The organism is Streptomyces longispororuber (assembly GCF_014656095.1).
Classification (GTDB): Bacteria; Actinomycetota; Actinomycetes; order Streptomycetales; family Streptomycetaceae; genus Streptomyces; species Streptomyces longispororuber.
This window is the reverse complement of the sequence record NZ_BNBT01000006.1, coordinates 1-57671: the sequence shown is the minus strand read 5'-3', so window position 1 is coordinate 57671 and position 57671 is coordinate 1. Positions and strand designations below refer to the sequence as shown.

52 protein-coding genes are annotated in these 57671 nt (G+C 72.7%); 14 read left to right on the top strand and 38 right to left on the bottom strand.

Features of this window, described 5'->3' with window-relative positions:
• Positions 1-156 precede the first annotated feature (156 nt).
• The 5 genes from IE330_RS03485 to hisI all read right to left on the bottom strand — a co-directional run bounded on the left by IE330_RS03485 (position 157) and on the right by hisI (position 3631).
• Positions 157-603 (bottom strand): DUF2752 domain-containing protein, encoded by a 447-nt coding sequence (locus IE330_RS03485; protein WP_190134336.1) that lies wholly within the window; start codon positions 601-603, stop codon positions 157-159.
• Positions 604-688: 85 nt separating this feature from the next.
• On the bottom strand, positions 689-907 hold the full coding sequence (locus tag IE330_RS03480; RefSeq protein ID WP_190134335.1) for an HGxxPAAW family protein: 219 nt from the start codon (positions 905-907) through the stop codon (positions 689-691).
• A 140-nt stretch (positions 908-1047) separates the two neighbouring features.
• Entirely contained in the window at positions 1048-1731 is a 684-nt protein-coding gene (locus tag IE330_RS03475; RefSeq protein WP_229925345.1) for a TIGR02234 family membrane protein, read from the bottom strand.
• Between the two features lie 7 nt (positions 1732-1738).
• Positions 1739-3256, bottom strand: a complete 1518-nt coding sequence (locus tag IE330_RS03470) for an anthranilate synthase component I (RefSeq protein WP_190134334.1) — start codon at positions 3254-3256, stop codon at positions 1739-1741.
• A gap of 9 nt (positions 3257-3265) precedes the next feature.
• Positions 3266-3631 carry a phosphoribosyl-AMP cyclohydrolase gene (gene hisI / locus IE330_RS03465; protein WP_190134333.1) on the bottom strand — a complete coding sequence of 122 codons (366 nt, stop codon included), beginning with the start codon at positions 3629-3631 and terminating at the stop codon, positions 3266-3268.
• A gap of 83 nt (positions 3632-3714) precedes the next feature.
• Here hisI and IE330_RS03460 point away from each other — a divergent pair, with 83 nt between their 5' ends.
• Positions 3715-4350 (top strand): TIGR03085 family metal-binding protein, encoded by a 636-nt coding sequence (locus tag IE330_RS03460; protein ID WP_190134332.1) that lies wholly within the window; start codon positions 3715-3717, stop codon positions 4348-4350.
• A gap of 122 nt (positions 4351-4472) precedes the next feature.
• On the opposite strand, the gene hisF is transcribed toward IE330_RS03460, so the two are convergent.
• From hisF to hisD, 8 genes are read right to left on the bottom strand one after another with little or no spacing between them, the layout of a single operon-like run.
• Positions 4473-5228, bottom strand: a complete 756-nt coding sequence (gene hisF / locus IE330_RS03455; RefSeq protein ID WP_190134331.1) for an imidazole glycerol phosphate synthase subunit HisF — start codon at positions 5226-5228, stop codon at positions 4473-4475.
• Between the two features lie 5 nt (positions 5229-5233).
• A complete protein-coding gene (locus IE330_RS03450; protein WP_190134330.1) occupies positions 5234-5623 on the bottom strand; it encodes a RidA family protein in 390 nt (129 codons plus the stop codon).
• Complete coding sequence (priA, locus tag IE330_RS03445) at positions 5620-6345, bottom strand: bifunctional 1-(5-phosphoribosyl)-5-((5-phosphoribosylamino)methylideneamino)imidazole-4-carboxamide isomerase/phosphoribosylanthranilate isomerase PriA (protein ID WP_190134329.1); 726 nt, start codon at positions 6343-6345, stop codon at positions 5620-5622. The genes IE330_RS03450 and priA overlap by 4 nt, the downstream gene beginning before the upstream one ends.
• A complete protein-coding gene (gene hisH, locus IE330_RS03440; RefSeq protein ID WP_229925343.1) occupies positions 6345-6995 on the bottom strand; it encodes an imidazole glycerol phosphate synthase subunit HisH in 651 nt (216 codons plus the stop codon). The genes priA and hisH overlap by 1 nt, the downstream gene beginning before the upstream one ends.
• Positions 6992-7156, bottom strand: a complete 165-nt coding sequence (locus IE330_RS03435; RefSeq protein WP_190134327.1) for a CG2302 family histidine operon protein — start codon at positions 7154-7156, stop codon at positions 6992-6994. Before IE330_RS03435 ends, hisH begins: the two co-directional genes overlap by 4 nt.
• 4 nt (positions 7157-7160) lie before the next feature.
• The gene (gene hisB / locus IE330_RS03430) at positions 7161-7754 is read right to left on the bottom strand and encodes an imidazoleglycerol-phosphate dehydratase HisB (RefSeq protein WP_190134326.1); all 594 of its coding nucleotides are present in this window, start codon (positions 7752-7754) and stop codon (positions 7161-7163) included.
• Positions 7751-8857, bottom strand: coding sequence for a histidinol-phosphate transaminase (locus tag IE330_RS03425; RefSeq protein WP_190134325.1), 1107 nt, complete (start codon positions 8855-8857; stop codon positions 7751-7753). The genes hisB and IE330_RS03425 overlap by 4 nt, the downstream gene beginning before the upstream one ends.
• The gene (hisD, locus tag IE330_RS03420; protein WP_190134324.1) at positions 8854-10185 is read right to left on the bottom strand and encodes a histidinol dehydrogenase; all 1332 of its coding nucleotides are present in this window, start codon (positions 10183-10185) and stop codon (positions 8854-8856) included. Before hisD ends, IE330_RS03425 begins: the two co-directional genes overlap by 4 nt.
• Before the next feature lie 314 nt (positions 10186-10499).
• On the opposite strand from hisD, the gene IE330_RS03415 reads away from it, so the two are divergent.
• From IE330_RS03415 to IE330_RS40180, 5 genes are all read left to right on the top strand, one after another.
• The gene (locus IE330_RS03415; protein WP_229925362.1) at positions 10500-12014 is read left to right on the top strand and encodes an oxidoreductase; all 1515 of its coding nucleotides are present in this window, start codon (positions 10500-10502) and stop codon (positions 12012-12014) included.
• A gap of 317 nt (positions 12015-12331) precedes the next feature.
• Positions 12332-13348, top strand: a complete 1017-nt coding sequence (locus IE330_RS03410) for a hypothetical protein (protein ID WP_190134322.1) — start codon at positions 12332-12334, stop codon at positions 13346-13348.
• Positions 13349-13359: 11 nt separating this feature from the next.
• Positions 13360-14100, top strand: coding sequence for an LON peptidase substrate-binding domain-containing protein (locus tag IE330_RS03405; protein ID WP_190134321.1), 741 nt, complete (start codon positions 13360-13362; stop codon positions 14098-14100).
• Positions 14101-14157: 57 nt separating this feature from the next.
• Complete coding sequence (ybaK, locus tag IE330_RS03400; protein WP_190134320.1) at positions 14158-14658, top strand: Cys-tRNA(Pro) deacylase; 501 nt, start codon at positions 14158-14160, stop codon at positions 14656-14658.
• A 40-nt stretch (positions 14659-14698) separates the two neighbouring features.
• Complete coding sequence (locus IE330_RS40180) at positions 14699-14773, top strand: hypothetical protein (protein WP_467095488.1); 75 nt, start codon at positions 14699-14701, stop codon at positions 14771-14773.
• Positions 14774-14984: 211 nt separating this feature from the next.
• On the opposite strand, the gene IE330_RS03395 is transcribed toward IE330_RS40180, so the two are convergent.
• From IE330_RS03395 to IE330_RS03380, 4 genes are all read right to left on the bottom strand, one after another.
• Entirely contained in the window at positions 14985-15644 is a 660-nt protein-coding gene (locus IE330_RS03395; protein ID WP_190134319.1) for a DUF2567 domain-containing protein, read from the bottom strand.
• Between the two features lie 70 nt (positions 15645-15714).
• Positions 15715-16536 carry an ABC transporter permease gene (locus IE330_RS03390; RefSeq protein ID WP_190134318.1) on the bottom strand — a complete coding sequence of 274 codons (822 nt, stop codon included), beginning with the start codon at positions 16534-16536 and terminating at the stop codon, positions 15715-15717.
• 46 nt (positions 16537-16582) lie between these two features.
• Positions 16583-17620 carry an ABC transporter ATP-binding protein gene (locus IE330_RS03385; RefSeq protein WP_190134317.1) on the bottom strand — a complete coding sequence of 346 codons (1038 nt, stop codon included), beginning with the start codon at positions 17618-17620 and terminating at the stop codon, positions 16583-16585.
• A 138-nt stretch (positions 17621-17758) separates the two neighbouring features.
• Entirely contained in the window at positions 17759-18976 is a 1218-nt protein-coding gene (locus IE330_RS03380) for an NYN domain-containing protein (RefSeq protein ID WP_190134380.1), read from the bottom strand.
• A 307-nt stretch (positions 18977-19283) separates the two neighbouring features.
• On the opposite strand from IE330_RS03380, the gene IE330_RS03375 reads away from it, so the two are divergent.
• A complete protein-coding gene (locus IE330_RS03375) occupies positions 19284-19454 on the top strand; it encodes a hypothetical protein (RefSeq protein WP_190134316.1) in 171 nt (56 codons plus the stop codon).
• Positions 19455-19628: 174 nt separating this feature from the next.
• On the opposite strand, the gene dnaE is transcribed toward IE330_RS03375, so the two are convergent.
• Positions 19629-23168: a DNA polymerase III subunit alpha gene (dnaE, locus tag IE330_RS03370; RefSeq protein WP_190134315.1), complete on the bottom strand. Its 3540-nt coding sequence runs from the start codon at positions 23166-23168 to the stop codon at positions 19629-19631.
• Between the two features lie 229 nt (positions 23169-23397).
• Between dnaE and IE330_RS03365 the strand changes: the two genes are divergently transcribed.
• The 5 genes from IE330_RS03365 (at position 23398) to IE330_RS03345 (ending at position 29937) form a co-directional block, all read left to right on the top strand.
• Positions 23398-24750 (top strand): DUF2252 domain-containing protein, encoded by a 1353-nt coding sequence (locus IE330_RS03365; protein ID WP_190134314.1) that lies wholly within the window; start codon positions 23398-23400, stop codon positions 24748-24750.
• Between the two features lie 109 nt (positions 24751-24859).
• Positions 24860-25543: a hypothetical protein gene (locus IE330_RS03360; RefSeq protein ID WP_190134313.1), complete on the top strand. Its 684-nt coding sequence runs from the start codon at positions 24860-24862 to the stop codon at positions 25541-25543.
• A gap of 36 nt (positions 25544-25579) precedes the next feature.
• A complete protein-coding gene (locus IE330_RS03355) occupies positions 25580-26398 on the top strand; it encodes a thioredoxin domain-containing protein (RefSeq protein WP_190134312.1) in 819 nt (272 codons plus the stop codon).
• A 141-nt stretch (positions 26399-26539) separates the two neighbouring features.
• Positions 26540-28252 carry an alkaline phosphatase D family protein gene (locus tag IE330_RS03350; protein WP_190134311.1) on the top strand — a complete coding sequence of 571 codons (1713 nt, stop codon included), beginning with the start codon at positions 26540-26542 and terminating at the stop codon, positions 28250-28252.
• A 53-nt stretch (positions 28253-28305) separates the two neighbouring features.
• Positions 28306-29937, top strand: a complete 1632-nt coding sequence (locus IE330_RS03345) for a serine/threonine-protein kinase (RefSeq protein ID WP_190134310.1) — start codon at positions 28306-28308, stop codon at positions 29935-29937.
• 12 nt (positions 29938-29949) lie between these two features.
• On the opposite strand, the gene IE330_RS03340 is transcribed toward IE330_RS03345, so the two are convergent.
• The gene (locus tag IE330_RS03340; RefSeq protein WP_190134309.1) at positions 29950-30519 is read right to left on the bottom strand and encodes a dienelactone hydrolase family protein; all 570 of its coding nucleotides are present in this window, start codon (positions 30517-30519) and stop codon (positions 29950-29952) included.
• Between the two features lie 171 nt (positions 30520-30690).
• Between IE330_RS03340 and IE330_RS03335 the strand changes: the two genes are divergently transcribed.
• Positions 30691-31794: a mechanosensitive ion channel family protein gene (locus tag IE330_RS03335; protein WP_190134308.1), complete on the top strand. Its 1104-nt coding sequence runs from the start codon at positions 30691-30693 to the stop codon at positions 31792-31794.
• A gap of 80 nt (positions 31795-31874) precedes the next feature.
• Here IE330_RS03335 and IE330_RS03330 read toward each other — a convergent pair whose 3' ends face one another.
• From IE330_RS03330 to IE330_RS03310, 5 genes are all read right to left on the bottom strand, one after another.
• A complete protein-coding gene (locus tag IE330_RS03330) occupies positions 31875-33461 on the bottom strand; it encodes a Na+/H+ antiporter (RefSeq protein WP_190134307.1) in 1587 nt (528 codons plus the stop codon).
• A gap of 222 nt (positions 33462-33683) precedes the next feature.
• The gene (locus IE330_RS03325; protein ID WP_229925341.1) at positions 33684-34172 is read right to left on the bottom strand and encodes a GNAT family N-acetyltransferase; all 489 of its coding nucleotides are present in this window, start codon (positions 34170-34172) and stop codon (positions 33684-33686) included.
• On the bottom strand, positions 34169-35110 hold the full coding sequence (locus tag IE330_RS03320) for an RluA family pseudouridine synthase (RefSeq protein ID WP_190134306.1): 942 nt from the start codon (positions 35108-35110) through the stop codon (positions 34169-34171). Before IE330_RS03320 ends, IE330_RS03325 begins: the two co-directional genes overlap by 4 nt.
• A 131-nt stretch (positions 35111-35241) precedes the next feature.
• On the bottom strand, positions 35242-35826 hold the full coding sequence (lspA, locus tag IE330_RS03315) for a signal peptidase II (RefSeq protein WP_190134305.1): 585 nt from the start codon (positions 35824-35826) through the stop codon (positions 35242-35244).
• Between the two features lie 77 nt (positions 35827-35903).
• Entirely contained in the window at positions 35904-37277 is a 1374-nt protein-coding gene (locus tag IE330_RS03310) for a TraR/DksA family transcriptional regulator (RefSeq protein WP_190134304.1), read from the bottom strand.
• A gap of 599 nt (positions 37278-37876) precedes the next feature.
• Here IE330_RS03310 and ileS point away from each other — a divergent pair.
• The gene (ileS, locus tag IE330_RS03305) at positions 37877-41020 is read left to right on the top strand and encodes an isoleucine--tRNA ligase (protein ID WP_190134303.1); all 3144 of its coding nucleotides are present in this window, start codon (positions 37877-37879) and stop codon (positions 41018-41020) included.
• A 191-nt stretch (positions 41021-41211) separates the two neighbouring features.
• On the opposite strand, the gene IE330_RS03300 is transcribed toward ileS, so the two are convergent.
• From IE330_RS03300 to IE330_RS03235, 14 genes are all read right to left on the bottom strand, one after another.
• Positions 41212-42300, bottom strand: coding sequence for a DivIVA domain-containing protein (locus IE330_RS03300; RefSeq protein ID WP_190134302.1), 1089 nt, complete (start codon positions 42298-42300; stop codon positions 41212-41214).
• 46 nt (positions 42301-42346) lie between these two features.
• Positions 42347-42631 (bottom strand): YggT family protein, encoded by a 285-nt coding sequence (locus IE330_RS03295; protein ID WP_190134301.1) that lies wholly within the window; start codon positions 42629-42631, stop codon positions 42347-42349.
• Between the two features lie 80 nt (positions 42632-42711).
• Positions 42712-43350: a cell division protein SepF gene (locus tag IE330_RS03290; RefSeq protein WP_190134300.1), complete on the bottom strand. Its 639-nt coding sequence runs from the start codon at positions 43348-43350 to the stop codon at positions 42712-42714.
• 125 nt (positions 43351-43475) lie between these two features.
• A complete protein-coding gene (locus IE330_RS03285; protein WP_190134299.1) occupies positions 43476-44195 on the bottom strand; it encodes a YggS family pyridoxal phosphate-dependent enzyme in 720 nt (239 codons plus the stop codon).
• 6 nt (positions 44196-44201) lie between these two features.
• Entirely contained in the window at positions 44202-44912 is a 711-nt protein-coding gene (gene pgeF / locus IE330_RS03280; RefSeq protein WP_190134298.1) for a peptidoglycan editing factor PgeF, read from the bottom strand.
• A 26-nt stretch (positions 44913-44938) separates the two neighbouring features.
• Entirely contained in the window at positions 44939-46165 is a 1227-nt protein-coding gene (gene ftsZ, locus IE330_RS03275) for a cell division protein FtsZ (RefSeq protein ID WP_190134297.1), read from the bottom strand.
• Positions 46166-46441: 276 nt separating this feature from the next.
• The gene (locus IE330_RS03270; protein WP_190134296.1) at positions 46442-47233 is read right to left on the bottom strand and encodes a cell division protein FtsQ/DivIB; all 792 of its coding nucleotides are present in this window, start codon (positions 47231-47233) and stop codon (positions 46442-46444) included.
• Between the two features lie 14 nt (positions 47234-47247).
• A complete protein-coding gene (gene murG, locus IE330_RS03265) occupies positions 47248-48342 on the bottom strand; it encodes an undecaprenyldiphospho-muramoylpentapeptide beta-N-acetylglucosaminyltransferase (protein ID WP_190134295.1) in 1095 nt (364 codons plus the stop codon).
• Between the two features lie 6 nt (positions 48343-48348).
• Positions 48349-49668 (bottom strand): putative lipid II flippase FtsW, encoded by a 1320-nt coding sequence (gene ftsW / locus IE330_RS03260; RefSeq protein ID WP_190134294.1) that lies wholly within the window; start codon positions 49666-49668, stop codon positions 48349-48351.
• A gap of 117 nt (positions 49669-49785) precedes the next feature.
• A complete protein-coding gene (murD, locus tag IE330_RS03255; protein WP_190134293.1) occupies positions 49786-51303 on the bottom strand; it encodes a UDP-N-acetylmuramoyl-L-alanine--D-glutamate ligase in 1518 nt (505 codons plus the stop codon).
• Positions 51285-52358: a phospho-N-acetylmuramoyl-pentapeptide-transferase gene (gene mraY, locus IE330_RS03250; protein ID WP_190134292.1), complete on the bottom strand. Its 1074-nt coding sequence runs from the start codon at positions 52356-52358 to the stop codon at positions 51285-51287. Before mraY ends, murD begins: the two co-directional genes overlap by 19 nt.
• Positions 52355-53785, bottom strand: coding sequence for a UDP-N-acetylmuramoyl-tripeptide--D-alanyl-D-alanine ligase (locus IE330_RS03245; protein ID WP_190134291.1), 1431 nt, complete (start codon positions 53783-53785; stop codon positions 52355-52357). Before IE330_RS03245 ends, mraY begins: the two co-directional genes overlap by 4 nt.
• Before the next feature lie 4 nt (positions 53786-53789).
• On the bottom strand, positions 53790-55466 hold the full coding sequence (locus IE330_RS03240) for a UDP-N-acetylmuramoyl-L-alanyl-D-glutamate--2,6-diaminopimelate ligase (protein ID WP_190134290.1): 1677 nt from the start codon (positions 55464-55466) through the stop codon (positions 53790-53792).
• Positions 55467-55478: 12 nt separating this feature from the next.
• Entirely contained in the window at positions 55479-57566 is a 2088-nt protein-coding gene (locus IE330_RS03235; RefSeq protein WP_190134289.1) for a peptidoglycan D,D-transpeptidase FtsI family protein, read from the bottom strand.
• Positions 57567-57671 lie beyond the last annotated feature (105 nt).

Sequence of the window (57671 nt, the reverse complement as noted above, 5' to 3'; positions counted from 1 at the left end):
CCCTACGTTTTCCACGTTGTTGCCCTCTGCGGCCTGGTGGTCCCTGCGATGGTATCCGCAGGACCGCGCAGGACCCGCATCCGGTGGGCGACGCTCTCACTACCTGGACGTTTTCCCGCCCGTCCGCGGGTCCCGCGGAGGGGCGTGATGGGGCCGCTACGGGTGCAGCCAGGAGCCGTACGGCAGATTCCGTACGAGGGTGAAGAGCGCGAGGACGGCGCCCAGGGCCCACAGGTGGGCGCGGCCCAGCTCGAACCCTGCGGGGCGGCCGCGCAGGGCGCGCAGGGTCCACAGCGTCCACAGCACGGCGAAGACGGCATAGCCGGCGACGGCCAGGGCGTTGGCGCCGAGCGCCGTGGCCAGGTCGCCGTGGGCGACGGCGTGCGCGCTGCGCAGGCCGCCGCAGCCGGGGCAGTACAGGCCGGTGAAGTGCAGCAGCGGGCAGGTCGGGTAGTGGCCCGGCTCGTTGGGGTCGACGGCGGCGACGTAGGCGAAGGCCGCCGCGACCGAGCCGAGGACGCCGAGCGGCACGGCGATGCGGCGCAGCGCCGGGCCCGCGCCGGCGGGCACGGGGGTGTCCTGGTCAGCGTTCACAGGGCGCATTGTCCGCGACGGCGGCCCGGTCCGGTACGCCGATGGGGCGGTCGGCAGGTCCCGGCCGCCCCATCGGCGTACGTACGGCGCGCGGTCAGCTCTGGGAGCGGACCACGGGCTGCGGCTTCTGGCCGAGGCCCGCGAGGCGCATGGCGCCGCCGACGACCGCCCCCGCGACGATCAGGCCCATGCCGGCCCAGAAGCCGACCGGGTTGCTCATCACCATGAAGGCACCCGCGACGCAGAAACCGATGAAGGCGATGATGACACCGGTCCAGGCGGCCGGGGTGTGTCCGTGGCCATGTCCCGCCATGACTTGCTCCTCGTTAGCTGTGGCTGTGCCCGTCCATTGTCCCGCATCCGGTACCGCGACCGTATCCCGGGGCCGACGTTCCGGCCGCCGTGCCGCGGGTTCCCGCCGGGGCGGGCTCGCACTCCCGGCGCCCGCCCCGCTCAGGTCGGGTCCTCGCCCCGGTCGATCGCCTTCCAGAGTTCCTCGGGGCGGTCGGGGTCGGGGGCGCGGCGGGCCTTCGGGCGGGGCGCGCCGGCGCGCTCGTAGCGGCCGGACATGGCGGGCCAGTCGCGGCCGCGGAACACCGCGAGGAGTCCCGCGACCAGGATGAGGGCGCCCGCGGCGACGGCCGCGTACGGCCAGCCGGTGTGGCTGAGGCCGGCGACCCGCGCGGCGGCGTCGCCGGAGGCCTCGGCGGCCTTCTCGTCGAGGGCGGCGCTGTCGTCGGCGCCGAGCAGCGCCGCCACGACGATGCCGACGCCGCTCAGGGCGAGCAGCAGGGAGACGAGCAGGCGCCCGGCGCGGCGGACCGCGAAGACGGCGACGAGCGCGGCCAGGCCGACTATCGCGAGCGCGGCGGGCACGCCCGTGACGTCGCTGCCCTTGGCGGTCAGCGGGAAGTCGCCGCCGGCCACGGCCGCCGTGCCGTGCGCCCAGGACTGGCGGGAGGCGAGCAGCGCGAGGGCCGCGCCCGCCGCGCCGAGCACCAGGGCGGCGGCGAGGCTGCGCCGGCCGCCGCGCGGGGGGCGGCCCGCGGCGGCGGCCCGGGGCTCGCCGTCGGTACGGGGCTCGTCGTCGGTACGGGGCTCGTCGTCGGTTCGGGGCGGTGGCACTGCGGAAGTCACCCGTCCACTATCCCTCACGGCCGGCGGGATCGTGCAGGCGGTTGGCGGTGTGGATGGCGCGCAGCACCGCGGCGGCCTTGTTGCGGCACTCGGTGTCCTCGGCGACCGGGTCGGAGTCGGCCACGACACCGGCTCCGGCCTGCACGTACGCGGTGCCGTCGCGCAGCAGCGCGGTGCGGATGGCGATGGCGGTGTCGGAGTCGCCCGCGAAGTCGAGGTAGCCGACGCAGCCGCCGTACAGGCCGCGGCGGGCGGGTTCCAGCTCGTCGATGATCTGCATGGCGCGGGGCTTGGGGGCGCCGGAGAGGGTGCCCGCGGGGAAGCAGGCGGTGAGCACGTCGAAGGCGGTGCGGTCGGCGGCGACGTGACCGGTGACCGTGGAGACGATGTGCATGACGTGGGAGTACTTCTCGATGGACATGAAGTCCACGACCTCGACGGAGCCGGGTTCGCAGACGCGGCCGAGGTCGTTGCGGCCGAGGTCGACGAGCATCAGGTGCTCGGCGCGCTCCTTGGGGTCGGCGAGGAGTTCCTCGGCGAGCTCCTGGTCCTCGCGGGGCGTGGCGCCGCGCGGACGGGTCCCGGCGATGGGGTGCACGAGGGCGCGCCCGTCCTCGACCTTGACCAGGGCCTCGGGGGACGAGCCCACGACGTCGAAGCCGTCGAAGCGGAAGAGGTACATGTACGGCGAGGGGTTGGTGGCCCGCAGCACCCGGTAGACGTCGAGGGCGGTGGCCCGGCACGGGGTCTCGAACCGCTGCGAGGGCACGACCTGGAAGGCCTCGCCCGCGCGGATACGCTCCTTGATGTCCTCGACGGCGGCCTGGTACTCCTGGCCGCCCCAGCGGGCGGTGAACTCCGGCAGCTCGGAGGGCGGGAGCGCGGCCGGGGGCTGGGCGACGGGCCGCGAGAGGTCGGCCTCCATGGCGTCGAGGCGGGCCACGGCGTCGGCGTAGGCCTCGTCCACGCCGGTGTCGAGGTCGTTGTGGTTGATGGCGTTGGCGATGAGCAGGACCGAGCCGTCCCAGTGGTCGAGGACCGCGAGGTCACTCGTGAGGAGCATGGTCAGCTCGGGCAGCCGCAGGTCGTCGACCTCGCCGGGGCCGATCTTCTCCAGGCGGCGCACGACGTCGTAGCCGAGGTAGCCGACCATGCCGCCGGTGAAGGGCGGCAGGCCCGCGGTGCCGGCCAGGTCGCGGGGGGTGTGCAGGGCCGCGAGGGTGGCGCGCAGGGCGGCGAGCGGGTCACCGGACGTGGGCACGCCGACGGGCGGGGTGCCGAGCCAGTGGGCCTCGCCGTCGCGCACGGTGAGGGCGGCGGCGCTGCGGACGCCGACGAAGGAGTAGCGAGACCAGAGGAAGTCGGCGCGGCCGTTCTCGGCGGACTCCAGGAGGAAGGTGCCGGGGCGCTCGGCGGCGAGCTTGCGGTAGAGCCCGACCGGGGTGTCCCCGTCCGCCAGGAGCCTGCGGCTGACGGGGATCACACGGCGGTCGGCCGCGAGCTTGCGGAAGGTCTCGAGATCCATGGGCAGACCCTACTGGCCGAGCGGCAGCTCGTCGGCGTCGAAGCAGGTCCGCGTGCCCGTGTGGCAGGCGGGGCCGACCTGGTCGACCTTGACGAGGACGGTGTCGGCGTCGCAGTCGAGGGCGACGGACTTCACGTGCTGGACGTGCCCGGAGGTGTCGCCCTTGACCCAGTACTCCTGGCGGCTGCGCGAGAAGTACGTGCAGCGCCCGGTGGTCAGCGTGCGGTGCAGCGCCTCGTCGTCCATCCAGCCGAGCATCAGCACCTCCCCGGTGTCGTACTGCTGGGCGACGGCGGGGAAGAGGCCGTCGGCGCCGCGCTTGAGGCGGGCGGCGATCGCGGGGTCCAGGCTGCTGGGCGGGGGCGTGCTGCTCATGGGGGCCATTGTGCCGCGCCCGGGCGGGGTGTCCGGCCGGGGTCCACTGTGCGGACCGGTCGCCCGGTCGTAGGCTGGCTGGCATGTCGACCCATGCCAAGCGTGAACGACTTCTCCTCGCCGACCTCTTGGAGGCGGCCGGCCCGGACGCGCCGACCCTGTGCGAGGGCTGGACCACCCGCGATCTCGCCGCCCACGTGGTGGTGCGCGAGCGGCGCGCCGACGCGGCGGGCGGAATCCTGATCAAGCAGCTCGCCGGGCGCCTGGAGCGGGTGCAGGCGGAGTTCGCCGCCAAGCCGTACGAGGAGCTGATCCAGCTCATCCGCACGGGCCCGCCGCGCTTCTCGCCCTTCAACCTGAAGCAGGTCGACGAGGCGTCGAACGCCGTCGAGTTCTACGTCCACGCCGAGGACGTGCGGCGCGCGCAGCCCGACTGGACCCCGCGCGAGCTGGACCCGGTCTTCTCCGACGCCCTCTGGTCCCGCCTGGAGCGCATGGCCCGCGTCGTCGGCCGCAAGGCCCCGGTGGGCCTGGTGCTGCGCCGCCGCGACGGCCAGACGGCCGTGGCCCACCGGGGCACCCCGGTCGTCACGGTCACCGGCGAGCCCTCGGAACTGCTGCTGTTCGCCTTCGGCCGCCAGGACGCGGCGGACGTGGAGGTCGAGGGCGACAAGGAAGCGATCACCCGCCTCCACGAAACCAAACAACTGGGCCTCTGAACCCCACCCCACGCCCGCCCCGCCGCGCCCCGCGCCCCGACCCGCGCCCCGACCCGGGGCGCGGGCCCGGGGGTCACCGCGGCAGCTCGGGGGGGCAGGAGCGCGGACGGAGGAGTCTCCGGTCAGCGGACCGGGTGGCCCGCCCGGCGGAGGGTTTCCTTGACCTCGCCGATGCGCAGGTCGCCGAAGTGGAAGACGGAGGCCGCGAGGACCGCGTCGGCGCCCGCGGCGACGGCGGGCGGGAAGTGGTCGAGGCGGCCCGCGCCGCCGGAGGCGATCACGGGGACCGTGACGTGCTTGCGTACCGCCTCGATCATCTCGATGTCGTAGCCGTCCTTGGTGCCGTCGGCGTCCATCGAGTTGAGGAGGATCTCGCCGGCGCCGAGCTCGGCGGCCCGGTGGGCCCACTCGACGGCGTCGATCCCGGCGGACTTCCGGCCGCCGTGGGTGGTGACCTCGAAGGTGCCTCCCGGTGTCCGGCGGGCGTCCACCGACAGGACGAGGACCTGCCGCCCGAAGCGCTCGGCGATCTCGCGGATGAGGTCCGGGCGGGCGATGGCGGCGGTGTTCACGCCGACCTTGTCGGCGCCCGCGCGCAGCAGCTTGTCGACGTCCTCGGCGGTGCGCACGCCGCCGCCCACCGTGAGCGGGATGAAGACCTGCTCGGCGGTGCGCCGGACCACGTCGTACGTCGTCTCGCGGTCGCCCGACGAGGCGGTGATGTCCAGGAACGTCAGCTCGTCGGCGCCCTCGGCGTCGTACACCTTGGCCATCTCGACGGGGTCGCCGGCGTCGCGCAGGTTCTGGAAGTTCACGCCCTTGACGACCCGGCCGTTGTCGACGTCCAGGCAGGGGATGACTCGGACCGCCAGGGTCATTCCGCTCAAGCTCCTCTGAATGCTTCGAGTTCTACTTCGACCAGGATGCGCGGGTCGACGAACCCGGACACGACCAGCAGGGTCGTGACCGGGCGCACGGAGGCGAAGGCCTCGTGGTGGGCGCGGCCCACCTCGTCGATGTCCCGCGCGTGGGTCAGGTACATGCGGGTGCGCACGACGGAGTCGGCGCCGAGGCCGAACTCCGCCAGTGCCCTGAGGGCGTTGGCGAACGCGACCCTGGCCTGCTCGTAGGGGTCGCCCTCGCCGTGCAGCACCTCGCCCTCGAAGGCCGTGGTGCCGCCGACCAGGACCCGGTCACCCGCGGCCACGGCGCGCGCGAAACCGAAGCTCTCCTCCCAGGGAGTACCGCCCTGCACACGCCGGGCGTCGGTCATGACGACACCGCCTCCAGGGCCTCTTCCAGGGTGAACGCCTTCGCGTACAGGGCCTTGCCGACGATGGCGCCCTCGACGCCCTGGGGCACCAGCGCGGCGATGGCGCGCAGGTCGTCCAGGGAGGAGACGCCGCCGGAGGCGACGACGGGGCGGTCCGTGGCGGCGCAGACGTTGCGCAGGAGCTCCAGGTTCGGGCCCTGGAGCGTGCCGTCCTTGGCGATGTCGGTGACCACGTAGCGGGCGCAGCCCTCGGCGTCGAGGCGTGCCAGCGTCTCGTAGAGGTCGCCGCCGTCGCGGGTCCAGCCGCGGCCGCGCAGCGTGGTGCCGCGCACGTCGAGGCCGACCGCGATCCGGTCGCCGTGCTCGGCGATGACCTTGGCGACCCACTCGGGGGTCTCCAGGGCGGCCGTGCCCAGGTTCACGCGGGTGCAGCCGGTGGCGAGGGCGGCGGCGAGGGTGTCGTCGTCGCGGATGCCGCCGGAGAGCTCGACCTTGATGTCCATGGCGGCGGTGACCTCGGCGACCAGGGCGCGGTTGTCGCCGGTGCCGAACGCCGCGTCCAGGTCGACCAGGTGCAGCCACTCGGCGCCGGAGCGCTGCCAGGCCAGGGCGGCCTCGAGCGGGGAGCCGTACGAGGTCTCCGTACCGGACTCGCCGTGGACGAGGCGGACGGCCTGGCCGTCGCGGACGTCGACGGCCGGGAGGAGTTCGAGCTTCGCCATCAGAGGGTTCCGATCCAGTTCTTCAGCAGGTGCGCTCCGGCGTCACCGGACTTCTCGGGGTGGAACTGCGTGGCCCACAGGGCGCCGTTCTCGACGGCCGCGACGAAGGGCGCGCCGTGCGTGGCCCAGGTGACGCGGGGGGCGCGCATCGCGGGGTTCGCGGTCTCCAGCGACCAGTCGTGGACGGCGTACGAGTGGACGAAGTAGTAGCGCTCGTCGGCGTCCAGGCCCCGGAACAGCTCGGAGTCGGCGGGCGCCTCGACCGTGTTCCAGCCCATGTGGGGCACGATGTCGGCCTTCAGGGGCTCGACGGTGCCGGGCCACTCGTCCAGGCCCTCGGAGGCGACGCCGTGCTCGACGCCGTGGGCGAAGAGGATCTGCATGCCGACGCAGATGCCCATGACGGGCCGGCCCCCGGACAGGCGGCGGCCGACGATCCAGTCGCCGCGGGCCGCGCGCAGGCCCTCCATGCAGGCGGCGAAGGCGCCCACGCCGGGGACCAGGAGGCCGTCGGCGTTCATGGCGGTGTCGTAGTCACGGGTGATCTCGACGTCGGCGCCCGCGCGGGCCAGGGCCCGCTCGGCGGAACGCACGTTGCCGAAGCCGTAGTCGAGGACGACGACCTTCTTGGCGGATCCGGCGGAGGTCAATTCCACACCTCCAGGCGGACGATGCCCGCGAGCAGGCACATGCCGGCGCCGATGGAGAGCAGGGTGATCAGGCTCTTGGACTGCTTCTGCTTGGCGAAGGAGTAGACCCCGCCGAGCAGGAAGAGCCCGACGAAGATCAGCAGGGTGGAGATGCCGTTCATGCGGTTACAGCGCTCCCTTCGTGGACGGGAGGATGCCCGCCGCGCGCGGGTCCCGCTCGCTGGCGTACCGCAGCGCCCGCGCGAGCGCCTTGAACTGGCACTCCACGACGTGGTGGGCGTTGCGCCCGTAGGGCACGTGGATGTGCAGCGCGATCTGCGCCTGCGCGACGAAGGACTCGAAGATGTGCCGGGTCATCGTCGTGTCGTACGCGCCGATCATCGGGGCCAGGTTCTCCGGCTCCGTGTGGACGAGGTACGGGCGGCCGCTGAGGTCGACGGTCACCTGGGCGAGGGACTCGTCGAGCGGCACCGTGCAGTTGCCGAAGCGGTAGATGCCGACCTTGTCGCCGAGCGCCTGCCGGAAGGCGGCGCCGAGCGCGAGGGCGGTGTCCTCGATGGTGTGGTGGGTGTCGATGTGCAGGTCGCCCTCGGTCTTGACCGTGAGGTCGAACAGGCCGTGGCGGCCGAGCTGGTCGAGCATGTGGTCGTAGAAACCGACCCCGGTCGACACGTCGACCTTCCCGGTGCCGTCGAGGTCGATTTCGACGACGACCGAGGTCTCCTTCGTGGTCCGTTCGACCCGGCCTACGCGGCTCATGCGTCCTGCTCCTTCTTGAGTGCGCGTACCGCATCGAGGAACGCGTCGTTTTCGGCGGGGGTTCCCGCGGTGACCCGCAGCATGCCGGGCACGCCGTTGTCCCGGACCAGGACGCCCCGGTCGAGGATGCGCCGCCAGGCGTCCTGGGCGTCGGCGAACCGCCCGAACTGGACGAAGTTGGCGTCCGAGGGGGTCACCTCGTAGCCGAGGTCCCGCAGTCCGGTGACGAGGCGGTCGCGCTCGGCCTTGAGCTGCTCGACGTAGCCGAGCAGGGTGTCCGTGTGCTCCAGGGCGGCGAGCGCGGTGGCCTGGGTGACGGCCGACAGGTGGTACGGCAGCCGCACGAGCTGGACGGCGTCCACGACCGCCGGGTCGGCGGCCAGGTAGCCGAGGCGCAGCCCGGCGGCGCCGAACGCCTTGGACATGGTGCGCGAGACGACCAGGTGCGGCCGCCCCTCCAGGAGCGGAAGCAGCGACGCGCCGTGGCTGAACTCCACGTACGCCTCGTCGACCACGACCATGGACGGCTTGGCCGCCTGCGCGGCGTCGTACAGGGCGACGACGGCCTCGGGCGGCACGGCGTTGCCCGTGGGGTTGTTGGGCGTGGTGATGAAGACGACGTCCGGCTGGTGCTCCGCGACGGCCCGGGCGGCGGCGTCGGCGTCGAGCGTGAAGTCGTCGCGCCGCGGCCCGGAGATCCAGCCGGTGCCGGTGCCACGGGCGATCAGGGCGTGCATGGAGTACGAGGGCTCGAAGCCGAGGGCCGTGCGCCCGGGGCCGCCGAAGGTCTGCAGGAGCTGCTGGATGACCTCGTTGGAGCCGTTGGCCGCCCAGACGTGGGCGCGGGTGACCTCGTGGCCGCCCGTGCGGGTCAGATAGGCGGCGAGCCGGGTGCGCAGCTCGACCGCGTCCCGGTCGGGGTAGCGGTTCAGGGTGCGCGCGGCCTCGCGGACGCGCTCGGCGATGCGCTCGACGAGCGGCTCGGGCAGCGGGTAGGGGTTCTCGTTGGTGTTCAGCCGGACGGGGACGTCGAGCTGGGGCGCGCCGTACGGGGACTTGCCGCGCAGCTCCTCCCGTACGGGCAGGTCGTCGATCCCGGTCACTGGCCCGGCACCTTCCAGCCGAACCTGGCCTTGATCGCGGCGCCGTGCGCGGGCAGGTCCTCGGCCTCGGCGAGCGTCACCACGTGGTGGGCGACCTCGGCGAGGGCGTCGCGGGAGTAGTCCACGATGTGGATGCCGCGCAGGAACGACTGCACGGACAGGCCCGAGGAGTGGCAGGCGCAGCCGCCGGTGGGGAGGACGTGGTTGGAGCCGGCGCAGTAGTCGCCGAGGGAGACCGGCGCCCAGGGGCCGACGAAGATCGCGCCCGCGTTCTTGACCCGGTCCGCGACGGCGGCGGCGTCGGCGGTCTGGATCTCCAGGTGCTCGGCGCCGTACGCGTCGACGACGCGCAGGCCCTCCTCCAGGCCGTCCACGAGCACGATCGCGGACTGGCGGCCGGCCAGGGCGGGCGCGATCCGGTCCTGGACGTGCTTGGTGGCCGCGACCTGCGGCTCCAGCTCCGCGGCGACGGCGTCGGCGAGCGCCACGGAGTCCGTGACCAGGACGGCGGCGGCCAGCGGGTCGTGCTCGGCCTGGCTGATCAGGTCGGCGGCGACGTGCGCCGGGTCGGCGGTGTCGTCGGCGAGGATCGCGATCTCCGTCGGGCCCGCCTCGGTGTCGATGCCGATGCGGCCGGTGAAGTACCGCTTGGCGGCGGCGACCCAGATGTTGCCCGGCCCGGTGACCATGTCGGCCGGGGGGCACTCGTCGGTGCCGTACGCGAACATGGCGACGGCCTGGGCGCCGCCCACGGCGTACACCTCGTCGATGTCGAGGAGCGCGCACGCGGCGAGGATGGTCGGGTGCGGCAGGCCGTCGCAGTCGGCCTGCGGCGGCGAGGCGAGGGCCATGGAGGCCACGCCCGCCTCCTGCGCGGGCACCGCGTTCATGATCACGGAGGAGGGGTAGACGGAGCGGCCGCCCGGGGCGTAGAGGCCCACGCGCTCGACCGGCACCCACTTCTCGGTGACCGAGCCGCCGGGGACGACCTGGGTGGTGTGCGGGGCGCGACGCTGGGCGCGGTGGACGGTGCGGGCCCGGCGGATGGACTCCTCCAGGGCGGCGCGCACGTCGGGGTCGAGGCCCGCGAGGGCCTCGGCGATGGCCTCGGCGGGCACCCGGACCCGCTCCAGCTTCACGCCGTCGAACTTCTCCGCGTACTCGATCAGCGCCGCGTCGCCGCGATGATGCACGTCCTCGCAGATCGGGCGCACCTTCTCCAGGGCGGCCGCGACGTCGAAGTCGGCACGGGGCAGCAGGGCGCGCAGAGCGGAACCCGACGGAAACTCCGTGAGGGCCTCGCCGCGCAGATCGATTCGAGAGATCACATGGCCAATTCTCGCAGACGGCCGCGGGCGACCGAGCGCCCGTATCAGTGAGTGATACGGCACGTCCGCCGGCGCGCGACCCGGCGCGGCCCGGCCCCGGGCGCCACCGGAGGCTCTCATTCCAGTTCAGCGGGCGAAGAACCGGCTCACCGCGGGACTCCGTTCACCACTGGCGTTCAGCCGGTCACGGCATCGGGCATGAACGGATGTACGAGGCAGCTACGCGTCTCGGCACCCACGGGAGGGCGACAGCAGTGGTCGACGACACCGGCACCGGGGACCCGCCGGACGGGCTGACCGCCGCGGAGATCGGCATGTGGCAGGCGTTCCGCAACGGCACGCTGTACGACCTCAGGTCGGGCGACGCCGCGGTGGACGACCCGCACGGCGTCCACCCCTGGGGGCCGGAGCGCAGCGTACGGGCCCGCATCGTGTGCTGGCTGCTGCTCGACGGGCCGCCCGCGCTGGCCGGCCGGGTGTCGTCGCTGAAGCTGGCGGGCGTGCGGATCACGGACGTCCTGGACCTGGCGGGCGGCACGGTGGTGCCGTACACGGAGCTGCGGGGCTGCCGCTTCGAGAAGGAGGTCCTGCTCCCCGAGGCCCGCTTCACCACCCTGCGCCTGGTCGACTGCTCCATCCCCCGCCTGGAGGCCGCCCGGCTGCACACCGAGGGCGACCTGCACCTGCCGCGCTGCCGCGTGTACAACGGCATGCGCCTCACCGACGCCCACATCGGCACGGACCTGCTGCTCAACCAGGCCGTCGTGCACCGCGACCGGCGGGCCCGCTCGGTGATGGGCGACGGCCTGACCGTCGGCCAGGACCTCCAGGCGGAGATGCTGGAGTCCCACGGCGAGCTGCGGCTGCGCGGCGCGAAGGTCGGCGTCAGCCTGAGCCTGCGCGGCAGCGTCCTGACCAACCCCTACGGCCGCTACGCCCTGAACGCCCCCCAGCTCACCGTCGAGCGCACGCTCTACCTGACCCCCGCCGCCGTCGGCAACCCCATGCAGACCAGCGGGACGACCCCCGCGCGCGGGACCCTCGTGCAGCGCTTCACCTGCGAGGGCGGCCTCCGGCTCGACGACGGCCGCTTCGGCGACGCGGTGGATCTCGGCCAGGCCCGCTTCACCCTCCAGCACGACCAGGAGGTGTCGCTGCGCCGGGTGCAGACCCCCGAGCTGCGCTTCCTCGGCGAGGCCCCGCTCCACGGCAAGGTCGTCCTGTCCGGCGCCCGCGTCGTCAACCTCATGGACCGCGCGGCGAGCTGGCCCGGCCCCGGCAGCCTCCAGATGGGCGGCTTCACGTACGAGAACCTCATCCCGCAGGGCAGCTTCCCGCTGTCGCGGCGCCTGGAGTGGGTGGCCGCGGCCACCGCCGAGTACCACCCGGAGCCGTACGAGAAGCTCGCCGCCGTGCTGCGCGCGGGCGGCGAGGACGCCGACGCCCGCGAGGTGCTGCTCGCCAAGCAGCGCCGCCGCCGCGAGACGCTGCCGCTCGCGGCCAAGCTGTGGGGCTACGCACAGGACTGGACGGTCGCCTACGGCTATCGTCCCGGCCGGGCCGCGCTGTGGATGGCGGTGCTCTGGGCGGCGAGCGCGATCGCCTTCTCCCGCGCCGACCACCCGCCCCTCAAGGAGGGCGAGCACCCCCACTGGAACCCGTCCCTGTTCGCCCTCGACCTGCTCCTGCCGGTCATCGACCTGGGCCACGACACGTACTGGCAGCTCCGCGGCGGCTGGCAGTGGCTGGCCGCGGCGCTGATCCTCATGGGCTGGGTCCTGGCCACCACGGTGGCCGCGGGCGCCACCCGCCTCCTCCGCCGCAACTAGGCCCTTCCCCCACCCGCCCCTCACCAGCGCTCCGCGCCTCGTCCTCGAACGCCGGACGGGCTGCATCGTCTGCGGTGCCGTCGTCGGCCGCCCGTGATCCCCCGCCACTTCGGGAGAGGCCGGGCGCGGATATTCCAGCCCGTCCGGCGATTGAGGACAAGGCGCGCAGCGCCGGAGCCCCGCACAAGGCCAGGGGCCAGAGACTTGCTGAACCGTTACCCGCCCCCGCACAACCATCCCCCCACCCGGCCCGTCATCACACAGCGACCGCACCAGACCACCACCACCCATGGCGTGAGAAGAGGGGGAACCGCACCATGCCGCTGCTGCGCGCCCTCATCCGCACCGCCCGCATGGTCCGCCACACCCCGCGCCTCGCCGAGGGCCTGCCCCCGGACGACGACGTCCTGCTCGACGTGCCGGACGAACGCCTCGGCCCGGCGCTCGTCGCCGCGGGCCGCGGCGAGTACGGCCCGGCGGCCAAACTGCTCGCCGCCACCCGCGAGGCCGCCGAGTGGGAGAACCGCGACCGGTACGCCACCCGCCTCGCCGCCTTCGCCCGCTCCCGCCCGGAGTGGTTCGACGAGTGGCTGGCCGCCGCCCCGCACGACCCGGACGCGCTGCTGCTCAAGGCCGAGCTCGCGGTCGTGCGCGGCTGGGAGTCGCCCGCCCGCGCCGAGCTGCTCCGCGAGGTCAGCCCGCTGCTCACGGCCGCCGCCGAGGCCGACCCGCGCGACCCCGTGCCGTGGCGCATCGCCCTGGACCACGCGCGCGGCACCCACGCCTCGCACTCCGACTTCGAGGAGCTGTGGTCCCAGGCCGTGCGCCGCTCCTCGTACCACTACGGCTGCCACGCCTCGGCGCTGATGTACCTCTCGGCGGACTGGTACGGCTCGCACCCGGAGTGCTTCGACTTCGCCGAGCGCGCGGCCGCGGACGCGCTGCCGGGCTCGCTCATCCAGGCGCTGCCGGTACGCGCCGCGTTCGCGTACCTGACCAGCGGCGGCGGGCGGCTGCCGCGCGAGCGCCTGGACGCCGCCGCGGACCTGGCCATCGCCCTGTCCGCGTCGTACGCGCCCGCCGACCCCTGGCCGGCCGAGGTGCGCAACCTCCTCACGTACGTCCTGGTGCGCCTGGAGCGCTGGCAGGACGCCCTGGACCAGCTCCGCCTGATCGGGCCGTACGCGACGTCGTTCCCCTGGGACCGGGTCTCCGACGACCCGCTCGGCCAGTTCCTGGAGCTGCGGGACGGGGTCCGCATCGAGGTGGCCGCGGGCACACCCGTGCGGTCCGGGCGCGGGCGCGGGGAGAGGAAGGCCGGCGGCGGCCGTTAGGCTTTCGGCTCGTGACGACCGTCCGGCTCCCCCTCTTTCCGCTGAACTCGGTGCTGTTCCCGGGGCTCGTACTGCCCCTGAACGTGTTCGAGGAGCGCTATCGCGCCATGATGCGCGACCTGCTCAAGAGTCCCGAAGACGAGCAGCGGCAGTTCGCCGTCGTGGCGATCCGCGACGGCAGCGAGGTCGCGCCGAGCGCGCCCGGCCTCCCCGACCCGACGGCCCGGCCCGAGCAGGGCCCCGCCGCGGGCTTCGGCGCCGACCCGGTACGGGCGTTCCACGAGGTCGGCTGCGTCGCCGACGCGGCGACCATCCGCGAGCGCGAGGACGGCGGCTTCGAGGTGCTCGCCACCGGCACCACCCGGGTGCGGCTGCGCTCGGTGGACGCCTCCGGCGCGTATCTGACCGCCGAGCTGGAACCGCTGCCGGAGGAGCCCGGTGACGAGGCCGGGGCGCTGGCCGAGGGCGTGCTGCGGGCCTTCCGCTCGTACCAGAAGCGGCTCGCGGGTGCCCGGGAGCGGTCCCTGTCCACGGGCACGGAGCTGCCGGACGAGCCGTCGGTGGTGTCATATCTGGTCGCGGCGGCCGCCGTCCTGGACACCCCGACGAAGCAGCGCCTCCTGGAGGCGCCCGACACCGCGGCCCGGCTGCGCGACGAGCTGGAACTGCTGCGCAGCGAGACCGCGATCATCCGTAACCTGCCGTCGCTGCCCGCGACGGACCTGACGCGCGGCGCGACGAGCCTCAACTGACGCAACCGACGCAACCGACGTGACCGATGCAATCGACGCATCCGACAGGCAGGCGACGTGGCGAAGAAGCAGAAGAAGTCCCAGGCGGGCGGCACCCCGGCGACGGTCGCCCTCACCCGCGCGGGCACGGAGTTCACCCTTCACTCGTACGAGCACGACCCCGCCCACCCCTCGTACGGCGAGGAGGCCGCGGAGGCCATGGGCGTGTCGCCCGACCGCGTCTTCAAGACCCTGGTCGCCGAGGTCGACGGCGAGCTGACCGTGGCGGTCGTCCCGGTGGCGGGCACCTTGAACCTCAAGGCCCTGGCCGCGGCGGTCGCGGGCAAGCGCGCGGTCATGGCCGACCCGGCGGCGGCCGAGCGCACCACCGGCTACGTGCGCGGCGGCATCTCCCCGCTGGGCCAGCGCAAGAAGCTGCGCACGGTCCTGGACGACTCGGCGTCGGCGCACCCCACCATCTGCGTCTCGGCGGGCCGCCGCGGCCTGGAGGTGGAGCTCGCCCCCGCGGACCTGGCGGCCCTCACGGACGCGGTGCTCGCGCCCATCGGGCGTGAATGAGGCCTCGACGGGGGTGTGGTCCTCGACTAGGACCAGACCCATGTCGAAGAAAACGCGCAAGCGGAAGTGGCGGGTACGCAAGTCCAAGTCCAACCACGGCCGCCGCCCGGCCTGACCCAGGGGCTGCCGCCCTTGGACCCCGCTTTGTCGGCGCTCCGCGCCTCGTCCTCAAACGCCGGACGGGCTGGAACTTTCCGCCGAGCGCGGCTGAGATCTTCAGCCGTGGCCGCGGTAGAGATTCTCAGCCCGTCCGGCGTTTGAGGACGAGCGCGCCAGCGCGATGAACAGGGGTCCAGGGGGCGGAGCCCCCTGGTTACCGCGAGGGCTCAGCCCTCCCGCACCCCGTACGGCGAGTACACCGGCTCCGGGTCCCGGGGCCCGAACAACGCCGTGAGCACCAGATGCGTGACCATCGCCGCCACCGGCCACGCCAGCAGCACGCCCTTGGCCTTCAGCTCCATGGGCGCGTCGAACACGACCCCCTGCCCCACGGAGCGCGCGTGGGCCACCACGTCCGTCTCGGGCCCGAGCCACACCCCCGCCCGCCAGGCGAGCACCGCCCCGAGGAGCGAGCCGAGGCCGAGCCCCACCACCAGCGGGATCCCGCCGCGCCGCCGCGCCAGGAAGACGACGAGCGCGGTGACGAAGCCGAAGGCGAGGCCCAGCAGGGTGAACGTTCCGTCGACCCCGATGGCCTGCTCCCCCTCGGTGTCCTTGAGGTAGACCGCCTGCTTGTCGGCGATCAGCGGCACCCGGGGCGCCAGCCACAGCCACAGCAGCCCCAGCAGCACACCGCTGACCGCCACCGCGACCATGATCACCGCGGCCTGCGCGATCTCCCGTCGCACACCGGGCCCGCCCTCCTCGTCCTGCTGGGGCCTGCCGTACCCGCCGGGCCCCGCCGGGGAGGCGGAGGCGTCCGGCGCCTGGTAGGGGTCGCGCTCGGGCTCGTGCGGCGGTTGGGAGGGTGTCAGCGGTGCGGTCACCCAGACATGGTGCCAGCTCCGCCTGTGGGCCGCGCCACCGGACGGGACGGCGGCCTGGCGGCGGGCGGCGTCAGCGCACGGCCGCGCGCCGGTACGCCCAGGTGGCGACCGCGAGCGAGACCACGCCGACGGCCGCGCACACCCCGAGGTCGAGCAGCACCGCGCCCCAGTCCGGGTCGCTCCCGAAGGTGCGGGCCAGCGCCTCGACGCCGTACGTGGAGGGCAGCAGGTCGCGCGCGTACTGGAGGAAGCCCGGCATCCGCTCGGCCGGGAGCACGCCGAGCAGCAGCGCCGCCGACATGCCCATCTGACCGAGGAGCGTGGCCAGTTCCGGCCGCGGCGCGAGCAGCCCCAGCGCGGCGCCGAGCCCGGCGAGCGCGGCCCCGGAGAGCGGGATCACCGCGGCGAGCACCCACAGGTGGGTCAGCGGAAGCCCGAAGAGCCCGCACCCGACGACCGCCGTGACGATCGTGCCGGGCACGGTGAAGGAGGCGTACGCGGCGGCCGCGCCGAGCACGACGGCGGCGGGCGGCACGGGCAGCGTGGCGTAGTGGTCGAGCCCGCCGTCGCCGCGGAGCTGGCCGAAGTACTGGGCGAGCAGGTTGAGCGCGACGAAGGCCACGACGAGGACGGAGGAGCCCGCCACCACGGCGTGGGCCTCGCTGCCGCCGTCCACGACCCCGCGCATCAGGATCATGATCCCGACCGACTGGAAGGTGGCGACGAACAGCAGCGGGATGCGCGCGACCCGGGCCCGCGAGAGCTGCGCGCGGTAGACGGCCGTCAGGGCCGGGACCATCCGCGCCCGCGCCCCGAGCGGCGCCGCGACGTCCGGCGCGGCCACGCGCTCGTCCTCGGCCCTGACCACGGCCTCCAGGGGAACGGCACTCAACGGACAACCTTCCTGCAGACGTCCCTACGCTTCACGGCCCGGCCCCTCACGCCTTCACCAGCCCGTCACCGCCGCGCCCGCCGAGGGCCAGGTACACGTCCTCCAGGCTGGGCGTGGCCAGCGTGAAGTCGTCCAGGGCGGCGAAGGCGACGCCGCCCGTGACCGCGGCGACGGCCGCCCGGGCCTCCTCCGGCGCGAGCCGCAGCGTCCAGCGGCGCCCGGACTCGACGGCCGAGGACCGCAGCGCGGCCACCTCCGGTACGTCGACGGGGGCCCGGTCGCGCCACACGAGCTCCACCCGCACCTCGCCCGCGACCTTCTCCTTCAGGCCGGTGGGCGTGTCACAGGCGATGACCTTGCCGTGGTCGAGCACGGCGACGCGGTCGAGCACGGTCTCGGCCTCGATGACGTTGTGGGTGACCAGCAGCACGGTCGTGCCGCGCTCGGCGCGGCGCCGGTCGACCGCGCCCCACACGGCGCGCCGCGCGACCGGGTCCATGCCCGTCGTCGGCTCGTCGAGGACCAGGAGCCGTCGCTCGCCGACCAGCGCGGTGGCGAAGCAGGCGAGCCGGCGCTGGCCCCCGGAGAGCTTCCTCAGGGGGCGGCCCGCCAGGGCGGTGATCCCCAGCTCGTCCAGGACGTCGTCCCGCTGGGCGCGGGCGGCGGCCGCGTCGAGCCCGCGCAGCCGCGCGGTGGTCTCGACGGCGAGGGAGACGGTCAGCTCGTCGAGCGCGGTCGACTCCTGGCCGAGGTAGGCGAGCAGCCGCGCCGCCCGCTCGGGGTGGCGCACGATGTCGTGGCCGAGGACCTCGACGCTGCCGCTGTCGGGTCGCATCAGGCCGGTGAGCTGGCGTACGAGGGTGGACTTCCCGGCGCCGTTGGGCCCGAGGAGCCCGAAGATCTCGCCGCGGCCGACCTCGATGCCGATGCCGTCGCTGGCCCGCACCTCGGGCGTCGCGGGCCTGCCGCGCCGGCCCCGGGCGGCCGGGTAGACCTTGACCAGGTCGCGGACCACGCAGACGGCATCGCTGCCGTGCCCCTGCCGGAGCCCCCCTCGGACTGCCTGTGCCGCGCGCGTACTCACGATGCACGAGGGTACGGGGTCGGGTGTGCGGCGGGGCGTCCGGGGCGTGCCTCACACCCCCGACCGGGTGCGTTCGGGGCCCGCCCGGGTCGGGTCGCGGGCTCGATCCCGCCCCCCGCCCGGGCGGCCGCGGGCGGCTCAGTCCCCGGCGGGGGCGGGCTCCGCGGCGGTGCGTACGTCGATTTCGCGCCAGAATCCGGCACGGATCGCATACCGGTCGTGCTCGTCGATCTGGTCGTCCTTGTGGGCGAGCAGCCCGAAGCGGGCGGCGTACCGCAGCAGTTCGCCGTCGATGCGGTGCGGGATGCGCGGGTACATCGTCGACAGCTTCTGCAGGTTGTGCTGCTCGGGCAGGCGGGCCATCCAGCGGCGCGCGAAGACCTGCCCCACCTCGTACGGGTCGCCGCCGACCGTGGTGATGTCCTCCTCGCGGTCGGCCCAGCGCTGCTCGGCCGTGGTGAGCTGGGCGAGGGTGGGCAGGGCCGCGGCCTCCGGGGGCTCGGCCGGGACGCCGGGGCGGTCGACCCAGCCCTTGTCGGAGGACCAGCGCAGCGTGGCGGTGGTGTGCTCCTTGACGGTCTGGACGGGGGCGGGGCCGCGCAGCGCGGCGAGGTCCTTGGGGGTGGGGACGCCCTTGACGGCCCGGTCGCCGTTCTCCGCGGCGCGCGGGGCCGCGTCCGCGTGCGGGGCGGCGGACCGCTCGGCGGCCTCCGTGGCGGCGGCGAGGGCGGACTCGGGCAGCGGCGCCGAGAGGATGGCGGCGATCTCGGGGCGGGGCGCGGGCGGGGGCGCGCAGACGCCGCCGTACTCCTTGGCGCGGACGGCCTTGGTGATCCAGGCGCGGTCGAGGACGCGCCGCTCGTCGGCCTCGGCGACCAGGTCCTCGGACTGGTTGTAGTCGCCGTCGGCGGCCTGGACGGCCCAGAGGTGGACGGCGACGCCGTGCTCCTTGGCGGCCATCATGCCGGGCAGCAGGTCGCCGTCGCCGGTGACGAGGACGATGTCGGAGCAGGCGCGGTTGCGGGCGAGCTCGGTCAGCTCGGCGTGCATGGCGGCGTCCACGCCCTTCTGCGCCCACCGCCCGTCGCTGCGGGTCAGCGCACCCAGGCGGACGGTCACCCGCGGCATCACGCGCAGCCTGCGGTGCTCCGGCTGGGGCACCCGGTCGGGGGCGCCGTCGAACCAGTAGATGCGAAGGAGCGGCCGCTCGGTGTCGGCTTCGGCGCGCTCGCGCAGGCCCTGGATCAGGGCGGAGTGGTCGACGGTGATCCTCGACCGGGACGGCTCCCCCGCGAGGAGGCTCGCGGCGGCTCCCAGCAGGTACCCGGCGTCCACCAGGACGACGCAGCGGTCCACGCGATCCACCCTCTTTCCCTGGATGCTTCCCGAAGGTGCCCGAAGGTCTCACAGATCCGCGGCGAGGACCTGGAGATCCGGAGAATCCTGGAGGTTGCTTCGGGTTTCCTTCGAGTCTGCCCGACCTCGCGGAGGTTAACGGCCCGAACTCGATCTTCGGCGTGGCGTACCGACTCCGTACCCGTCGGCGACGCCTCTTACGCAAGCTCCTCTTACACACGGTGATTGCCCGAAATGCACACTTGTGAAGCTTATGTGAGGCTGGTCGCGTCCTGGCCCCCCGATCCTTCGCAGGAGGAAGATCACCATGGCCAAGAACAAGAACCGCGACCGCAACCAGAAGGCGGCCGCCCAGTCCGAGCGCGGACAGCAGCAGGCGCAGCAGTCCGCGATGGAGGCGCAGGCCAAGTCCGCGGCCGAGGCCAATCCGGGAGACGTCGCGCGCAAGCATCGCGAGCGTCGCTTCGGCCACAACTGACGCGGGAGCAGGAGCAGGCGCGACTGAGGGGCGCACCCGGTGTGGGTGCGCCCCTCAGTCGCGCCGCGCTTCCGCCGGGCCGGCCGGTCAGCCCGCCGACCGGTCACCCGTCGGCCGCTCAGCCCGCTGGCCGGTCAGCCCGCCAGCCGCTCAGCCCGTCGGCCGGTCAGCCGCTCAGCCCGCCAGGCAGGACGGTCCGAGCAGCACCTTCAGGTCGCCGAAGAGGGCCGGGTCCGGCTTCACCCGGTGCCGGTCGAGCCGCAGCACGGTCGTCTTCTGCGCGCCCTGGAGCTTGATCCGCACCTCGCTGTTGCCCTTGTGGTGGCTGAGGATCTCGCCGAGGCGGGTGACCATCGGCGGGCTCACCTTCACGGTGGGGATGGTGATCAGCACCGGGGCGTTGGCGCCGGCGTTCGACAGGTCGGGGACCTGGAGCTCCATCGCGACCAGGCGCGGGACGTCCTCGCGCTTGTCGAGGCGGCCCTTGACGAAGACGACGGCGTCCTCGACGAGCTGGGTGGACACGAGCTGGTAGGTCGCGGGGAAGAACATGCACTCGATGGAGCCCGCGAGGTCCTCGACGGTGGCGATGGCCCAGGCGTTGCCCTGCTTGGTCATCTTGCGCTGGAGGCCGGAGATGATGCCGCCGATGGTGACGACCGCGCCGTCGGAGAAGTCGCCGCCGGTGAGCTGGGCGATGCCCGCGTCGGCCTTGTCCGACAGGACGTGCTCCAGGCCGAACAGCGGGTGGTCGGACACGTACAGGCCGAGCATCTCCCGCTCCTGGGCGAGCAGGTAGGTCTTGTCCCACTCGTCGTCGGAGAACTCCACGTCCAGGCCGAAGCCGGGCTCGTTCGCGTCGTCCTCGCCCATGCCGCCGAAGAGGTCGAACTGGCCCTCGGCCTCCTTGCGCTTGACCGCGACCACGTTGTCGATCATCGGCTCGTACTGCGCGGTGAGGCCCTTGCGGGTGTGCCCCATGGTGTCGAAGGCGCCGGCCTTGATCAGCGACTCGGTGGTGCGCTTGTTGCAGGCCGCGGCCTCGACCTTGTCCAGGTAGTCGGGGAAGGAGGCGAACTTCCCCTTGGCCTTGCGGGAGCGGATGATCGCGTCGACCACGTTGGTGCCGACGTTGCGCACCGCCTCCAGGCCGAAGAGGATCACGTCGTCGCCCTGGGCGGCGAAGTTGTGCACCGACTCGTTGACGTTCGGCGGGAGCACCTTGATGCCCATGCGGCGGCACTCGTTCAGGTAGACGGCCGACTTGTCCTTGTCGTCCTTGACCGAGGTGAGCAGGGCCGCCATGTACTCGGCCGGGTAGTTCGCCTTCAGGTACGCGGTCCAGTAGGTGACCAGGCCGTACGCGGAGGAGTGGGCCTTGTTGAACGCGTAGCCGGCGAAGGGCACCAGGACGTCCCACAGGGCCTGGATGGCCTCGTCGGAGTAGCCGTTCTTGCGGGCGCCCGCCTGGAAGATGGTGAAGTTCTTCTCCAGCTCCTCCGGCTTCTTCTTGCCCATCACGCGGCGCAGGATGTCGGCCTCGCCGAGCGAGTACCCGGCGATGATCTGGGCGGCCTTCTGCACCTGCTCCTGGTACACGATCAGGCCGTAGGTGAGGCCCAGCGTCTCCTTCAGGGGCTCCTCGAGCTCCGGGTGGATCGGCGTGATCTCCTGGCGGCCGTTCTTGCGCTCCGCGTAGTTGATGTGCGAGTTCATGCCCATCGGGCCCGGCCGGTAGAGGGCCGAGACGGCGGAGATGTCCTCGAAGTTGTCGGGCTGCATCTGGCGCAGCAGCGAGCGCATCGGGCCGCCGTCGAACTGGAACACGCCGAGCGTGTCACCGCGGCAGAGCATCTCGTACGTCTTGGGGTCGTCCAGCGGGACTTCCAGGAGCTCCAGCTTGACGCCCTTGTTGGCCTCCACCATCTTCACGGCGTCGTCCATGATGGTGAGGTTGCGCAGGCCCAGGAAGTCCATCTTCAGCAGGCCGAGCGACTCGCACTGCGGGTAGTCCCACTGCGTGATGGTGACGCCGTCGGTGTGCCGGACCCAGACGGGGGCGTGCTCGATGATCGGCTCGCTGGACATGATCACGCCGGCGGCGTGCACGCCCATCTGCCGGACCAGGCCCTCCACGCCCTTGGCGGTGTCGATGACCTTCTTGACGTCCGGTTCGTTCTCGTACATCCCCCGGACCTCGCCCGCCTCGTTGTACCGGGGGTGCTCGGGGTTGGTGATGCCGTCCAGGTCGATGCCCTTGCCGAGGACGTCGGCGGGCATGGCCTTGGTGATGCGGTCGCCCATCGCGTACGGGTAGCCGAGGACGCGGGCGGAGTCCTTGATCGCGTTCTTCGCCTTGATCTTGCCGTACGTGCCGATCATGGCGACCTTGTCGCGGCCGTACTTCTCCGTCACGTACCGGATGACCTCGCCGCGCCTGCGCTCGTCGAAGTCGATGTCGACGTCGGGCATGGAGACGCGCTCGGGGTTGAGGAACCGCTCGAAGATCAGTCCGTGCTCGATCGGGTCGAGGTCGGTGATGCCCATGGCGTACGCGACGATCGAGCCGGCCGCGGAGCCGCGCCCGGGGCCGACCGCGATGCCGTTGTTCTTGGCCCACATGATGAAGTCGGCGACCACGAGGAAGTAGCCCGGGAACCCCATCTGGATGATGACGTCCATCTCGTACTCGGCCTGCTTCTGGCGGTCCGCGGGGACGCCGCCGGGGAAGCGCCGCTCCATGCCGCGGCGGACCTCCTCCTGGAACCAGGTGACCTCGGTGTAGCCCTCGGGGATGTCGAACTTCGGCATGAGGTCGCGCTTCTCGAACATGCCGGTGGTGTCGATCTGCTCGGCCACCAGGAGGGTGTTGCGGCAGCCCTCCTGCCAGGCGTCCGAGGAGTCGATGGCGTACATCTCGTCCGTGGACTTCAGGTAGTAGCCGGTGCCGTCGAACTTGAAGCGGTCCGGGTCCGAGAGGTTCTTGCCGGTCTGGATGCACAGCAGGGCGTCGTGGGCGGTCGCCTCGTGCGCGTACGTGTAGTGCGAGTCATTGGTGACCAGGGGCGGGATGCCGAGCTTCTTGCCGATCTCCAGGAGGCCGTCGCGCACCCGGCGCTCGATCTCGATGCCGTGGTCCATCAGCTCCAGGAAGTACCGGTCCTTGCCGAAGATGTCCTGGTACTCGGCGGCCGACTTCAGGGCCTCGTCGAACTGGCCGAGGCGCAGCCGGGTCTGCAACTCACCGGAGGGGCAGCCGGTGGAGGCGATCAGCCCCTCCGACCACTGGGAGATCGTCTCCTTGTCCATGCGGGGCCACTTCTGGAGCCAGCCCTCGGCGTACGCGTCCGAGGACAGCTTGAAGAGGTTGTGCAGGCCGGTCTTGTTCGCCGCCCAGATCGTCTTGTGCGTATAACCACCCGAACCGGACACGTCGTCCCGCTTCTGGTGCGGCTGGCCCCACTGGATCTTGCGCTTGTTGCGCCGGGACTCCGGGGCCACGTACGCCTCGATGCCGATGATCGGGGTGACCCCGGCCTTCTGGGCGGAGTGGAAGAAGTCGTACGCCCCGTGGAGGTTGCCGTGGTCGGACATGGCGATGTGCGTCATGCCCATGTCGTTGCACGCCTTGAACATGTCCTTCAGCCGCGCCGCACCGTCCAGGAGCGAGTACTGGGTGTGCACGTGCAGGTGCGTGAAGGGCGGCTTCGACACGGCTTTGGCCTCCAAGGGAAACACGGGACGACGGGCTGCGGTCGGACTGGGGGGACAGCGGGGAAGTCTAGTCCGGGCCGCTGACAACCGAGGCCCGTCCGGGAGTACGGTCGGGCCGGGCGCCGGGCACTTTCGGAGTACGGTCGCCCGTTGGAAGAGGACGGAGAGATCCGTTCGAAGGGGACGGCCCCGGGGCCGTCCCGCGTCATGTACCAGGAGGCACCCCGCGATGTCGGTCCCGCAGCCCACCGCTGAGCAGCGCGGCGAGGAGATCCTCGCCGTCTTCGACACCGCGTTCGGCGAGCTGCTCGCCGCCGACCCCGCCGCGTTCCGGGTGAAGTTCCGCAAGATGGCCGCCTCGGCGTTCGCCTTCTACCGCGGCACGGCGGCCCTCTTCTACCACGACCTGGAGCGGGAGCACGCCGGGCGCGGCGAGGGCGGCGTCCCCACCGGGCCGTACCTGGACGACCGCACGGGCCGGGTGTGGATCCACGGCGACCTGCACGCGGAGAACTTCGGCACGTACATGGACGCCCAGGGCCGGCTGATCTTCAACGTCAACGACTTCGACGAGGCGTACGTGGGCCCCTTCACCTGGGACCTGAAGCGCTTCGCCGCCTCGCTGGCCCTGATCGGGTACACCAAGGCGCTCAGCGACGAGCAGATCACCGCCCTGGTCGGCACGTACGCGGCGGCGTACCGCGAGCGGATCCACGACCTGGCGACGGGCGCCAAGAGCGACGAGGTGCCGCCCTTCACGCTGGACACCGCCCAGGGCCCGCTGCTCGGGGCGCTGCGCGTGGCCCGGTCGCTGACCCGCTTCGGCCTCCTCGACTCGATGACGGAGATCCGTGACTTCGAGCGCCGCTTCGCGCCGGGCGGCGGCTCCATCGAGCTGGACGCGGCCACCCGGTACAAGGTCCTCGCCGCCTTCGACGGCTATCTGGAGACGCTGCCGGAGTCGTCCCTGACGCGCCCGGACTCCTACCGCGTCAAGGACGTGGTGGGCCGCCGCGGCATCGGCATCGGCTCGGCCGGCCTGCCCTCGTACAACATCCTCCTGGAGGGCAACAGCGACGCGCTGGAGAACGACGTCGTGATCTACCTCAAGCAGGCCCAGACCCCGGCCGTCTCGCGGCACATCACGGACGCCGCCGTCCGCGACTACTTCCAGCACGAGGGCCACCGCACGGTCATCTCGCAGCGCGCCCTGCAGGCGCACGCCGACCCCTGGCTCGGCTGGACGGAGCTGGACGGGGCGGGCCAGCTCGTCGCCGAGGTGTCGCCGTACGCGGTCGACCTGGACTGGTCGGACATCGACGACCCGGAGGAGATCGCCGCGGTGGTCGCCGACCTGGGCCGGGCCACGGCCACCATGCACGCGGCGGCGGACGACGAGAGCGGCCACTCGGACCTGGTGCCGTTCTCCACGGAGCGGGCCATCGACGCGGCCATCGCCGCCGACGAGGAGGGCTTCGCCGGGCTCCTGGTGGACTTCGCGCACGCCTACGGCGCCCGCGCGCGGGCGGACCACCAGATCTTCGTGGACCTGTTCCGCAACGGGCGGATACCGGGGCTGTAGGGGCGGCCCTCCCGCGCGGGCGCCCGGCCGCCGCGCGCGGGCCCCGGTCCGATTCACAGGGACCCTTGAGGTCTCGCTTACGACGGCTCATGGCACACTCGCTTGCGCGATGGACATATTCGGGACCCAGATGAGAGTGGTGCGCGCGGCGCTGTTCACGGCACTCGTCGTGCTGCTGTCCGCCGCGTCGCACATCCTGCTGTCCCGGGCCCCGCTGCCGCTGCCCACCTGCCTGGGGATCACGGCCGCCGTCTACGTCATCGCGTACGCCCTCGCCGGGCGCGAGCGCGGCTTCGGCGGGATCGCCGCGCTGCTCGTCCCGCTGGAGCTCGCCGCCGACACGGTCTTCACCACGGGCCAGCACGTCTGCTACGGCGAGGCGGGCGGCCCGGTCGCGGGCCCGCTGCGCTCCGTCGGCTTCGACGTGCTCTGCGGCGGCGGCAGCGTCGGCTCGCCGCTGGCCCGGGTGGCGGGCGGCGAGAGCCACGGCGCCGTGCTGCTCGCCGACGCCGACCCGGTCCTGGCCTGGGCGCTGCTCGGCGCGCACATCGACGTCGGGCTGCTCGCGGCCGCCTGGCTGCACCGGGGCGAGCGCGCCCTCGCGCAACTGCTGCGGGCCGCGGCCGCGGCCACGTTCCGGCCGCTGATCGTCGCCGTCGCCGCGGTGACCGGCCGGGGCGCCCCGGCGCGCCGGATGCCGCGGCCCGCGCCCCGGGTCCGCGCGGCGCGCACCCGGCTGCTCGTGCACTGTGTGGGACGGCGTGGACCGCCGTACTCGGCCGCTGCCGCCTGAGTACGTACGTCCCCACCACACCCACGGAGTTTCCCCATGAGCAAGCGCAACAGCCAGGCCGCGAAGCAGGCCGCCCGCGAGCGGATCCGCGCCCAGCAGGAGGCCGAGCGCCGGCGCGAGAAGCGCAAGCGGTCGATCGTCGTCGGCGTCTCCATCGTGGCCGTCCTCGCCCTCGCGGGCGGCGTCGGCTACGCCGTGATGCAGTCCAACAAGCCGGGCCACTGGGACGAGGCCAAGGACCAGAAGCTGGTCAAGCCCGCCAACACGACGGGCAAGAACGGCACCACGGTCGTCATCGGCAAGGACAGCGCCAAGAAGACCCTGAAGCTCTACGAGGACCCGCGCTGCCCGATCTGCGCCCAGTTCGAGCAGACCGTCGGCCCGGCCGTCGAGAAGGACCTGAAGGACGGCAAGTACAAGATCCAGTTCGTCGGGGCCACCTTCCTCGACAGGAACTTCCAGGGCGAGGGCTCGCGCAACGCGATGAGCGCCCTGGGCGCCGCCCTGAACGTCTCCCCGGACGCCTTCCTGGCCTACAAGAAGGCGCTGTACTCGCCGGAGAACCACCCCGCCGAGTCGGACGACAAGTTCAAGGACGACGCGTACCTGCTGAAGATCGCCAACGAGGTGCCGGAGCTCAAGAAGAGCGCCGCCTTCAAGAAGGCGGTCAAGGACGGCACGTACGACCGCTGGGCCCTGGAGATGGGCCAGGCCTTCCAGGACGACGAGGACGGCGTCGAGGGCACCCCGGCCCTCGTCATGGACGGCAAGCACCTCACGGCGCCGGGCAGCAAGAACGCGCCGATGAACGTCAAGGACTACAACAAGGCCGTCGACGAGGCCCTCAAGGGCTGACGCGCACCGTGCGTCCCCGGCGCTTCAGCACCACCCGTCCGGGAGTTATCACGCAGGCGCAGTAGACACGGAGCGGAAGAGCGAGCGAACTTTCGAAGATCGCTCGCTCTTTCGCGTTACCGGTACGTAGGGTTCCTCCCCGTGACCAGTCGAACAGAGAGCAACTCGCCTGTGCCCGCCGAGGACTTGGCCAGATCCCAGGCCTCCGCGCTCACCCCGCGCCGCCGTACCGTCGTCAAGGCGGCGGCCGCCTCCGCCGCCCTCGCCGCGCCCCTGGCCGGTGCCCTCCCGGCCCGCGCCGCCGAGGCGGGTCCGGCCTTCCTGCACGGCGTCGCCTCCGGGGACCCGCTGCCCGACGGCGTCCTGCTGTGGACGCGCGTCACCCCGACCCCGGACGCGGTGCCCGGCTCCGGCAAGGGCCCCGACGTGACCGTGCGCTGGGAGGTGGCCGAGGACAAGGGGTTCAGCCGGGTCGTCGGCCGGGGGGCGACCACCGCGCGGGCCGCGAGCGACCACACCGTCAAGGCCGACGTCAGGGGCCTGCGCCCGGCGGCCACCTATTACTACCGCTTCTCCGTGGGCGACGCGGACGGCGGCTCCGCGGTCCTCTCCCCCGTCGGCCGCACCCGCACCGCGCCCGCCCACGACGCCGCCGCGCCGGGCGTCCGCTTCGGCGTGGTGTCCTGCTCCAACTGGGAGGCGGGCTACTTCGCCGCGTACCGCCACCTCGCGGCCCGCACCGAGCTCGACGCGGTCCTGCACCTCGGCGACTACCTGTACGAGTACGCGTCCGGCGGGTACGCCTCCGCCGACGGCGTGGTGCGCGAGCACCGGCCGCGCCACGAGATCGTCACGCTCGCCGACTACCGCGTGCGCCACGGCGTCCACAAGACCGACCCGGACGCCCGCGCGATGCACGCCACGCACCCGCTCATCGCCATCTGGGACGACCACGAGGTCGCCAACGACGCCTGGTCGGGCGGTGCCGAGAACCACCAGCCCGACACCGAGGGCCCCTGGTCCGCGCGCGTGGCCGCCGCCAAGCAGGCCTACTTCGAGTGGATGCCGGTACGCCCCTCCACCGAGGGCACCGTCTACCGCCGGCTGCGCTTCGGCAAGCTGGCCGATCTGCACCTGCTCGACCTGCGCTCCTTCCGCTCCCAGCAGGTCAAGCCGGGCAGCGGCGCCGTCGACGCGCCGGACCGCACGATCACCGGGCGCGCCCAGCTCGACTGGCTGAAGGCGGGTCTGGCCTCCTCCGACGCCGCCTGGAAGCTGGTCGGCACCTCGGTGATGATCTCGCCGGTGGCCTTCGGCTCGCTCCCCGCGTATCTGCTCGCGCCGCTCGCGGAGCTGCTCGGCCTGCCCAAGGAGGGGCTCGCCGTCAACACCGACCAGTGGGACGGCTACACGCACGACCGCGCGGAACTCCTCACGCACCTGCGGGACAAGGGCATCCGCAACACCGTGTTCCTCACCGGCGACATCCACATGGCGTGGGCGAACGACGTGCCGGTCAAGGCGGCCACGTACCCGGTGTCGCCGTCGGCCGCCACGGAGTTCGTCGTCACGTCCGTGACCTCCGACAACGTCGACGACCTGCTGAAGGTGCCGCCGCACACGGTGTCGCTCGCCGGGGTCGCCGCCGTCAAGGCCGCCAACCGCCACGTGAAGTGGCTGGACATGGACTCGCACGGGTACGGCGTCCTCGACGTGACGGCCGAGCGCTCGCAGATGGACTACTACGTCGTGTCCGACCGCAGGGACCCCGGTGCGGCCTCGGCCTGGGCGCGTTCGTACCGCACGCTCAGCGGCACGCAGAAGGTGGAGCGGGTGCGCGAGCCGGTGCGCTGAAAGCCCGGTGAAGCACGCCGACGCGGGCCCGCGGAGCCCCTACCCTGTGGCCCATGAGTGGCGAGGGGGACGTCGTCGACGGCCGCTTCGAGCTGCTCCAGCGGCTCGGCAGCGGAGGCATGGGCACGGTGTGGCGGGCCCGCGACACCGTGCTGCACCGCGAGGTGGCGCTGAAGGAGGTCCGGGCTCCGGGCCCGGAGCCGGACGCGGCCACGGCGCAACGGACGCGGGAGCGGGTGCTGCGCGAGGCCCGCGCGCTGGCCCGGCTCAACCACCCGCACGTGGTGACGATCCACCAGATCGTCGAACCCCCGGACCGGCCCCCGTGGCTGGTGATGGAGCTGCTGCCGGGCCGTTCCCTCCAGGACCTCCTGGAGGAGCGCGCCCTCACACCCCGGGAGGCGGCGCGGACGGGCCGCGAACTGCTGTCCGCCCTCCGCGTCGCCCACGCCGCGGGCGTCCTGCACCGCGACCTCAAACCCGCCAACGTGCTGCTGCGGGAGCCGCCGGGCCCCGGCGCGCTGCCGCCGGCCGTCCTCACCGACTTCGGGATCGCCGCGCTCCAGGGGTCCACCCAGCTCACCGCCACCGGCGAGCTGATCGGCTCCCCCGAGTACATGGCGCCCGAGCGGGTCCGCGGCACCGGCGAGGGCCCGGCCGCCGACCTGTGGTCGCTCGGGCTCGTCCTGTACGTCGCCGTGGAAGGCGTCAGTCCGCTGCGCCGGTCCTCGACCCTGGCCACGCTCGCGGCGGTGCTCGACGACCCGGTGCCGCCACCGGTGCGCTCCGGGCCGCTGGCACCGGTGCTGCGGGCGCTGCTGGTCCGCGACCCGGCGCGGCGGCCCGACGCGGAGCGCCTGGACGCCATGCTGGCGGCGGTCGCCGAGGGCCACCCCGCCGAGGGCGCCCCGCCGCCGCCCGTACCGGTCACACCGCCCGCGCCCGTCCCACCCGTCTCGCCCGTCTCGCCCGTCGCGTACGTGCCGACGGTGACCGCCGCCCGACCGGAGCCTTCCGGTCAGCCGCCGGCGGACGCGCCCCGGCGGCGGGCGCCCGTGGTCGTCGCGGCGGTCGCGGTGGTCCTGGCGCTGGTGGCGGGGGCCGCCCTCGCGCTCGCGCTGCGGAACGGGGACGCGCCGGACGACAAGGCGGGTGACAGGACGAGCACGAGCGCGGGACTCCCGCCCGGCCCCACGCCCACCGCCTCCCCCTCCGACTCCGGCAAGTCCTCCGCGTCGACGACCCCCGCACGGACACCGACACAGCCGCCGACCTCGGCACCGACACGGACACGGACACCGACGAAAGCTCCCCGTACGCCGACGCCCCCGAAGAAGGCGCCCCTGCCCCACCTCGGCCGCTGGGTCGCCCAGCTCCACTCCGAGCCCGGCACGTCCTCGCCCGCGACGCGCGACCGCAAGCTCGCCGCCGTACGCCAGCGCATCCCCGAGGCCCGCTACCTGCGCAGCGACGACTACGCCTCGCTGCGGCCCGGCTACTGGGTCTTCTACGCCCCGGGCCCGTTCGCCGACGGCCACGCCGCGCTGCGGTTCTGCGCCGAGCGCGGTCGCACCGCGGCGCGGACGTGCGTGGGCCGCTTCCTGAGCGACAGCGCGGCCGACATCGTCTTCCTGTGCAAGCCGCCGGTGACCAGCCCGAAGGGGCGCTGCACGGGACGGCCCTAGGTACCCGGGGGCCTACAGGGTGTCCAGGAACCCGAGCGCCGTGCGCCAGGTGGTCTCGGCCGCCTCGGCGTCGTAGTCGTCCAGGTCGGGGTCGGTGTACAGGTGCCCGGCCCCGGCGTAGCGGTAGATCTCCACGTCGGCGCCCACCCGGCCCATCCGCAGGTACCAGGCGCTCAGCCAGTCGTCGGTCTCGAACGGGTCGGGTTCGGCGACGTGCAACTGCACCGGCAGGTCGTCGGTCGCGGCGTTCTCGGCGATGTCGGACGTGCCGTGCAGGAGCAGCAGGCCGCGCGCCTTGTCGTCGCCGAGCGCCAGGGTCTGCGCCACGGAGGCGCCCAGCGAGAAGCCCGCGTAGACCAGTCCGCGCTCCGAGTACGGCGCCGCGGCCAGCACGGCACGTTTGAGCAGCTCATCCCTGCCTACTACTTCTTGGTGGGCCATGCCCTCCTCGACGGTCCCGAAGGTGCGCCCGTCGAAGAGGTCGGGGGTCCACACCTGGTGACCCGCCGCGCGCAGCCGGTCGGCCGCCGCGCGCACCGCGGGCCGCAGCCCGTACGTCGAATGGAAGAGCACGATGTTCATGGGAGCCATCGTGCCATCGCCCTACCGGAGACCACTCGCCCCACCCGCCCCACTCGCCCCACTGGAAACCACCTGCTGCACATAAGCCCCCACTGCGCTGTTTCTCACATTGGCCCCACTCGCCCCACCCGTCCTAGATCGTCACTTCCGCTCACCCCTACCCTCGAACACATGGAGAACGTCCTGCGCCCGTTGATCGTGATCGGTGCCGCGCTGGTGCTCACCCTGGCCGTCGGCTGGCTGGTGGACACGGCGCTGAGCCGTGCCGACGCCAGGCAGCCGCAGCGCCCGCTGTGGGGACTTCTGCGCCGCTGCCGCCTGCCCCTGCAACTCGTCCTGTGCACCGCCCTGCTGCGCGCCTCGTACGAGCACGCGAAAGTCGCCCTCGACCACTCCGCGGGCATCGGCAGAGCGCTCTCGCTGGTGCTCATCGGCTCGGTGGCGTGGCTCGCCGTGCGCATCTCGACGGCCATAGTGGAGGCCTCGTACTCCCGTTACGCCGGCACCCACCGCGACCCGGCCCGGGTGCGCCGCGTCCGTACGCAGGTGACGCTGATCCAGCGCGTCGTCGCCGCCGTGGTCGGCGTGGTGGCCGCGGCCGCGATGCTGCTCACCTTCCCCGCGATGCAGGCGGCCGGGGCCTCGCTCCTCGCCTCGGCGGGCATCCTCGGCATCGTGGCGGGCATCGCCGCCCAGTCCACCCTGGGGAACCTCTTCGCCGGGCTGCAGATCGCCTTCGGCGACATGGTGCGCATCGGCGACACGGTCGTCGTGGACGGCGAGTGGGGCACGGTCGAGGAGATCACCCTGACGTTCCTCGCCGTGCGCACCTGGGACGAGCGGCGGATCACGATGCCCGTGTCGTACTTCACGTCGAAGCCGTTCCAGAACTGGTCGCGCGGCGGCTCCCAGATGACCGGCACCGTCTTCTTCCACCTCGACCACTCGGCCCCGGTCGCCGCGATGCGCGAGAAGCTGCACGAGATCGTGCGCGACTGCGCCGCCTGGGACGGCCGCGACTGGGGCCTCGCGGTCACCGACACCACGCCGAACACCATCCAGGTGCGCGCGCTCGTCACCGCCAAGGACGCCGACGACATATGGACGGCCCGGGTCACGGTCCGCGAGCAGATGGTCGCCTGGCTGACCGAGCACCACCCGTACGCCCTGCCGCGGGTCAACACCGCGTGGGCCGAGCTGCCCGCGCTGCCGTCCGCCGACGGCGGGGGGCCGCGCCGGGCGCCCCCGCACGTGCCGCGCACCGGCCGCGGCTGACCGCGCCGACGCCGACGCCGAGGGGGCGGCCGTCCGGCCGCCCCCTCGTCCGATGTCCGGGACCGGTTCCGGCGTGCCGGTCAGCGCAGGCTGCGGACGTCGAGCTGGCGCAGCACCCGGTCCACGATCTCCGGGTCGGAGCCGGGTTCGCTGCGCGCGGCGAGGACGGCGTGCCGGGCGGCCGACATCATCTCGCGCTGGACGCGCTGGGTCGTCTTGAACCGGTCGGCGCGCTTGGCGTACCGCTCGCGCCGCTCGTCGTCGAGGATGTCCGGGCTGATCCGCGCGCCGATGTCGAAGGCGCCGCGCAGCAGCCGCTCGGACAGCTCCTCGGGCAACTCCTCGACCTCCTCGATCTCCCGCAGGCGGGCCTTGGCGGCCTTGGCCGCGCGCAGCGCGAGGTCGCGCTCCAGGGCCCGCTCGGCGTCGGTGTCCGCGCGCACGCCGAGCCGTTTGACCAGCCAGGGCAGGGTGAGGCCCTGGACGACGAGCGTGGCCATGATGACGCAGAAGGCGATGAAGACGATCTCGTCGCGGCCCGGGAAGGGCTGCCCGTCGTCCGTCGTGAGCGGGATGGCGAGGGCCAGCGCCACCGACGCCACGCCGCGCATCCCCGACCACCACATGACGACGGTCTCGCGCCACGACACCGGGATCTCCTCGTCGTAGTCGCGCCGCTTGTGCAGCCGCTTGGCGAGCCAGGTGGCGGGCAGCAGCCACAGCAGCCGTACGCCGACGACGACGGCCACGACCGCCGCGCCCCAGCCGAGCATCCGCCACTCGCGCCCCGCGGAGGTGCCGAAGACGTTGTGCAGTTCGAGCCCGATGAGGCCGAAGGCGACCCCGGTGACCAGGGTGTCGACGATCTGCCAGAAGGACTGCCCGGTGATCCGGCCGAGCACGTCGTCGGCGTCGACGGCGTGCTCGGCGAGGAAGAGGGCGGTGGTCAGCACCGCGAGGACGCCGGAGCCGTGCAGCTCCTCGGCGAGCACGTACGCGACGAACGGCACGAGCAGCGTCAGGCCGGTCTGGAGGGTGGCGTCGTCGAGCAGGCTCATCAGCTTGTTGCTGAGCCAGCCGAGCGCGAGGCCCACGGCAACGGCGACGACCGCGGAGAGCACGAGCTGGCCGGCCGCGGCGGGCCAGGAGAAGGTGCCGCTGACGGCGGCGGCGATGGCCACGTGGTACAGGACGATCGCCGTGACGTCGTTGAACAGGCCCTCGCCCTCCAGGATCGAGACGAGGCGGCGCGGCAGGCCGAGCGTCCCGGCGACGGCGGTCCCGGCGACCGGGTCCGGCGGGGCGCCGAGCGCGCCGAGCGCCAGCGCGCCGGCCAGCGGCAGCCCCGGCACGACGGCGTGCGCGACGGCCGCGACCGCCGCCGTCGTCACGAAGACGAGCGCGACGGCGAGCAGCAGGATGGGCCGGATGTTGGCCGCGAACTGGCGCCAGGACGTGCGCTGCACGGCGGCGTAGAGCAGCGGCGGGAGCACCAGCGGCAGGATGAGGTCCGGCGGGACGTCGACGTTCGGTACGAAGTCCACGAGGGCGAGGACGATGCCGCCGAGGGTCATCAGCACGGGCGAGGGCAGCCCGAGCCGGTCCCCCAGCGGCACGGTCACCACGGCGCCGAGCAAGAGGACGAGCAGCAGCGCGAGTTGGTCCACGGGTGCCCTCCGGGGCCGAGGCAGGGATGATCAGGTGCTCAACCTTGCCACGAATGCCCGCAAAGAGGACGAATACGCCCTGGCGCCCGGAGGGACACCCACCGCCTGCCCGGCACCGACTGCCCGGCACCCCCGACTGCCCGGCACCCGCCTGCCCTGCGCCACTTACCCTGCGCCGCCTGCCCTGCGCCACCTGTGCGGCACCGGCGCGCAAACGCCCCGCTAGCGCAGGGCCCGCCGCATGGCCCGGTGCGGAATGTCCGCGTCCAGGAACTCGGGCCCGTACGCCTCGTACCCCAGACGCTCGTAGAAACCCAGCGCCTGCGTCTGCGCGTGCAGGTCGACGGCGTCAAGGCCCCGCGCGCGGGCGGCGTCCTCGATGGCCCGGACCAGCGCGGCCCCGGCCCCGAGCCCCCGCGCGGCGCGCAGCACGGCCAGCCGGCCCAGGGCCCCCACGCCGGCGTCCCCGCCGTTCTTGGCGGCCGCGGCCTCACCCGTGAGCAGCCGCCCGGTGCCGACCGGGGCCCCGTCCGCGCGGCGCACCGCGAGCACGTGCACGGCCCCCGCGTCGTACGCGTCGTACTCCAGGTCCTCGGGCACGCCCTGCTCGGCCACGAAGACCTCCTTGCGCACCGCGAAGCAGGCCTGGCGGTCCTCCTCGCTCACCGCGACCCGGCAGAGCACGCCGCCCCCGGCGTCCGCGGCACTCACGCGCTCTCCGCCCGGACCCGGTCGAGCGCCTGCTGAAGGTCCTCGGGGTAGTCACTCGCGAACTCGACCCACTCGCCGTCGCCGGGGTGCTCGAAGCCGAGCCGCACCGCGTGCAGCCACTGCCGGGTCAGGCCGAGGCGCTTGGCGAGCGTGGGGTCCGCGCCGTACGTCAGGTCGCCCACGCACGGGTGGCGGTGGGCCGCCATGTGCACGCGGATCTGGTGGGTGCGGCCCGTCTCCAGCTTGATGTCGAGCAGGGAGGCGGAGCGGAAGGCCTCCATCAGGTCGTAGTGCGTGACGGAGGGCTTGCCCTCGGCGGTGACCGCCCACTTGTAGTCGTGGTGGGGGTGGCGGCCGATGGGGGCGTCGATGGTGCCGCTCATGGGGTCGGGGTGGCCCTGGACCAGCGCGTTGTACCGCTTGTCGACCGTGCGCTCCTTGAACTGGCGCTTCAGCGACGTGTACGCCCGCTCGGACTTGGCGACGACCATCAGGCCGGAGGTGCCCACGTCCAGGCGGTGCACGATGCCCTGGCGCTCGGCGGCGCCGGACGTCGAGATGCGGTACCCGGCCGCGGCGAGGCCGCCGATCACGGTCGTGCCGGTCCAGCCGGGGCTCGGGTGCGCGGCCACGCCGACCGGCTTGACGATCACGACGATGTCGTCGTCGTCGTGCACGATCTCCATGCCCTCGACGGGCTCGGCGACGATCTGCACCGGCGCTGCGGCCTGCGGCATCTCCACCTCCAGCCAGGCCCCGCCGTGCACCCGCTCGGACTTGCCGGCGACCGCGCCGTCGACCAGCACCTTGCCGGCGGCCGCGAGCTCGGCGGCCTTCGTACGGGAGAAACCGAACATGCGGGAGATGGCGGCGTCGACGCGCTCGCCCTCCAGGCCGTCGGGTACGGGCAGGGTACGGATCTCGGGAAGCGTGCTCACCCCACGAGTATGCAGGAGGGCACCGACACCGCCGTACCGAAGGCCCCGGTCCGGCCACCTCCGGCACCCGCCTCAGCCCTCGTGCAGGGACCTCAGTCCTCGTACACGGACTCAGCCCTTGTGGACGGAGCTCAGTCCTTGTGCACGGTCCCGTCCGGGTCGAGGCCCCGGAAGGACAGCAGCACGATCAGGATGCCGCCGCAGACGATCGCCGAGTCCGCGAGGTTGAACACCGCGAAGCCCTTGGGCGCGATGAAGTCCACGACCGCGCCCTTGAAGACGCCCGGCGAGCGGAAGATCCGGTCGGTGAGGTTGCCGAGCGCCCCGCCGAGCAGCAGGCCCAGCGCGATCGCCCAGGGCAGGCTGTACAGCTTGCGCGCGAGGCGGGCGATCACCAGGATCACGGCCGCGGCGATCACCGTGAAGATGATGGTGTACGCCTCGCCCATGCCGAAGGCGGCGCCCGCGTTGCGGATCGCGTTGAAGCGCAGCAGGTCGCCGACCACGTCGATCGGCTCGTGGTGCTCCAGCTCGGCCACCACGATCATCTTGCTGACCAGGTCAAGAGCGTACGCGACGAGGGCCACACCGAACAGCACGGCGATCTTGCGCTTGCCCGCGGGCTTCCGCTGCCCCTCGGGCTCCTGTCCGCCGTCGGGGCCGGGCTCCGCCTCGGGGGTGTCCGGCGTACCGATGATGCGCTCCGCCTCTGCCACGTGAATCCCTCAACCTAGGTACCTGACTGGGACGAGGGTACGGCAACCGGCACCGGCCCCAGGTGTCCAGGCCGGGCTCAGAAACGCCGCTCCTGCTTCTGCTTGCACTCCACGCACAGGGTCGCGCGCGGGAAGGCCTGCATGCGGGCCTTGCCGATCGGGTTGCCGCAGTTCTCGCAGAGCCCGTACGTGCCCGCGTCGAGGCGCTCCAGGGCGCGCTCGGTCTGCTCCAGCATCTCCCGGGCGTTCGCGGCGAGCGCCATCTCGTGCTCCCGCGTGATGTTCTTCGTGCCGGTGTCCGCCTGGTCGTCGCCCGCGCCGTCCCCGGAGTCCCGCATCAGGCCCACCAGGGACGCCTCGGACGCCTCGATCTCGGTCCGCAGCCGCATCGCCTCGGACATCAGCTCGGTGCGCGCCTCGGCGACCTCCGCCGGGGTCCACGGGTCCTCGCCGGGCCGCACCGCGAGCTCGCCGGGCGCGGCGGCGGCCCGTGCCTTGGGCACCCCTCCCGCTGCGGGCACCGGCCCTGTCGCCGGTACGGCTCCCTGCTGCTGCGCCGCCGTCGCCGTGCCCGGAGTCTTCTTCGCAACCACCGTCGTGGCTCCCGTCGTCTCCGCGGCCTGAGCCGCATCCTCGGCCGCGGACGCGACCGTCTTCCTGGCCGTACGTGTGCTGGCCCCTGGGGCCTCGGCGGTGGTACCCGCCTCCTTCTGGGACGCGCTCCCGCCCCCCTCCGCCTCCCTCACCGGGGCACTGTCCCCGGTCACTCGTCCGTCCTCGGCGGCATCGGCGTCCCCCCGGGCGGTCTTCCCGGTGGCCGCCGCCTTCTCGTCCGCCGCCTTCCTCGCCACGGCCTTCCGTGCGGCCGCCTCCTGTCCGGAGCCCGCCTCCTCGGACGCGGCGACGGTCGTGTGCGCCGCGCCCTTCTTGGAGCTCGCCGCGGCCTTCTTGGATCTCTTCGTGGCGGCGGCCTTCTCGCTACTCCTGGTGGTGGACGCCTCGGCCGTGACCCTCTTCGCCGCGGTCTTCGCTGTCGCGGACCTCTTGGCGGTGACCTTCCGGGCAGCGGGTGACTGAGCGGCGGCCTTCTCATCGGCGGCCTTCCGGGCAGCCGCCTTCTCGGCAGCCGTCTCCTTCGGGACCGCTGCCTTCGGGGTCGTCGCCTTCCGGGTCGTCGTCTTCGAGGCCGTCGTCTTCGAGCCCGCTGTCTTCGGGACCGCTGTCTTTGAAGCCGCCTTCTTGGCGCCTGCCGTCTTCTTGGTGGCTGCCGCCTCCTTGGTGGCTGCCGTCTTCTTGGCGCCTGCCGTCCTCTTGGCCGTGGCCGCCTTCCCCGTGCCTTCCCCGGTGCCGTCGGCCCCGCCGGGCCCCGTACCCACCCCCTTGCCGGAGCCACCCGCGCCTGGGGATCTGCTGGACGCCGACTGCTGTACGGCGGTCTTCTTCGCCACCATGGCCGCGGCCCCTTCACATATTGTGATCTTGCTCGCGAATCGTGCTGGGACGATAAATCGACTCCAAGCCCGCGGCAACGGGGCACGCCGCCCGATTCGCCCGCCCCGCGGGTGCCGCGCGACGAGCCTTCAAGCGTTGTGCCCAGCTCCTCGCCCGGTAATCCGCCGACCGGGGCGCACCGGAACGCGTCGGCGCGCGTCTCGCCATTCGGGTCAGTACGGCCCCGGCACCCGCACCGCCCGGGCCCCACGGAAAACCGGTCGGCCGCCCCCGTCCGGGCGCCGTACACTGGCCGGAGCGAAAAGCGTGGATGGGGACGAGTAGCGGCGTACGCAGCCGGGAGCGACCCGGGGACGGTGAGAGCCCGGGGGCGAGCGCGACGTGAAGATCACCCCGGAGCCGCCGGAAGAAAGCCGCAGCCCACGGTCCCCCGGACCGGGCACGGCGAGTAGAACCGGTATCGCGACCCCAATGAGGGGGCCGTCAGGGGTGCCACCGGCACCGCGGCGGCCAAGGAGGGTGGTACCGCGGGAGCGCAGACGACGGCTCTCGTCCCTCCGACGGAACGGAACGCACGTCCGCCGGAGGAAGCGCGAAAATGACGCCGCCGCAGTACCGCCAGGTACCCGCCCAGGTCGACCTGCCCGCCCTCGAGCACGCCGTGCTCGACTTCTGGCGCGAGCAGAAGATCTTCGCCAAGAGCCTGGAGCAGTCCGAGGGCCGCCCCGAGTGGGTGTTCTACGAGGGCCCGCCCACCGCCAACGGCATGCCGGGTGCCCACCACATCGAGGCCCGCGTCTTCAAGGACGTCTTCCCGCGCTTCCGCACCATGCGCGGCTACCACGTGGCCCGCAAGGCCGGCTGGGACTGCCACGGCCTGCCCGTGGAGCTCGCCGTGGAGAAGGAGCTCGGCTTCACCGGCAAGAAGGACATCGAGGCGTACGGCATCGCCGAGTTCAACGCCAAGTGCCGCGAGTCGGTGACCCGCCACACGGACGCCTTCGCCGAGCTGACGACCCGCATGGGCTACTGGGTCGACATGGACGACGCGTACCGCACCATGAACCCGGAGTACGTCGACTCCGTCTGGTGGTCCCTGAAGGAGATCTTCAACAAGGGCCTGCTCGTCCAGGACCACCGCGTCGCCCCCTGGTGCCCCCGCTGCGGCACCGGCCTGTCCGACCACGAGCTGGCGCAGGGCTACGAGACGGTCGTCGACCCGTCCGTCTACGTCCGCTTCCCGCTCACCGGCGGCCCCCTCGCGGGCGAGGCCGCCCTCCTGGTGTGGACCACGACCCCCTGGACGCTGGTGTCCAACACCGCGGTGGCCGCCCACCCGGAGGTCACCTACGTCGTCGCCACCGACGGCGAGGAGAAGCTCGTCGTCGCCGAGCCCCTGGTGGAGAAGGCCCTCGGCGAGGGCTGGGAGGCCACGGGGCAGACGTTCACCGGCGCCGAGATGGAGCGCTGGACGTACCGGCGCCCCTTCGACCTTGTGGGGTTCCCGGCTCCGGCCCACTTCGTGGTCAACGCCGAGTACGTGACCACGGAGGACGGCACCGGCCTCGTCCACCAGTCCCCCGCCTTCGGTGAGGACGACCTCAAGGTCTGCCGCTCCTACGGCCTGCCCGTGGTGAACCCGGTGCGCCCCGACGGCACCTTCGCCGAGGACGTCCCCCTGGTCGGCGGCGTCTTCTTCAAGAAGGCCGACGAAACCCTCACCCAGGACCTGGCCGACCGCGGCCTGCTGTTCAAGCACATCGCGTACGAGCACAGCTACCCGCACTGCTGGCGCTGCCACACCGCGCTCCTGTACTACGCGCAGCCGTCCTGGTACATCCGCACCACGGCCGTCAAGGACCGCCTCCTGGAGGAGAACGAGAAGACCAACTGGTTCCCCGAGTCGGTCAAGCACGGCCGCTTCGGCGACTGGCTGACCAACAACGTCGACTGGGCCCTGTCCCGCAACCGCTACTGGGGCACCCCGCTGCCCGTCTGGCGCTGCGAGGAGGGCCACCTCACCTGCGTCGGCTCCCGCGCCGAGCTCACCGAGCTCACCGGCACCGACCAGTCCGGCCTCGACCCGCACCGCCCGTTCATCGACGAGGTCACCTTCACCTGCACCCACGAGGGCTGCGCGCTCACCGCGACGCGCGTGCCCGAGGTCATCGACGCCTGGTACGACTCCGGCTCGATGCCGTTCGCGCAGTGGGGCTACCCGTACAAGAACAAGGAGCTCTTCGAGAGCCGGTACCCGGCGCAGTTCATCTCGGAGGCCATCGACCAGACCCGCGGCTGGTTCTACACGCTGATGGCCGTCGGCACGCTGGTCTTCGACAAGTCCTCGTACGAGAACGTGGTCTGCCTCGGCCACATCCTCGCCGAGGACGGCCGCAAGATGTCCAAGCACCTGGGCAACATCCTGCAGCCGATCCCGCTCATGGACCAGCACGGCGCCGACGCGGTCCGCTGGTTCATGGCCGCCGGCGGCTCCCCGTGGGCGGCCCGCCGCGTGGGCCACGGCACGATCCAGGAGGTCGTCCGCAAGACCCTCCTCACGTACTGGAACACGGTCGCCTTCCAGGCGCTGTACGCCCGCACGTCGCAGTGGGTCCCCTCGGCCGCCGACCCGGCGCCCGCCGACCGCCCGCTCCTCGACCGCTGGCTGCTCGGCGAGCTGCACGCCCTCACCGACCAGGTGACGCAGGCCATGGACGCCTACGACACCCAGCGCGCGGGCAAGCTCCTGTCCGCCTTCGTCGACAACCTCTCCAACTGGTACGTCCGCCGCTCCCGCCGCCGCTTCTGGCAGGGCGACAAGGCCGCGCTGCGCACCCTGCACGAGGTCGTCGAGACGGTCACGCGCCTGCTGGCCCCGCTGACGCCGTTCATCACCGAGCGCGTCTGGCAGGACCTGGTCGTCCCGGTCACCCCGGACGCCCCGGAGTCGGTGCACCTGGCCACCTGGCCCGAGGCGGACCTGTCCGCGGTCGACCCCGAGCTGTCGAAGCAGATGGCCCTGGTCCGCCGCCTGGTGGAGCTGGGCCGCGCCTCGCGCGCCGAGTCCGGCGTCAAGACCCGCCAGCCGCTGTCCCGCGCGCTCGTCGCCGCCGCGGGCTTCGAGGCGCTCGGCCCGGAGCTGCGCGCGCAGATCGCGGAGGAGCTGAACGTCTCCTCCCTGGCCTCGCTCTCCGAGGTCGGCGGCTCGCTGGTGGACACCACCGCGAAGGCGAACTTCCGCGCGCTCGGCAAGCGCTTCGGCAAGGGCGTCCAGGCGGTGGCCAAGGCCGTCGCCGAGGCCGACGCGGCCGCCCTGTCCCTCGCCCTGCGCGAGGGCACCGCCTCGGTGGAGGTGGACGGCGAGACGGTGACGCTGGCCCCGGACGAGGTCATCATCACCGAGACCCCGCGCGAGGGCTGGTCGGTGGCGTCCGACGCCGGCGCCACGGTCGCCCTCGACCTGGAGCTCACGGACGAGCTGCGCCGTGCGGGCCTGGCCCGGGACGCGATCCGGCTGATCCAGGAGGCCCGTAAGAACAGCGGCCTGGACGTCGCGGACCGCATCGCGCTGCGCTGGACGTCCACGGACGAGGCCACGGTCACGGCCCTCACCGAGCACGCCGCCCTCATCGCCGACGAGGTCCTGGCCACGGACTTCGCCTCCGGCGATGCGGACGACAGCTACGGCGAGCCGTTCGAGGACGCGTCGCTGAACCTGACGTTCCGCCTCCGCAAGGCGTAGCCGCGACGGCGAAGGCCCGGTTCCCCGCTGCTGCGGGGGCCGGGCCTTCGCCGTTTCCGGTCGCGGGCGACCACCCCCGGGGGGGACCGGCGACAGGACACGGGCACGGCACAGCGCAAAAGGGCGGAGCCCCCGGGAATCCGGGGGCTCCGCCCTGAACGCTGCCGACGCCTATGGCGTGGTGCGGCCCGTCAGTTGTCGTCCTCGTCGATGAGGAAACCGCGCATCGGGGACGGCGCCTGCTGCATGGGCGGCTGCCCCTGCGGCCGCACCGGCGCCATCGGCTGCGTCATCGCGGGCGACATCTGCTGCTGCCCGCCGTACGACGGACCGCCCGCGGACTGGTTGCCACCCATCGACTGGTTGCCGCCGTAGGACGGGGCACCCGCGCCGGCCGGAGCCATCGAAGGCGCCGGGGACGGCGGCAGGGACGCGGTCGCCGGGGTACGCGGCGGGGCCAGCGAGTCGTCGGCCTGGGTCTCGAGCTGCCGGAGCTGCGACTCCAGGTACGACTTCAGCCGCGTGCGGTACTCGCGCTCGAAGCCGCGCAGGTCCTCGACCTTGCGCTCCAGCGTGGCGCGGGCGGACTCCAGGGAGCCCATCGCGACGCGGTGCTTCTCCTGCGCGTCCCGCTCCAGGGCGTCGGCCTTGGCACGGGCGTCCCGCTCCAGGCCCTCGGCGCGCGAACGGGCCTCACCGACGATCTTGTTGGCCTCGGAACGGGCCTCCGCGATCGCCTGGTCGGCGGTCTGCTGCGCGAGCGAGAGCACACGGGCGGCGCTGTCGCCGCCGGGGCCCTGGCCGGGCTGCGGCATCTGCGGGCCGTGGCCGCCCATGGGACCACCCATCGGGCCGCCCATCGGACCCTGGCCCATCGGGCCGGGACCCTGCGGACCACCCTGCGGGCCGTGCCCACTGGGGCCCGCGGGCAACTGCGGCGCGCCGCCCGGCAACTGCGGCGGGCCGCCCATCGGGTGCTGCTGCTGCGGCGGCACCGGCTGCGGTCCTGATATTGCGGCGGGCACGGGGGCGCCCGGACCGCGCTGGTCCTGGGGACCGCCCTCGGGGCCCTTGCGCATGTTGCCCTGCTGCTGGTTCTGCGCGGCCGCGCGCGTGGCGGCGGCCAGCTTGGCGCGCAGGTCCTCGTTCTCGCGGAGCAGGCGGGTCAGTTCGGCTTCGACCTCGTCGAGGAAGGCATCGACCTCGTCCTCGTCATAGCCTTCTCGGAGGCGGACGGTCGTGAACTGCTTGTTCCGCACGTCCTCGGGGGTCAACGGCATCTCTTCACCTCAACGTAGTCGTCGGCATTCGGCAAGACCGTATCGTTCACAGCCGGCTCACGACGGTGATCAGGATGTAGACGATGATCATCAGTACGAAGAAGGACAGGTCGAGCGCCACGCCCCCGAGACGCAGCGGCGGGATGACCCGCCGCAGAAGCTTGAGCGGTGGATCGGTGACAGTGTAGGTGGCCTCCAGAACGACCACCATCGCCTTGCCGGGTTGCCATGAGCGGGCGAACTGGAAGACGTAGTCCATGACCAGCCGGAAGATCAGCACGATGAGGAAACACATCAGCGCGATGTAGATCACTTGCAAGACCACGCCCATGTCCGCGTTTCCCTCTCCCCTGCTTCTCTTCGCATCCGTGCTGCATCGGTCCGTGCTGCTGCTGTCTACTGCACTGCGTCTCAGCTCTGGTTGAAGAACCCGCCCTCTGCGATGCGGGCCTTGTCCTCCGCCGTGACATCGACGTTAGCAGGCGACAACAGGAACACCTTCTGCGTCACTCGCTCGATACTGCCATGCAGACCGAAGACGAGACCGGCGGCAAAGTCGACAAGTCGCTTCGCGTCGGTGTCGTCCATCTCCGTCAAGTTCATGATCACCGGGGTGCCTTCGCGGAAGTGTTCCCCGATGGTACGGGCTTCGTTGTAGGTCCGGGGGTGAAGTGTCGTGATGCGGTAGGGCTCACGCTCGGACACGACCTTGGGCATGATCACCGGTGCGTTCTTCTCCAGGCTCTGGCGTTCAGGTGTGATAGATGCCACGGGGGCGATTCGCGCCGGTCGTCCCGATTCAGCGGGAAGCGAAGCGGCCCGGGGCGCCGGGTCGCGCTGCGGCGGCGGTTGTACCACTCGTACCGGTTCGTCCCGTTCCAAGTCCCGGTCGGCGAGGTGGGACTGGTGCGGCGGCTCGTGCCGCCGGCGGTCGCGCTCGGGCTCCGGCTCGGGCTCGAAATCGTCATCGGGGTCGAAGCCCCGACCGTCGTAACCGTCGTCCTCCACGAGGCCGAGGTAGACCGCCATCTTGCGCATCGCGCCGGCCATGCTCTGAGTCCTCCGCTCTGTGGTGGATCGAGAGGTCGTCACCAACTGCCCGCGATCCACGAGGTATCTCCGCACTTCGGCGGAAATGACCATATTTTCTGCTGTGGTCCGACTTCCTGGCGACGTTACCCGAGCCCGCGTCGGACTCCGAGTACCGCTGTGCCGACGCGCACATGTGTCGCACCGGCCGCAACGGCTTCCTCGAGGTCCGCGCTCATCCCTGCCGACACCATGTTCGCAGCCGGATGGGCCACGCGCAGGGCAGTCGACAAATCCATCAGCCGCTCGAACGCCGCCCGTTGCCGGCCCGCGTACTCCCCGGTGAGCGGCGCGACCGTCATCAGGCCGTCGAGCCGCAGCCCGGGGGCTTCGGCCACGTGGCCGGCCAACTCCTCGATCCCGGCGGGGCCCACGCCGCCCCGGTCGCCGCGGCCGCTGACGCCCGCGTCGAGGGCGACCTGGAGCAGGCAGCCCACCTCGCGCCCGGCGCGCACGGCCGCGGCCGAGAGTGCGCCGACGAGCTTCGGCCGGTCGACCGACTGCACCTCGTGGGCGTAACCCACCACGGAGCGCACCTTGTTGGTCTGCAACTGACCGACGAAGTGCCAGGTGAGCGGCAGATCCGCGCAGGCGGCGGCCTTGGGCGCCGCGTCCTGGTCGCGGTTCTCGGCGACGTGGCGCACGCCGAGTTCGGCCAGGAGGCGCACATCGCTCGCGGGGTAGGTCTTGGTGACCACGATGAGGGTCACCTCCGCGCGCTTGCGCCCGGCGGCCGCGCAGGCCGCTTCGATACGGTTTTCGACGTTCGCCAGGTTCGCGGCGAGTTCCGACTTACGGTCCGTCATGCCCCATCAGTCCAGCCAGACATAGCCCGCGAGCCGTCCGGTGACACGGTCGCGGCGGTACGAGAAGTGGTCGCCCGACTCCAGCGTGCAGACCGGCGACTGCTCCCGGTCGCGCACCCCGAGCCGCTCCAGTTGCGCGTGCACCCCGGCGGTCACGTCGACCGCGGGGGTGCCCCAGCTCGTTTCGGCGCCCGCCGCGGGTTCCACGGCGACGACGTCGGCGCGCATGTCCGCGGGCACTTCGTAGCAGCGGCCGCAGACCGCGGGCCCGGTGCGGGCCACGATCCGCTCCGGCCGGGCGCCGAGCCCGACCATGGCCTCGACGGCCGCGGGCACCACCCCGGCGACCATGCCGGGACGGCCCGCGTGCGCCGCGGCGGCGACCCCCGCCACCGGGTCGGCGAGCAGCACCGGTGTGCAGTCGGCGGTCAGCACCGCGAGGGCGAGGCCGCGCTCGGCGGTGACGACGGCGTCGACCGCCGGGACCTCCCGGCCCTCGGGCCAGGGCCCGTCGACCACGGCGACGTCCCGGCCGTGCACCTGGTTCATCCAGACCACGCGGGCGGGGTCGACGCCGAGGGCGGTGGCCGCGAGGTCCCGGTTGCGCCGTACGGCGTCGGGGTCGTCGCCGACCGCTCCGCCGAGGTTGAGCTCTTCGTACGGAACGGCGCTCACCCCGCCCCACCGGTCGGTGAAGGCGAAGTGCGCGCCGCTCACTGTGCTCGTTCCTGAGCCCTTGCCTATCACTTCAGGAAGTCCGGCACGTCCAGCTCTTCGGCCTGGCTGTCCTGGTGCAGGCGGGTCGGCGGGACCTGCGGGGGCGCGACCGGCGTCGCGGGCGCCTCGCTCACCGGGGCCGGTTCGGCCGGCTCCGGGGCCGGGGGGTCCTCGCGCGGCGTGACGCTGCCGAGGCCGCCGAAGGCCGGGGCCGGACGGGACGATTCAGCGGGACGGCTCGGCGGCGCGGGCTCCTCGCGCTTGGGAGCGGACGAGCCCAGGACGTTGTCCCGCTTGGCCGGCGGCTGGCCGCCGTCGAACCCGGCGGCGATGACGGTCACCCGGACCTCGTCGCCGAGCGCGTCGTCGATGACCGCGCCGAAGATGATGTTGGCTTCGGGGTGCGCGGCCTCGCTCACCAGTTGGGCCGCCTCGTTGATCTCGAACAGGCCGAGGTCGGAGCCGCCGGAGATGGAGAGCAGCACGCCCCGGGCGCCGTCGATGGAGGCCTCGAGGAGCGGCGAGGAGATCGCCATCTCGGCGGCGGCCACCGCGCGGTCGTCGCCGCGGGCCGAGCCGATGCCCATGAGCGCCGAACCGGCCTCGGACATGACCGACTTGACGTCGGCGAAGTCGAGGTTGATCAGGCCGGGCGTGGTGATGAGGTCGGTGATGCCCTGGACGCCGGAGAGGAGCACCTGGTCGGCCGACTTGAAGGCGTCGAGCACGCTGACCTGGCGGTCCGAGATGGAGAGCAGCCGGTCGTTCGGGATGACGATGAGGGTGTCGACCTCTTCGCGGAGTTCGGCGATGCCGTCCTCCGCCTGGTTGGCGCGGCGGCGTCCCTCGAAGGTGAACGGCCGCGTGACCACACCGATCGTCAGGGCGCCGAGGGAGCGCGCGATGTTGGCGACCACGGGCGCGCCGCCCGTGCCGGTGCCGCCGCCCTCACCGGCCGTGACGAAGACCATGTCGGCCCCCTTGAGGACCTCCTCGATCTCCTCGCGGTGGTCCTCGGCCGCCTTGCGGCCGACGGCCGGGTTGGCGCCGGCGCCGAGTCCGCGGGTGAGTTCACGGCCGACGTCGAGCTTGACGTCGGCGTCGCTCATCAACAGGGCTTGCGCGTCGGTGTTGATGGCGATGAACTCGACGCCCTTGAGACCGACCTCGATCATCCGGTTGATGGCATTGACACCACCGCCGCCGACACCGATGACTTTGATGACTGCGAGGTAGTTCTGCGGTGCTGCCACGTCGAAGGCCTCTCGCCTCGAGTTACGTGTCGCCGTCTCACGCTGCCGCGAGGCGCCGACTGATGCCGAATGGGACGGTCCGAATCGCCGACCCGAACCCTAACGCTGAAGTTTAGGGTTACCAGTGTGTCTGTTCCCTGGACTCTTCCGAACAGGACACTAAGTCGACAAGTGGCGCGCGTTCAACGAACACGCCGAACCTCCCGTTTTTCTTTTCACCCTATGTGATCAGGCGTAGCCATGCCCATCCAGGGTGCTGGCCTGCGCTGATGTACGTCAACTCGCTGATGACGCGGGCGCGGTGGGGACGCTCACGTCGAAGTGCCGCGCCTTGGGGACCGCTTTCATCAGCCCGTTCAGGGCTTCGGCCTTCAGACGCCCGTTCTCGCTGCTGCCCCAGGCGACGGTACGCCCGCCCGTCAACTCCAGCGCGATGGAGTCGTACGAGCCGACCTTGACGGCGACGGTGTCGCCGGCCACGGCCCCGGGCAGGTCCGCGACCACCTTCACCGCCTCGCGGCGCAGCCGGTCCGGGCCGAAACGGCGCAGGCTGGCGGCCGCGCCGCCGGAGCGGTCCAGTTCCATCTTGAGCAGGGGGGCGCCCTTGGGGGCCTTGTCGACCGTGGCGAAGCGCACACCCTTGGCGTCCACTTCGACGTATCTGTCGCCCTTCTCGATGAGCAGCACGGGGGTACGCTCCGTCACTTCCAGGGTGATCTCGTGGGGCCAGGAGCGGATGACGTCAACCGAGTCGATCCGGGGCAATTTCCTGCGCAGCCGCTCCTCGACGGCCGCGGAGTCGACCGAAATGAGCGGTCCCCCGCGGCCGATGCCGGCGGCCTCGCGCACCTGGTCCGGCCGCAGCACCACGGTCCCGGTCGCCGTGACCCGCTCCACGCGCAGCCACGGCGAGCCGTAGAGCACCCAGGTGACGCCCCCGCCGAGGACGGCGAGCAGGACCACCGCGAGGAGCAGGGTGCGCAGCCGCGGCAGCCGTGGGCGGCGGGAGCGCGGCCGGGGCGGGCCGGACGTGGGCCTGTGCCGTTCGGCGGTCTTCGGTCCGGCCACTCTCCCCTGCCTTCTCACGCGCTGCGGCGTGACGCAATCGCCTCGTACACCATGGTGACCAGGAGGTCGTCGGCGTCCCTGCGCCCGAACTCCGAGGCGGCGCGGGACATCTCGTACAGCCGGTGCGGGTCGGCGAGCACGGGGAGCACCTGGGACTGGACCCATTCGGGCGTCAGTTCCGCGTCGTCGACCAGCAGTCCGCCGCCCGCCTTGACCACCGGCTGGGCGTTGAGCCGCTGTTCGCCGTTGCCGATGGGCAGCGGCACGTACGCGGCGGGGAGCCCGACGGCGGAGAGTTCGGCGACGGTCATCGCGCCCGCGCGGCAGAGCATCATGTCGGCCGCGGCGTACGCGAGGTCCATCCGGTCCACGTACGGTACCGGGATGTAGGGGGGCATCCCGGGCATGTTCTCGACGTACGGCAATTCGTTCTTCGGGCCGACGGCGTGCAGGATCTGGATGCCCGCGCGCTGGAGGACCGGGGCGACCTGCTGGATGACCTCGTTGAGGCGGCGCGCGCCCTGGGAGCCGCCGGAGACGAGCAGCGTGGGCAGGTTCGGGTCGAGCCCGAACGTGGCGCGCGCCTCGGGGCGGACCTTGGCGCGGTCCAGCATCGCGATGGCGCGCCGCAGCGGGATGCCGATGTAGCGCGAGCCGCGCAGCTTGCTGTCCGGCGTGGAGACCGCGACGGCGGCCGCGTACCGGGAGCCGATCTTGTTGGCGAGGCCGGGGCGCGCGTTGGCCTCGTGCACGACGATCGGCACCCCGGCCCGCTTGGCCGCGAGGTAGCCGGGCAGGGCCACGTAGCCGCCGAAGCCGACGACGCAGTCCGCCTTGGTGCGCTCCAGGATCTGCTCGGCCGCCTTGATGGTGCCGCGCAGCCGGCCGGGCACGGTGATCAGCTCCGGCGTGGGCTTGCGTGGCAGGGGCACGGCGGGGATCAGGGCGAGTTCGTAACCGCGCTCGGGAACGAGTCGGGTCTCGAGGCCGCGCTCCGTGCCGAGGGCCGTGATGCCCACGGTCGGGTCCTGCCTGCGCAGGGCGTCTGCGAGGGCAAGCGCGGGCTCGATGTGGCCGGCGGTCCCCCCACCGGCGAGTACGACATGCACCGAAATTCACCGCTCTCCGGACGAACGCGCCTTGACGCGCCGTCGCATCGTGTTCCATCTCACCCGAGGTTGCCGCATGGCCAGGGCCGCCTTCGCCGCGGGTTCCTCGCGCGCGAAGGCGATGAGGAGCCCGATGGCGAACATGGTCGGCAGCAGGGCCGAGCCCCCGTAGGAGAACAGCGGGAGCGGGACACCGGCGATCGGCAGCAGGCCGAGCACCGCACCGATGTTGACCACGGCCTGGGCCGTGATCCAGGTGGTCACGCCTCCCGCGGCATACCTCACGAAGGGGTCCTCCGTGCGTCCGGCCACGCGGATACCCGCATAGCCTAGAGCCGCGAACAGGGCGAGCACCGACAGTGTCCCCGCAAGACCGAGTTCCTCGCCGGTGATGGCGAAGATGAAGTCCGTGTGCGGTTCGGGCAGTTGACCCCATTTTTCCACACTCGCGCCCAGACCGGAACCGAAGAATCCGCCCGAGGCGAGGGCGTAGATGCCGTGCACGGCCTGCCAGCAGGAGTCGCCGGGCCCCGGCTCGGTGGCGCCGATGCACTGCAGCCGCGCCATGCGGTTGGGGCTCGTCTTGATGAGGATCACACCGAGCACGGCGGCGACGCTCAGCACGCCCGCGAAGAGCCGCGTCGGCGCACCGGCCAGCCAGAGCAGGCCGAAGAGGATCGCCGTGAGGATGATCGCGGTCCCCATGTCGCCGCCGAGCATGATGAGGCCGAGCAGCATGAAGGTGACCGGGACGAGCGGCACCAGCATGTGCTTCCACTGGGTCAGCAGCCGCTTGTCCTGCTTGCGGGCCAGCAGGTCGGCGCCCCACAGGACGAGGGCCAGCTTGCCGAACTCGCTGGGCTGGAGCTGGAAGGGGCCGCCCAGGTAGATCCAGTTCTGGTTGCCGTTGACGCTGCGCCCTATCCCGGGGACCTGGACGAGGACCATGAGGAAGACGGAGACGGCGAGGATCGGGTAGGACAGCGCCCGGTGCAGCTTGATGGGCATCCGCATGGCGACGAGCAGCAGCACGGCGCCGAGGACGGCGGCGACGAACTGCTTGCGGAAGAAGTACGAGGCCGCCAGGTTGAGCTGGAGCGCCTGGATCATCGAGGCCGAGTAGACCATCACCAGGCCGAGCGCGGTGATCAGCAGGCTGGCGCCGAAGATCAGGTAGTACGCGGTCAGCGGCCGGTCCCAGGCCCGGCGGACCCGGTCGACCAGGCGCCGGGCGGGGTTCTCCCGCACCACCGGGGTGCGCGGGCGCCCGGGGCGCTTCGGCGTACGCGGTGCCCTGGGCGTACGGACCGGCGCGCGCCCGGCCATCAGGAGCCCTCCGGCCCGGTGTGCGGCCGTACCCGCGTACCCCGCCGCTGCGACGCTGTCACGTGCCCTCCTCCACGGTGCCGGGTGCCTGGCGCCGGCGCCCTTCCCGGGTCCGTGTCAGGCGCTCGCGCCGAGTTCGCGGACCGCCTCCGCGAACGCGTCACCACGTTGGTTGTAGTTGGTGAACATGTCCATCGACGCGCAGGCCGGAGCCATCAGGACGGTGTCCCCCGGCGTCGCGAGCCGTGCCGCCTGGCGTACCGCCTCGGCCATCGCCCCAGTGTCGGTCCGGTCGAGGTCGACGACGGGTACTTCCGGCGCGTGTCGCGCGAGGGCTTCCCTGATCAGCGCGCGGTCGGCGCCGATCAGGACGGCGCCGCGCAGCCGCTTCGCCGACGCGGCGACCAGCTCGTCGAACGTCGCGCCCTTGGCGAGGCCGCCCGCGATCCACACGATCGACTCGTAGGCCGCCAACGAGGCCTCGGCCGCGTGGGTGTTGGTGGCCTTGGAGTCGTCGACGTAGGCGACTCCGGCGACGTCCGCGACGTGCTCGATGCGGTGGGCGTCCGGGCGGAAGGCCCGCAGGCCGTCGCGGACGGCCGCCGGGGCCACGCCGAAGGCCCGGGCGAGCGCCGCCGCGGCGAGGGCGTTGGCGATGTTGTGCGGGGCCGGCGGCTGGACGTCGGAGACCTCGGCGAGCTCCTGGGCCTGCTTCTGGCGGTCCGGTACGAAGGCACGGTCCACCAGGATGCCCTCGACGACGCCGAGTTGCGAGGGGGCGGGGGTGCCCAGCGTGAAGCCGATGGCCCGGCAGCCCTCCTCGACGTCGGCCTCGCGGACCAGGTCCTCGGTGCGCGCGTCGGCCACGTTGTAGACGCAGGCGACCTGGTTGCCCTCGTAGATCCGGCCCTTGTCGGCGGCGTACGCCTCCATGGAGCCGTGCCAGTCGAGGTGGTCGGGGGCGAGGTTCAGCACGGCCGCGGAGTGGGCGCGCAGGGAGGGCGCCCAGTGGAGCTGGTAGCTGGAGAGCTCGACGGCGAGGACGTCGTAGGGCTCGCCGGCCGGCTGCCCGCCGGTGCCTTCGGACGCGCGGGCAGCGCGCGCCGCCCGGTCCTCCAGGATCACGTCGACGATCGGCGTGCCGATGTTGCCGACGGCGGCGGTGCGCAGGCCCGCGGCGCTCAGGATCGAGGCCAGCATCCGCGTGGTGGTGGTCTTGCCGTTGGTGCCGGTGACCGCCAGCCAGGGGGCCGCGCCGGGGCCGCGCAGGCGCCAGGCGACCTCCACGTCGCCGATGACGTCCACGCCCGCCGCGGCGGCGGCCGCGAACAGCGGGCTGTCCGGCTTCCACCCCGGCGAGGTGACGACGAGGCCGGTGCCCTCGGGCAGGGTTTCGGCGTCCCCGAGGCGCACGGCGACGCCCGCTTCGGCCAGCTCGGCGGCCCGTGCTTCGAGGGCCGGGCCCGAGCCGCCGTCCACGACGGTCACCACGGCGCCCAGGCCCGCGAGGGCGCGGGCGGCGCTGACGCCGCTGACGCCGAGGCCGGCGACGGTGACGCGCAGGCCCTTCCAGGAGGCCTCGGTGTCCGGCACGCCCCACGCGTCCTGCGATTCGCTCACTTCTTGGCTGCCCATCCGGCGTAGAAGAGGCCGAGGCCGACGATGACGCACATGCCCTGGATGATCCAGAAGCGGACCACGACAAGGACCTCGGACCACCCCTTGAGTTCGAAGTGGTGCTGGAGCGGGGCCATGCGGAAGACGCGCTTCCCGGTCAGGCGGAAGGAGCCGACCTGGATGACCACCGACATGGTGATGAGGACGAAGAGGCCGCCGAGCAGGGCGAGCAGCAGCTCCGTGCGGGAGCAGATGGCGAGGCCGGCGAGGGCGCCGCCGAGGGCGAGGGAGCCGGTGTCACCCATGAAGATCTTGGCGGGCGAGGTGTTCCACCACAGGAAGCCGAAGCAGGCGCCCATCAGCGCGGAGGCCACGACGGCCAGGTCGAGCGGGTCCCTGACCTCGAAGCAGGCGGCCGGGTTGGTCAGGTCCTGGGCGTTGGCGCAGGACTCCTGGAACTGCCAGACGCCGATGAACGTGTACGCGCCGAAGACCATCACGGAGGCGCCGGTGGCGAGGCCGTCGAGGCCGTCGGTGAGGTTCACGCCGTTGGACATCGCCAGGATCATGAACAGCGCCCAGACGACGAACAGAACCGGGCCGATCGACCAGCCGAAGTCCTCGACGAACGACAGCTTCGTGGACGCCGGGGTCTGGCCGCGGCCGTCGGCGAACTGCAGCGAGATGACGGCGAAGGCGATGCCGACGATGAGCTGTCCGGCCATCTTCGCCTTGGCGCGCAGGCCGAGCGACCGCCGCTTGACGATCTTGATGTAGTCGTCGAGGAAGCCGACCAGGCCCATGCCCGCCATCAGGCCGAGCACGAGCAGGCCCGAGATGGTGGGCTCGGCACCCGTGATGATCTTGCTGAGGAAGTACGCGATGAGCGTCGCCAGGATGAAGGCGATACCACCCATGGTCGGCGTACCGCGCTTGCTGTGGTGCTCGCGCGGGCCGTCGTCGCGGATGTACTGGCCGTAGCCCTTGCGGGCGAGCAGCTTGATCAGCAGGGGCGTCCCGACCAGGGTCAGGAACAGACCGATCACACCCGCGAAGAGGATCTGCTTCATCATCGGGCGTCAACTCCACCCGTCGCGGCGCCGGCGGCGTCGGCCACGAGAGCCTGCGCGACCTTCTCCAGGCCCACCGATCTGGACGCCTTCACCAGCACGACGTCTCCTGGGCGCAGCTCGCTGCGCAGCAGGTCGACCGCCGCCTGTGCGTCGGACACGTGCACCGACTCCTCACCCCACGAACCCTCGTTGTATGCGCCCAGTTGGAGCCAGGACGCTTCCCTGCCCCCGACTGCCACGAGCTTGTTCACGTTCAGCCGGACGGCAAGTCGTCCGACCGCGTCGTGCTCGGCGAGCCCCTCGTCCCCGAGCTCGGCCATGTGGCCGAGCACCGCCCACGTGCGTCCCCCCCGCGCCTGCGCGGCCTGGCCCATGGCGGCCAGCGCGCGCAGGGCGGCGCGCATGGATTCGGGGTTCGCGTTGTAGGCGTCGTTGACGACCGTCACGCCGTCCGGGCGCTCGGTGACCTCCATCCGCCAGCGGGACAGCGTGCCCGCCTCGGAGAGCGCGAGGGCGATCTCGTCCACGGACATGCCTAGGTCATGGGCGACGGCGGCCGCGGCGAGCGCGTTCGACACGTGGTGCTCACCGTACAGGCGCAGCCGTACGTCGCTGCACCCGGAGGGTGTGTGCAGCGTGAAGGTCGGCTGTCCGATCGACGTGAGCCGGACATTCTCGGCGCGTACGTCGGCGTCGTCGGCCTCGCCGAAGAGCAGCACGCGGGCCTTCGTACGGGTGGCCATCGCGCGCACGAGCGGGTCGTCGGCGTTGAGGATCGCGGTGCCGTCCGCCGGCAGGCTCTCGACCAGCTCACCCTTTGCTTGTGCGATCTGCTCCCGGCCGCCGAACTCGCCGATGTGGGCGGTGCCGACGTTCAGGACGAGGCCGACCTTCGGCGGCGTGAGCTCCGTCAGGTACCGGATGTGGCCGATGCCGCGCGCGCCCATCTCCAGGACGAGGTACCGGGTCTCCTCGGTGGCGGACAGCGCGGTGAGCGGCAGCCCGATCTCGTTGTTGAGCGAGCCCGGCGTCCACACCGTCGGCGCGTGGCGCTGGAGCACCTGGGCGATCAGGTCCTTGGTGCTGGTCTTGCCCGCGGAGCCGGTCAGGGCCACGAGGGTGGCGCCGAGGCGGGCGACGACGTGCCGGGCGAGCGCGCCGAGCGCCGCCGGTACGTCCTCGACCACGATGGCGGGCACGCCGACGGGCCGGGTCGCGAGGACGGCCACGGCGCCCGCCTCGACGACCTGGGCCGCGTAGTCGTGGCCGTCGACCCGCTCGCCGGCGAACGCGGCGAACAGGCCGCCGGGCTCGACCTCACGGGAGTCCCGCACGACCGGCGCGGTGACCTGGACGGACGGATCCGGTATGTCGTACGTCTGCCCGCCGACGACGGTGGCGATCTCGGCGAGGGAGAGGGCGATCACAACTTCATCCCTGGGTTTGCTGGATAGCTTCGCGAAGCACCTGGCGGTCGTCGAAGGGACGGACCACCCCGGCGATGTCCTGGCCCTGCTCGTGGCCCTTGCCGGCGACGAGGACGGTGTCACCGGGCTCGGCGCGGGCGACGGCCGCGGCGATCGCGGCGGCCCGGTCCTCGAAGACGGCGACCTCGCCGCGCTCGTGGGCGGGCACCTCGGCGGCGCCCGCGAGCATGGTGGCGAGGATCGCCAAGGGGTCCTCGGAGCGGGGGTTGTCAGAGGTGAGGATGGCCGTGTCGGCGAACCGGGCGGCCGCGGCACCCATCGGCATCCGCTTGGTCGTGTCGCGGTCGCCGCCGCAGCCGAGCACGATGTGCAGCTTGCCCTCGGTGACCTTGCGCAGGGCGCGCAGGACCGATTCGACGGCGTCCGTCTTGTGGGCGTAGTCGACGACCGCGAGGTAGTCCTGGCCCGCGTCGACGCGCTCCAGGCGGCCGGGGACGCCGGGCACCGCGGCGATGCCGTCGGCGGCCTGCTGGGGGTCGATCCCGGCGACGGCGAGCGCGACGATCGCGGCGAGCGTGTTGGCGACGTTGAAGGGGCCCGCGAGCGGGGACTTCGCGGCGATCCGCTCGCCCTTGGGGCCGACGGCCGTGAACGTGGAGTCGAGCGGCCCCACTTCGACGTCCTCGGCGCGCCAGTCGGCGTCCGGGTGGCCCTCGGCGGAGAAGCTGGTGACCGGCACCTCGGACTCGGTCAGGAGCCTGCGGCCGTACTCGTCGTCGTAGTTGACGACGCCGAGCCGGGCGCGGCGCGCGGTGAAGAGCTGCGCCTTGGCCCGGAAGTAGTCCTCCATGCCGGAGTGGAACTCCATGTGCTCCGGGCTGAGGTTGTTGAACACGGCGACGTCGAAGACGCAGCCGTCCACGCGGCCGAGGACCAGGGCGTGGCTGGACACCTCCATGGCGACGGCCTGGACGCCGCGCTCGCGCATCACCGCGAACAGCGCCTGCAGGTCGGTGGCTTCGGGCGTGGTGCGCTCGGACTTGATGCGCTCGTCGCCGATGCGCATCTCGACGGTGCCGATGAGACCGGTGCTGCGCACCTGGCGCAGGCCGCCCTCGATGAGGTACGCGGTGGTGGTCTTGCCCGACGTACCGGTGATGCCGATCTGGAGCAGGTCGCGGCCGGGGTGGCCGTAGACCGTTGCGGCCAGTTCGCCCATGCTGCCGCGCGGGTCGTCGACGACCAGGACCGGCAGGCCGGTGGCGGCGGCGCGCTCGGCGCCCGTGGGGTCGGTCAGGACGGCGGCGGCGCCGAGGTCGGCGGCCTGGGCGACGAAGTCGGCGCCGTGCGCGCGGGCGCCGGGCAGCGCGGCGTAGATGTCGCCGGGGCGCACCGCGCGCGAGTCGTGGGTGATGCCCGTGACGGGCGTGCCTGGTGACGGGGCACCCGGCGCGGTGCCCGGGACCGCGGCCCCTAGCTGATCGGCGAGCTCCGCGAGGGGGGTGGCGGAGACCTGGGCCGGCCTCGGCGGTCCCGGATGGGTCACGGGAGCGTCCTTCTGGGTGGTTTGGGACTGATCAGCGTGTGGCACGGCGGTGAGCGTACCGGGCGCACCCCCGCTGGGGCCAAAAGGGAGGGCCCCGGCGGTGCGGTTCCCCGGATCAGGGGTGATCGTCGTCACGGTGGTTCCTGGTCAGCGCCGGGGCGTGCCCGACCCGGCGGGGCGTCCTGGGGTCTCCGGCTGCCCCGGGTTGAAGGTGACCGGCAGGCGCGCGGGGGCGCCGCCGGTGGGCGGCACCTGGAGCGTCTTGAGGGCGAACTGCATGACCTGCTTGTAGACGGGGCCGCAGATCTGGCCGCCGAAGTAGCTGCCCCGCTTGGCGTTCTGGATGACGCAGTAGACGGTGACGCGCGGCTTGTCGGCGGGCGCGAAGCCGGCGAAGGAGGAGGTGTAGCCGTGGTAGCGGCCGGTCCGCGGGTCGACGCGGTTGGCGGTGCCGGTCTTGCCCGCGACGCGGTAGCCGGGGATGCGCGCCTTGGTCCCGGTGCCTTCCTCGTCGTCGACGACGGACTCCAGCATCCGCGCCACGGTCCGCGCGGTCTTCTGGCTGACGACGCGGGACGTGCGGGGCGCGGGGGCGGGCGTGAAGCGGCCGTCGGGGCCCTTGGTGCCGCGCACCAGCGTGGGCTCGACGCGGACGCCGCCGTTGGCGATGGTCGAGTAGACGGAGGCCGCCTGCATGGCGTTGATGGAGACGCCCTGGCCGAAGGGGATGGTGAACTGCTGCGACGTGGACCACTTGTCGGGCGGCGCGAGGATGCCCTTGGTCTCGCCGGGGAACCCGAGCCCGCTGGGCTTTCCGAGGCCGAACTTGCGCAGGTACGAGTAGAGGACCTTGTTGGCCTGCTTCTGGGTGTCGCCGAGTTCGCCGGTGGCGAGGATGGTGCCGATGTTGCTGGACTTGGCGAGGACGCCGTTGAGCGTGAGGTACCAGGTCGGGTGGTCGATGTCGTCCTGGAAGAGCCGGTCGCCGCGGTGCAGCCGGTTGGGGACGGTGACCCGGGTGTGGGGGGTCGCCGCGTTCTCCTCCAGGACGGCGGCCATCGACATGACCTTGGCGGTGGAGCCGGGTTCGTAGGCGTCCTGCACGGCCGCGTTGCCGAGGCTGGTGCTCGCGGCGGCCGACAGGTCGTTGGGGTCGAAGCCGGGGGCGTTGGCCATGGCGAGGACCTCGCCGGTGCGGGTGTCCTGCACGATGACGTAGCCGCGGTCCGCGTCGGACTTCCTGACCTGCTCGGCGATGGCGTCCTGGGCGGCCCACTGGATGTCGCGGTCGATGGTCAGCTCGACGTCCGAGCCGGGCACGGCGGGCTTCTCGTTGGAGCCCGCGGTCGGCACCTGGCGGCCGCCGGACTGCGCGTAGCGGATCTCGCCGCGCTTGCCCGCGAGGTCCTTGTCGAGCTGCCGCTCGACCCCGCCGCCGCCCTTGCCGTCGGCGTTGACCCAGCCCAGTATCCCGGCGGCCAGGTCGCCGTTGGGGTACACGCGCTTGCTGGTGGGCACGGCCATGACGCCCGCGAGGACGTTCGCCGCCTTGGGGTCGGCCTCGGCCTTCTCGGCGAGCGTGGCGCGCAGGTCCTTGATCTGCTTCCACACCTGCGGCGTGGCGCGCCGCGCGAGGAGCGTGAAGCGGGTGCCGGGTGTCCTGAGCTTCTTGGCGACGGCGTCGGCGTCCTCGTCGAGGATCGGCGCGATCAGCGCGGCGGCCTGCTCGGGCGCGTCCTTGACCTTCGTCTCCTCGCGCGTGAACAGCGTCGGGTCGGCCGTGATGTCGTACGCGTCCACGCTGGTGGCCAGCTCGACGCCCTTGCGGTCGGTGATGGCCCCGCGCTCGGCGGCGATCTTGTGGGTGGAGTACCGGTTCTTCCCGGCCTTGGCGGCGTACGCGTCGGCGTCGACGGCCTGGACCTGGAAGAGCCGCACCACGAAGGCCAGCATCACCAGGGTGAGGACGAGGCTGATCAGCCGCAGCCGGGGCCGGGGGCTGCCCAGGCGCAGCGGCTTGGGCCGGCCGGGGGCGGGGCGCGGGCCGCGGCCGGGGGGACGGGAGCCCTGGCGCGGGCGGCGGGGGGCGCCGTTCCCGGCGCTTGCGGTGTTCCCGGTGTTCCTGCCGGTTCCGGCGTTCCTGCCGTTGCCGGCGTTCCTGTCGTTGCCGCCGGGCCGGACGGGCCGGGCGGGGTTCGGGACGCGACGCCGCGGCGTCGGCTGTCGGTCCGTCACTTACGTCACCTGCCGGAGGTCGTGGGAGCGGGCTGCGCGGAGGGGGCGGAGGCGGGCCGGGAGCCACCACCCGGCGCGGCGGGCGGGCGCGGCGCCGCGGGCCCG

What these genes read in the sequence shown, in the direction of transcription:
- hisB (WP_190134326.1), bottom strand. Translation starts at nt 7,754, where the DNA reads ATGAGCCGCGTAGGCCGGGTCGAACGGACCACGAAGGAGACCTCGGTC.
- IE330_RS03415 (WP_229925362.1), top strand. Translation starts at nt 10,500, where the DNA reads ATGTGGCAGGCGTTCCGCAACGGCACGCTGTACGACCTCAGGTCGGGC.
- hisF (WP_190134331.1), bottom strand. Translation starts at nt 5,228, where the DNA reads ATGACCCTGGCGGTCCGAGTCATCCCCTGCCTGGACGTCGACAACGGC.
- murD (WP_190134293.1), bottom strand. Translation starts at nt 51,303, where the DNA reads ATGGGCAGCCAAGAAGTGAGCGAATCGCAGGACGCGTGGGGCGTGCCG.
- IE330_RS03310 (WP_190134304.1), bottom strand. Translation starts at nt 37,277, where the DNA reads ATGGTGGCGAAGAAGACCGCCGTACAGCAGTCGGCGTCCAGCAGATCC.
- ileS (WP_190134303.1), top strand. Translation starts at nt 37,877, where the DNA reads ATGACGCCGCCGCAGTACCGCCAGGTACCCGCCCAGGTCGACCTGCCC.
- IE330_RS03410 (WP_190134322.1), top strand. Translation starts at nt 12,332, where the DNA reads ATGCCGCTGCTGCGCGCCCTCATCCGCACCGCCCGCATGGTCCGCCAC.
- IE330_RS03450 (WP_190134330.1), bottom strand. Translation starts at nt 5,623, where the DNA reads ATGACCGACGCCCGGCGTGTGCAGGGCGGTACTCCCTGGGAGGAGAGC.
- IE330_RS03335 (WP_190134308.1), top strand. Translation starts at nt 30,691, where the DNA reads ATGGAGAACGTCCTGCGCCCGTTGATCGTGATCGGTGCCGCGCTGGTG.
- IE330_RS03300 (WP_190134302.1), bottom strand. Translation starts at nt 42,300, where the DNA reads ATGCCGTTGACCCCCGAGGACGTGCGGAACAAGCAGTTCACGACCGTC.
- IE330_RS03360 (WP_190134313.1), top strand. Translation starts at nt 24,860, where the DNA reads ATGGACATATTCGGGACCCAGATGAGAGTGGTGCGCGCGGCGCTGTTC.
- priA (WP_190134329.1), bottom strand. Translation starts at nt 6,345, where the DNA reads ATGGCGAAGCTCGAACTCCTCCCGGCCGTCGACGTCCGCGACGGCCAG.
- IE330_RS03345 (WP_190134310.1), top strand. Translation starts at nt 28,306, where the DNA reads ATGAGTGGCGAGGGGGACGTCGTCGACGGCCGCTTCGAGCTGCTCCAG.
- IE330_RS03290 (WP_190134300.1), bottom strand. Translation starts at nt 43,350, where the DNA reads ATGGCCGGCGCGATGCGCAAGATGGCGGTCTACCTCGGCCTCGTGGAG.
- ftsW (WP_190134294.1), bottom strand. Translation starts at nt 49,668, where the DNA reads ATGGCCGGGCGCGCGCCGGTCCGTACGCCCAGGGCACCGCGTACGCCG.
- IE330_RS03485 (WP_190134336.1), bottom strand. Translation starts at nt 603, where the DNA reads ATGCGCCCTGTGAACGCTGACCAGGACACCCCCGTGCCCGCCGGCGCG.
- IE330_RS03365 (WP_190134314.1), top strand. Translation starts at nt 23,398, where the DNA reads ATGTCGGTCCCGCAGCCCACCGCTGAGCAGCGCGGCGAGGAGATCCTC.
- IE330_RS03470 (WP_190134334.1), bottom strand. Translation starts at nt 3,256, where the DNA reads ATGGATCTCGAGACCTTCCGCAAGCTCGCGGCCGACCGCCGTGTGATC.
- IE330_RS03340 (WP_190134309.1), bottom strand. Translation starts at nt 30,519, where the DNA reads ATGAACATCGTGCTCTTCCATTCGACGTACGGGCTGCGGCCCGCGGTG.
- hisI (WP_190134333.1), bottom strand. Translation starts at nt 3,631, where the DNA reads ATGAGCAGCACGCCCCCGCCCAGCAGCCTGGACCCCGCGATCGCCGCC.
- IE330_RS03285 (WP_190134299.1), bottom strand. Translation starts at nt 44,195, where the DNA reads ATGACGGACCGTAAGTCGGAACTCGCCGCGAACCTGGCGAACGTCGAA.
- IE330_RS03435 (WP_190134327.1), bottom strand. Translation starts at nt 7,156, where the DNA reads ATGAACGGCATCTCCACCCTGCTGATCTTCGTCGGGCTCTTCCTGCTC.
- IE330_RS03355 (WP_190134312.1), top strand. Translation starts at nt 25,580, where the DNA reads ATGAGCAAGCGCAACAGCCAGGCCGCGAAGCAGGCCGCCCGCGAGCGG.
- mraY (WP_190134292.1), bottom strand. Translation starts at nt 52,358, where the DNA reads ATGATGAAGCAGATCCTCTTCGCGGGTGTGATCGGTCTGTTCCTGACC.
- IE330_RS03295 (WP_190134301.1), bottom strand. Translation starts at nt 42,631, where the DNA reads ATGGGCGTGGTCTTGCAAGTGATCTACATCGCGCTGATGTGTTTCCTC.
- IE330_RS03480 (WP_190134335.1), bottom strand. Translation starts at nt 907, where the DNA reads ATGGCGGGACATGGCCACGGACACACCCCGGCCGCCTGGACCGGTGTC.
- IE330_RS03375 (WP_190134316.1), top strand. Translation starts at nt 19,284, where the DNA reads ATGGCCAAGAACAAGAACCGCGACCGCAACCAGAAGGCGGCCGCCCAG.
- IE330_RS03460 (WP_190134332.1), top strand. Translation starts at nt 3,715, where the DNA reads ATGTCGACCCATGCCAAGCGTGAACGACTTCTCCTCGCCGACCTCTTG.